Below are 57,671 nucleotides of genomic sequence, written 5' to 3' on the forward strand. Positions count from 1 at the left end.
GATAACAAATATAAACGATAATAGTTATAATTTGGTGACAGGCACCACTAAAGTACAACTGTCCACCTCGGGTGGACAGTAAAGGGCGGAGAAAATTGGATTCTCACAATCCATTTTCATATCTCCTTGGTTTTATTTTAGATTCCAGCGCCCATAAAATAATCAGGGAAATTAGAATGATCGTCTTTTTTATTATGTTTGATTTCCTTGGTGTCACGGCCCATTTTTTTCTTAATAAAAGTCGCTGCTAAGCCGATTAAAGCTCCAAGAAATATGGCGACAATTGGATAGATGAAGAAAAGTGCGAGAACTCCTGCAATCATAATACAAAAGGTGGTCTTATCAACAATAGCTGTTTTTGCTATTTTAATAGCTGCATAGCCAATTATCGCTACAATGGTAATTCTAATGGAGGTAAAGGCAGCTTCTAGCTTTTGATTATCATGAATGTATAAATAGGAAATCCCTAATGTTAGAACAATTAAAAAAGTCGGAAGCGATACACCAATCATAGCTGCTATTGCCCCTTTTATGCCTCCAAGTTTGTGGCCAATAAATGTTGCAGAATTAACCGCAACCGCTCCAGGGACTGTTTGAGATAAAGCTATCACATCTGTAACTTCCTCGTACGTGAGCCATTTTTTTCTTTCAACAATAACCTTTATGATTAATGGTACCATTGCATAGCCCCCGCCAAACGTAACAGGACTAATTTTGAAAAAGGTCCAAAAAATGTAAAACAGTTTTTTCCATTCCCGCATTCTATACACCCTCCTTTTCACTTTTTAGAAATGTATATCTACTTATGGATTGAGTTTCTTTCTACCCATAACGTTACCAGAAAAATGTTAGATGTGAAATTGCAACAAATTTATAGGCTATAACAAAAACGTATAGCTCAACTGATTCTAAACCATTGATTATGATACTATAAAAGCATAGTTGTCTTTGGAGGGAATTCTGTTGAATATTGAAAGCTTAAAAATGTTTTGTTTAGTGGTGGATGAGGGCAGTATTAGTCAAGCCGCTCGATTAAGCTTTGTTTCTCAGCCTGCGGTTACAAGGCAGATTCATCAATTAGAAGACTCATATGGAACATTGTTATTTGACCGTACGGATGGAAAGCTCAGGGTAACTGAGGCGGGAAAAATGTTATACCCTTTTGCAAAAGCAATTGTTGGTGATTATAGCCGTTCTAAGGAAGTCATTAAGCAGGCAATGGGGCACAACCAGTCTAACCTTAATGTAGGTGCAACCTTTACCATTGGAGAATATTTATTACCCAGTTTGTTAGGGAAGTTTAAAAAACAACAGCCTGAAATAAGGGTAACGTTGACAATCAAAAATACTCCCGGTGTGTTAGAGGATTTAGCCAATGATGTCATCGATATGGCTTTAGTGGAAGGGATTGTTGAGAGGAACGACTTTATTGTTGAGGAATTTGCAGATGATGAGCTCATTCTTGTATGTTCACCTGACCATACTTGGGACAAACAGATTCAAATAGAAGAGTTATTAACAGAACGTATGATATTGCGTGAATCGGGTTCGGGAACACGATTGATCGTCGAAAACATGTTAAGAGAAAATGGAATATTAGAAAAAATCGATAGTTATATGGAATTAGGCAGTACCCAGGCAATCAAAAGTGCTGTAGAAGCAGGCCTAGGAATTAGTATTCTTCCAAGATTAACAGTAGAAAGAGAGCTTCAACTTAATCTTCTCCGTGATATAGACATAGATGGTGTTACAATCATGAGAAAATTATGGCTGGTCAAAAAACCCCAGCGCTTTAACAAAGCCGGCGTCTCCCAATTTTTAGAGTTCATTCAAAATAAATGATGTAGTTTCAAATGAACTTTGATCTGTTCCTGTTTGAAAAAACGAAACGTTTGATTGGATTGCTGCAAGTTATGGTAAATTAGGTTTTGCAGAACGAATCAAACGTCGTTTTACTAGGGATTAATGTTGCCCTTTACTGTTAGGGTCCTTAATCGATACATTCTTCGGTCGTTGTGGATAGGAGGCCTTGCCTTCATCATCCGGACCCGTGAGCTGGTTTCTTTGATTTAGGACTTTCCCTGTATATTCGATTGGATTATTCTTTGACATGATTAACACCTCCATGTCATAGTATGCTTGAAAAGTAAATGACAAATACAAAAAATGGGACTTGTTATGAGTGGGGGGAGAAAAAATGGCAGCACCAAAACATATCGTTTCAGCGGCATCCATTGTATTAAATGAAAAGAATGAAATTTTATTAATAAAAGGTCCGCGACGAGGCTGGGAAATGCCTGGGGGACAGGTAGAAGAAGGGGAATCCATAACCGATGCCGTAATCAGAGAAACAAAGGAAGAATCAGGGATAGACATTGAGGTTGTAAAGTTTTGTGGGATTTTTCAAAATATAGGGGACTCCATCTGTAACACACTATTCTTAGGGAAGCCGATTGGCGGAGAATTGACGACCAGTCCAGAGAGCCTGGAAGTAGGTTTCTTTCCACTAGATGAAGCCTTAGAAATGGTCACATGGAATAACTTTAGACAAAGGATTGAATATTGTTTAGATGAGAAACAGCATCCTTTTTACATTGGATTTTAAAAGATATACATAAAAAAAGCGGCTTCTATATTAGAAGCCGCTTTATATAGCTTAATGGAGACTATCCCGCCCCTTTTTCTTGTTCTTTTAATCATCCACCAAAAAATAAATCAAGGATATTGGAAGCCTTAGATGATTTTTTATTATAGAATTCGGAATAACCACAGTTTTTGCAGAAGATAACTATAAATGTGTTATGTTGAATATCAAGTATTTTGGAAATGCCAGTTCCAGTCATAGCCACTTCTTTTTGTCCCGTATCTCTAGAACCGCATTTTATACAACCTTTTTGGCTCATTGCAAATCCCCCCTGTTTAAACTATTCCATATATTTACGCATGATATATTCAAAGGGTTTCATAATAATCAAAAACTTAAGCTTGTCCCCATATGAGAAAAAGGTTAAAATTCAATAAAACTAGAAAAGAGGGATGAAAGTGGCATTTGATATTTCTATGTTAGGCATGGGTTATTTTAGCCTTGATGCAGCAGCAGTCGATAAGAGTCCAAGTGAAATGGTGATCACTGATAGTAAAGAGGAAACATACTACATCGTATCACGGGAAGTATACGAAAATGGACCACAGCAAGAAGGATATAAAATTATCGTGAATGAAGGAGAGTAAACGACTTTCCATAGGAATTACATATATGTTCATTGAATGATTGTGTAAAAGGAAGGAAGGCTCGATGGGATTCGAGCCTTTTTTCTATTTTAAAAGTTTTATTTAACATCGTGAGTAAGGAATAAGAACCAGCTTTGCGGTTAAAATGATGTAGAAAATACTCTAGATGGAGGGGCTTTCATGAGTGAAAAACCAACGGAAAAAGAGTTACATGAGGTTATTGAAAGAAGAAGCACAGGAAAGACAAGCTTTGCTGAGTTTTTGAAGGAATTATATAAAATTGGAATTATTCAATACGATATTGATGTTGCCACAGGTCAAGCCACATATAAAGGCGAGCTCTCAGATATTAAAACAGAACCCCAAGTGAACTTTGTAATATCAAGTCAATTCAATAGAAATCAGGCAATACAAGCAATCACAAACATTACACTTCCATTTTTAGATTTTCTAAGAGAAATTGGTAACGCAGGAATTGCAGCGTATAACGTAAATATTACTGAAAAAAAGGCTACTTACGCGGGGATAAATGGCGAACAAATAGTAGAACCACTGCAACTTTAAAATTTGACGAGTGCGAACGAACGTTGAGTTAATTTTTTATAAAGGATTAGTCCTCTAGGGAACTCTATAGATAGATGGGATGTGCAGGTGATGTTTTCTTTAAAAGGGGATGCTCACAAAGTTTTCTTACGATTGAAAAGAACATTACATAATGGCGATACCATAATAGACATGAAGGAATATAAGGAGATTGATGAGATACAATCTCTTTATCGGTCACTTGATAGCAATACCTTGCAATTGATACATTACCGTATGATTAAAGAATACAACGGGTCGGGAATGATTCCTATTTTGGTTTCCTCTGCTCCCTGGTTGTTACTGTTATTTTCAAAGCAATTATCTGCCTATTTGTTTAAAGAGGGGAAATGGTTGTGGGCTGTATTTAGTACTGTTTATATCATTGCCCTTGCGGTAAGTGTGATTCTTCACTTTCGCGAGAAAGCATGGGCTGCTTTTCATATGGAAATCATCCAAGATATATTAAAAGAAAGAGGAAATGCAAATAATAAGGGTCAGTCTAATTCTTAATGTCCCTTATTATTTGCATCCAGAATTAAACTTTTTTAATTCATTGAATATCTGATATAGTAGTCTTTGAGAAAGATAGAGGAGATGAAGACTACACGATGAAATGTTTCTCCATTGATTTAGACGGGACGTTATTAAATTCTGAACATGATATATCTGAAGCAAACCTTCAAACAATTCATGAATTACGTGAACAAGGTCATGCAGTGATTCTAAATACAGGCAGGGCATATGCCGATGTTATAAAACTTAAAGCACTAGAAAATGTAGAGATTCCGATATTTTGTGTGAATGGATCGGTATTATTCTCGGAAAAAAAAGAGCTGCTCTATGAGGCAACGATATCGATTGAAACGTATAAACAACTGTTTCCGATATTAAAGGGATTAGGTGTAGGAATTTTAGTTTACACCAATTATGGCGGCTTTCCATCGACATTGCCCCCGCTTCATAAAAAAAGTAAAGAAGAACTTAATACTCTTTTTGAAGAATTCAATTATGCCGAAATTCTTGAAAAAGATCAGTTGAAAATCTATAAATTAATTGCTCTGACACACCATGATCAACTAGAAAAAGTGGAAGAGGTTAAGATGGCACTGGGGGATAAGTTTGATATTTCCATGGCTTCTTCGTTCCCAAATAACGTTGAAATCACTTCAAATGAAGCACATAAAGGAAAAGCGTTGTTACGCTATCAGAAAATGTTGAATTTGAACTTTGAGGAGATTATTGCCTTTGGCGATGGTGGTAATGATCTTGCTATGTTCGAGGTAGCGTCTACTTCTGTTGCAATGGCAAATGCCCCGCTTCATGTACAGCAAAGAGCAAACATCGTTACAAAGTCTAACGACGAAGATGGTTTTGCCTATGCAGTTCGTCATTTGTTAAATCTTCAAACAGCTGCAATCGTAATATAATCAAAAGCCCAGTTTCCCATTACTGAAGGGAAATTGGGCTATTAATTATTCGTTAGAAACTGGCTTTTTTAAGAAGCCCAATAAAAATGCAGAAACTAGTGCACCAATCACTACTGCAAGTAAATACATCAACCAGCTGCCATCCACGAGTGGGATAACGAACAATCCACCATGGGGAGCACGCAGTCCAATACTGAACACCATCGATAATGCACCTGCAATGGCTGAGCCGACCATGACAGAAGGGATGACACGAATGGGATCAGCTGCTGCAAAAGGAATTGCTCCTTCTGTGATAAAGGATAGTCCCATAATATAGTTTACTTTCCCTGCTTCTCGATCTTGTTTGCTGAATTTCTTCTTAAAGAGTGTTGTAGCGATGGCAATTGCTAATGGAGGAACCATCCCTGCAGCCATAATTGCAGCCATTGGTTCATAAACACCATTTGCCAGTAATCCAGTTCCAAATACATAAGCCGCTTTGTTAACCGGGCCGCCCATATCAAACGACATCATTAAACCTAAAATAATGCCAAGTAATACCGCATTCCCCGTACCTAGACCTGATAACCACTCAGAGATAGCAGTATTCAAGGCACCAACAGGTTTATTCACAACAAACAACATAATAAATCCGGTTAAGGCGATACCTAATAAAGGATACAGCAGGATTGTTTTAATCCCTTCCAAGGAAGAAGGCATACCAGCCAATACCTTTTTCAAACCAACCACTAAATAACCTGCCAAGAAACCTGCTACAAGTCCTCCTAAGAATCCGGCACCGCCGCTAGTTGCCAGCATACCGCCGACCATACCCGCAGCAAAACCTGGGCGATCCGCAATACTCATTGCAATAAATCCTGCTAGAATGGGAACCATTAAGGCAAAAGCATTTCCGCCGCCAATCGTCATTAACGCCTCAGCGATCGGATGATAAGTTGGGTCATTAGGATCTGCTGAATTAATGCCGAACATAAAACTGATAGCGATTAAAATACCGCCGCCAACAACGAATGGAAGCATATTCGATACACCGTTCATTAAGTGCTTATAAATAGTTGATCCAATTCCTCTACCGCTTGTTTGTTCACTTTCCTGATTAGACTTTCCACTGCCGCTATAAATAGGAGCATCTTGCTTTAAAGCTCTTTCGATTAGTTCCTTTGGTTTACGGATCCCATCAGCAACAGGTGTTTCTAATACATGCTTGCCATTGAAACGATTCATTTCAACCTTTGTGTCAGCAGCCACAATAACTGCTACAGCATTTTCAATTTCATCTGCTGTTAGGACATTTTTTGCCCCGCCAGAGCCGTTTGTTTCAACTTTTATATCAACACCCATTTCTGCTGCTTTGGCTTTTAACGAATCAGCAGACATATAGGTGTGGGCAATACCAGTAGGGCAGGCTGTTACCGCAACAATAAATTGTTTCTTCCCAGCCATAGACTGTTCTTCTTCTTTTTCTTCTTGGTCATGAGAATTAATAATGGATAAAACCTCATCAGCGGTACTCGCTTCTAAAAGCTGTTTGCGTATTTCATCTTTTAATAGAATCGTTGAAAGTCTTGAAAGTGCTTCTAAATGTGTATTGTTTGCCCCTTCTGTTGCTGCAATCATAAAGAAGAGGTGGGAAGGCTGACCATCAAGAGCTTCATAGTTTACGCCAGTTTTCGATCTTCCAAAGGCAATCGCCGCTTGCTTAACTGCGTTTGTTTTCGCATGAGGGATGGCAATGCCTTCTCCAATCCCAGTTGTACTTTGTTCTTCTCTTTTTATAATGGCGGCTTTATATTCAGCGCGATTGTTTAACTTGCCTGCAGTGTCTAGAACACTTACCAACTCTTCAATAGCATCGGTCTTTGTTGAACTTGTTAATGAAAGGTTGATGGTTTCTTTGGTTAATAACTCTGTAATTCTCATCATCATTCTCCTCTTTGGTTTGTCTTTTCTACTATTACTTGAGGGAGCAAGCCTTCCATTTTTTCGCGTGTGCATAATCCGATTGAAAATGCCGTCGCACTGCCAGCAGCCACACTAAAGCGGAAGGCTTCTTCGAGTGATTTTGTTTTTTCATAGGTTGCAATAAAACCAGCTACCATGGAATCTCCTGCACCCACAGAGCTTTTTACTTCACCTTTAGGGACTGTGGCAATCAAGGCTATGTCCTTATTGATGAGAACAGCACCTTTATCAGCAAGGGATACAATCACGTTTTGCGCACCTTGTTTCACAAGCTCTTTCGCATAGGGAATGACTTCTTCACAAGATGTAATAACTGTATTGAATAGGTCACCAAGTTCATGATGATTTGGTTTAATTAGGAATGGTTTTAATGGAAGTACCTTTTTAAGTAGTTCACCTTCCGCATCGACAACAAATTTCGTGCCATTTTCATTACATTGTTTCACAAGCTCCTCATAGGTACTCTCTGGCATAGTGGATGGAATGCTGCCAGCAAGAACAAGTATATCTTCATTTGTAAGATTCCTAATTTTATCTTTTAAGGCTTCAAAATTTTCTTCGGAAATATTGGGGCCTTTTGCATTAATTTCCGTCTCTTTTTCAGACTTAAGCTTTATATTGATTCGTGTATCCTCAGCAACATTCACAAAGTCAGTGTGAATTCCATTGGATGATAGGAATCTCTCAATATAATTTCCGGTAAAACCTCCAATAAATCCGAGGGCACGACTGTCAACATCTAATCGTTTTAATACTTGGGAAACATTGATTCCTTTTCCACCCGGGAATTTAGTTTCCTTTTTTGTTCGATTTAATTCTCCAAGTGTAACTTGGTCAATTTCTACAATGTAATCAAGTGATGGGTTTAACGTAACAGTATAGATCATGATGAAACCACCTTAATTTTAGTCTTACTATGGTATTGCTCCTTCGTATCAGGGTCTAACTCATTGGTAATAATTGTTGCCAGATGAAGGTCGGTAATTTTAGCAAAAGCAATTTCCGAGAATTTTGATTCATCTGCCACGACATATGCTTCGCTCGATAATGAAATGGCCAGTTGTTTGACCATTGCTTCTTCAGGGTCGGGAGTTGTATAACCGAATTGTGAATGGATTCCATTTACTCCCATGAAGCACTTGTCGAATCTGTAATGTTCCAGGCTGTCTAATGCACCGCGCCCAATCAAGGCTTTAGTGGTTGGTTTTGCGTAACCGCCTATTAAAAATGTTTTAATATTTTTTTCCAGAAGTTCATTTGCATGTGATAGGCCGTTTGTTACAACGACAATGTTATCGGGAAGAAAAGGGATCATTTCAACGATTGTTGAACCTGCATCCAAATAAATGCAGTCACCTTCGTTCACTAAACCCGCCGCATATTGGGCGATTTGACGTTTTGCTTGAAGGTTTTTGGATGATTTCTCACTCATACTAGGTTCCTGGAGCTTTCCTTGTAGCCTGGCAGCACCCCCGTGCACGCGCTTGAGAAATTTCCCCTGTTCTAACTGTATGAGATCTCTTCGTATTGTTGATTCAGAGGAATTTGTTAATTCGACGAGTTCCTGAAGCTTTACAGAACTCTTTACTTTTAATGCATCTAATATGATTTGATGGCGATCCGGCTCTAACATAATCAATGCCTCCTAAAACGCTTTCAGGTTTTCCTGCTTTCATCTTACAATTAAAAGTGATTAAAATCAATCATAAAAATTCAAAAACATTCATTTCCGTTCAAAAAGTGGCAAATAAAAAAGGATGCTTATTTAGCATCCTTACAAATAGTGTTCCCCTTAGAATTAGTAAAAACAAAGCATATTTCATAGTTTAATAATACTAATTTCTGGAAGGAAGAACGGTGAATTCTTTCTGAACTTTTTAGACTCTTTGCACTTTTAAGTAATAAAACAGTTTTAGTTAAAAATATAGATATATTTGAAACCTTATTGAGTATAATACGTATATGAACAGTAGAGGAATTGAAAAAAATTTATAGATAGGAAGAAAAAATTTGGGCACAAATATTTTGGTAATAGCAAATTATATCTATGATATTTATTATTGGTTAATTTTGATTAGTATTTTTGGTTCTTGGTTCCCGCAATTTCAAACATCCAAAATAGGGATGCTGGTTGGAAGACTCGTTAACCCTTACTTATCTATCTTTAGGAAATTTATCCCGCCGCTTGGAATGATTGATTTTTCACCAATCGTTGCGATATTAGCTTACAGCTTTATAGGGAGATTTGCTTTAGAAGGTCTTCGCCAATTGTTAGTCATGTTAGGTGCATTCTAATTAAAAAATTTTACTATATAGGGCCTTACTTACTTTTCATCGTAAGTAAGGCCCTATTGCTGTATTTTGAGTATCATTCCACTGGTAAATTAAGTTAAAATAAATAGAAAGGACAGAGGAGAGATTTGGTATGAAATCGGTATTAATACTCGGGGGAACGCAATTTGTTGGCAAGAGGCTGGTACAATTATTAATCGATGACGGGGTTGAAGTTACTATCGCAACAAGAGGTCTGACAGCTGATGCCTTTGGTAATCAAGTTTCTCGATTGATAATCAACCGAGAAGACTCAGAGTCTCTGTATACAGCTTTTAAAGATAAGGAGTGGGACGTAGTATTTGATCAAACGTGCTATTCCTCTCAAGAAGCACTTGATACTTTGAACGCATTAACAGGAAAAGTTCAAAAGTATATCTTTACATCGAGTCAGGCAGTATATGATTTTGGCATCAATCATAAAGAAGAGGGTTTTAACCCTTTAGAATTTACCCCAGTTTTAAAAACTAGGAGAGAGTACATAGGGTATGTTGGCTATCAGGAAGCAAAGCGTGCAGCAGAGGCAATTCTATTTCAAAAAGCTGCAATTCCTGTGACTGCGGTGCGTTTTCCAATCATTTTAGGCCAAGACGATTATACGAACCGCTTAAAATTCCACGTAGAGCATGTGAAAGATGGAAAAGCAATGTTTATCGAAAATCCTGATTTAAGGTATAGCTTTATTGATTCTGGTGAAGCAGCTTCGTTTTTATATTGTATCGCTCAATCCGATTTTCATGGAAGTATCAATCCAGGATCACAAGGAGACTGCAGTTTAGGCGAACTAATTTCTTTAATAGAAGAACTTGTATCCGTTAAAGCAATTCTACGTGAGGATGGTGAGCTATCACCTTATAATTTTCCTGGTTCTTGGTCTGTGAATACGGATCTTGCTCAGTCATTGGGATACAAATTTACAACATTAGATAAGCTTTTAAGAGATTTAATTATTTACTATTCATAAAGGGGGGATACCATGAGTATTCAGAGAGCTACTATAAATGATCTTAATTCTTTAGCAGAACTATTTAATTCCTATCGAATATTTTATCAGCAGGAATCGAATCTAGAAGGTGCAAAGAATTTCTTAAAAGAAAGATTAACGAACGGGGATTCGGTGGTTTTTATTGCTTTTGATGAGGGTAATCCGGTAGGTTTTGTTCAGTTATATCCAACCTTTTCGTCTGTAAGTATGAAACGATCATGGATCCTTAACGATCTATATGTAAAGGCATCTGCTCGTAAAAAGGGACATGGAGATAAATTAATTAATAAAGCGATAGCATTTGCAGAGGAAACAGGTGCAAAAGGAGTATCATTAGAGACAGGGAACGATAATATAACTGCACAGAGTTTATATGAAAGAATCGGCTTTAAAAAAGAGTCCAATTACTTTTACTATTTTTCGCTCTAATTGTACAAACTACCTCTTGAGGCAAAATTAGTCAATCGGGAGGCAGTCAATATGAATACTAATAATGAAACTTCAACGATTATTTCAAACGACGCATTGCGCGGTAAACCTTATCTGGATATTGACCGTGTTATTACAGAAGGAAAAAATAGGAATGACCTCGCAGGAAATGATGATCAATTGGATACGTAAAAGGATTCTGAGTAGAGCCAAACCTCTATTTAAAAAAATAAGAATAAATTTGTCACTGCCACAGGACTTGTTACTGTGGCATATTTTTGTATGGGGAGAAGTGGTCACCATGAAAGGACGTTGAATTTATTATCTATCTATTTGAAATTTTAGTAATATAGTAGATATACCATTTAAGTGGAAAGGGAGGGTGTCCTATGGAAATTAGACAACTAACCTCATTGGATGCAAAAAAATACTGGGATCTAAGGCTAGAGGCCTTGAAGCAAGCCCCGGAGGCGTTTTTGACTAGTTATGAGGATGCCATTAAAAGAGAGAATCCGGTCACGCAAGTTGCAGGGAACTTCGCAGATGAAGGAAATTATACGTTTGGGGCTTTCGAAGGTGACAAGCTAATTGGTGTTGTAACACTCTTACAAGAAAAAGCGGAAAAAATCCGGCATAGAGCAAACATTTATGCGATGTACGTCACACCAAAGAAGCAGGGAATAGGTGTAGGCAAAGCATTGCTTACAGAAGCGATAAATAAAGCAAAATCAATTGAAGTAATTGAGAAAATTAATTTATCGGTGGTTGCAACGAATGAGGCTGCAAAAAAGCTATATTTGAGTTTGGACTTTAAAGTATATGGACTTGAAGAAAAAGCTATGAAACTAAATGGTGTCTATTTGGACGATGAACATATGGTGCTGCATTTAAAAAGAACATAAAATAGGGGTGTAAGTATAATGACAAAAAATGGGCAAGGAAGCGTTGCGGCTGAAATCAAAGCTGATGGTTCGTTTAATCGCCAAAAAAATAGATTTAATACTCCGTTTGGATTCGAGGATGGTGACCTTCCAGTTGAAGCAGGACGATATCGTCTTTTATGGTCTGCAGTCTGCCCATGGGCGCACCGCTCGGTAATTGTTAGAAGATTGCTAGGTTTAGAGGAGGTAATCAGTTTAGGTACTGCAAGTCCCATGCGTCCAAAGCTGCACCATGTAGATTGGGAATTCTCATTGGATGAAAATAATGTAGACCCTGTCTTAGGAATCCGCTATATGAGTGAAATATATAAGAATACCGATCCTGATTATTCAGGCAGACCCACTGTTCCTGTCATGGTAGATGTGAAGGAAAATAAGGTTGTGAACAATGATTATTTCAAACTAACAAACTATCTAGAAACAGTTTGGGCACCATTCCATAAGGAAAATGCACCGAATTTGTATCCTGAATCTCTACGGAAAGAGATAGATGCCCTGAATGATGTCATCTTCCATGATGTGAACAATGGGGTCTATAAATGCGGCTTTGCGCAAACGCAGGAAGCCTATGAATTCGCATATGATACCTTGTTTGCCAGGTTAGATGAATTAGAGGAACGTTTATCGAAACAGCGTTTCTTATTTGGAGATTATATTACTGACTCCGATGTTCGTCTTTATGCTACGTTGGTTCGTTTCGATGCGGCGTATTACTCTGCTTTTAAAACAAATCGAAATCGGATTATTGACTTTCCAAACCTATGGGGTTATTTGCGAGATTTATATCAAACGCCAGGTTTTGGTGATGCAACTGATTTCGACGCCATTAAAAGGCATTATCATTTATCAAACCATATCGCAAGTAATGACCAAAAGGGGCATAATAGCATTCTGCCAAAGGGGCCGGATCTATCTGGACTCCTATCCCAGCATAACCGTCAAGCACTTAGTAATAAGGAAGAAAAGTTTCTTATTAAGGAAAATTTGATTATTCGTGAAGCTGTAGAAAGTGAATTAGCTTTCATTCGAGAGCAGAGGGTCAACGCTTATCAGGAGCATGCAGTAAAAATCCCGGAAGGTCATTGGCAGGTTCTGAAGCAAGGAATCTCCTCCATTGCAGATATACAGTCAGGAGTTGAACTGCTCGTCGCGGAGGAGGCTGGTAAGATTGTAGGCAGTGTAGCATTGTTTCCGGCAAAAACCGATGCCTATGAGGGGTATGTTGAGGAGTTGGACTATCCTGAAATCCGAATGCTCGCGGTTTCACCAGAAGTACGAGGCAAAGGGGTAGCGGCTGCCTTGGTTTCAGAGTGTATCAACCGTGCTAAGGAGAAAGGGCATAAGGAAATTGGTCTTCATACAGCGGATTTTATGAAAAGTGCGATGAGTTTATATGAACGGTTAGGTTTTGAGCGATTGCCACAATATGATTTCGAGCCTGCTAATGATGGAATCATTGTTAAAGCCTACCGGCTCACTTTTAATAAGTAGAGTATATTTATGATCAAAATTTGTAAAGCAAATCCAGAGCATGTACAAGGAATAGCTAAAGTTTGTAGTGATGGATATCGAGCCACATACAGTGAAACACATTCTCGAGAATATATTGAGAGAATCATTAAAGAGTTTTACAACATAGAAAGAATACTAAATGAGGTATCAAACACTAGCAGACATTGGGGAGGTTACTTTGCAGCGGTCGAAAATAGCGAGGTAATTGGTGCCGGCGGCGGCGGGATGATTAGCGATTCTGCAGGTGAAGTTTTTGTGTTGTATCTGAATCCTAACCGGCGTAATGAAGGAATTGGATCCAGGCTGTTAGAAGCTATTACGAAACAACAGAAAGATGAATTTCATGCAAGAGAGCAATGGGTTTCCGTCCAAAAAGGGAACAACAAGGGGATTCCTTTTTATGAAGCAAGAGGATTTATTTTTCAAAATGAACAACATGGATATGGGAATGCAGAGGGAGAAAACTACTTATCATTGAGGTATTGGCGTTCCATTTTATTGAACCAAAAACACTTGTCATGATTGTATGACAAGTGTTTTTTAATGGCTAGTAGCAGGAGCTTCACGTATCGTTTTTATTTTATAAATAAAATAATAATATTTATAAAATACGATTAGTACGAGCAACACTTTGACGATCAAGCTATCAAGGATGAAGAAGGGAATGGCAATCATCGCATCTGCAAATAACAGAATCGTCAGCTTCTGTTTTAACGTCATTGCTTTTTCTTTTACGAAGGTCTCCAAATGGCGTTTATAAAGTTTTGTCCCTTTAAACCAGACTTCAAATCGTTTTGATCCTTTTACAAAGCAGTAGGATGCTAATAGCAATAAGGGAGTTGTCGGCAAAACAGGCAGTACAAGTCCCACAACCCCTAAACCCAGGGATATAAATCCGATGATGATATAAACAAATTTAACGATTTTTTTCAAGTAAGTTACCCCCTTCGACCAGGTTTCTCTTTATTATATCACTAAAAAAAAGGAAGTTTTATGACAGATTAAGTACATTAAAACCGTTTTAACCACCATTATGTTAAAATAGTGATGTCTAGAAGAAGGGGGTTGATCGTAAAAATGATTACTTTTTATAAAATAATTGTAGTTATACATATTTTCTCTGCGATTTTAGGAATGGGACCAGGTTTTATCTTAACAACTGTTGTAAAATCCGGAAAAACAATGACAGAATTAAGACATTCCTACGCCCTTAGACATAAACTGCATATCTTTGTTATGGTAGGCGGCACACTCCTGCTCGTAACAGGATTAATCATGGGCTTTATGAATCCGAGCCTATTTCGGATGGGTTGGTATGTTACTAGTTTAATCCTTTTTTTAGCAGCGCTTGCGAGCGGTCCACTTTTATTATCACCAAGGTCCAAACCGGTAAAGGAATTGTTAGCAGCACATAAGGGTGAGGAAATTCCAGATGAGTATTTCCGATTATCAAAAATTTTGTTCCGTTATGAATACCTAGCAAACGTAATTTTTATTATCATTATTGCCTTGATGATTTTGAAACCATTTTAATAGGAGTCGATTATTTTAGGTAGTTTGGTAATGTGGATAAAATCAGAAAAAACATTTCAAATAGATATAAAAAAGCCGTCAAAATTGGCGAGCTTTTTTTATATCATTCCAATCCTTTGATAATAAGCTGTAAGTAACCAAGTCTTCATAATGGTCATATAGCCATTGCCCTTCCCTTTTGATACCTTCTTTGACAAAACCAAGCCGTTCTGGAATAGAAATACTCTTATGATTATTTACAGCACATTGGATTTCCACTCGATTCATATTCATCGTACCGAAGAGATAGCTCAGCAATGCCGACACAGACCTTGTGATGATCCCTTTACCTTGAGCTTCTTCAGAAAGAAAATAACCTATACTCGTTGAACGATTTTTCCAATCAATATAATGAAGCCCTACCATACCAACTAATTTATCATTATATCGAATACCCGCATCGAAACCGTTGTTATCTGCGTAATTTCTTATCCAGATAGGGATTATCGGTTCAAAGTCTTCTGATGATTTTCTTTTATCAACCCATAATAACCATTTTCTTAGATGTTCACGGTTTGTATGAATGAGTTCATATAACTCTTCCTTATGGTGCTGCTGTAATAATTCGATTGATATTTCTTTTTCTACTCTAAAGGAAAACAATATTACTCCCCCTAAATATTTTCAAAGTTATAAGGTTTTTGGATTCATTTTTTAACAGTGATCCGAAAAAAGATAGGCTAACACATGAGGAATCCTCTTTCTAAATGAAGTATAGTTGTGCTCGCCATTTTCAATTGTTTGATAGAGGGTATCTGCTATTTTACTGTCCAAGATTTCATAAATGGTTTGAATCATTTCTGTGAACTCTTTGTTCCGTTCCTTATCATCAGCGATTTCATGGGTACCAAAATCCATATAAAACTTCTCTACCCCTGATAAGTCGGAGTTCTTTACAAATTTCTCAAGTTCCTCTTGGTTCCGATAATAACCTGGTGAGATCGCAGCAATCCGCTTGAAAATACGAGGATAGCGGCAAGCTGCATATGTAGAGATAAGTCCTCCTAGTGAAATTCCGGCCATTGAAGTCTGATTTTCTAGCGTTCGGTATTTACGGTCTATCAATGGCTTCAGTTCGTTTACAATAAAGTCTAAGTATTGCTCACCTTTCCCTCCGACGGAACTTGGATGTCCAATCATTTTCTCTGCGATTGCACCCGTCACCCATGGGCAGTATTCGTTAAAACGTTCTTCACCTTCGGGATTTAAATCAATGGCGACCACGATTATTTCTAGATTTTTTTTATCTAAATAATCCTTTAACCCTAAAGAAACCCCTTTAATAGCACCTTCATCTTCAAAAACATTTTGTCCATCATGCATATAAAGAACAGGGTAGCGTTTATTGGACTCTTTGTAACTATCAGGGAAGTATACGCGTATCATTCTTTCTTGTTTAAGGGATGACATATAAACATTAAATTTCTCTAGCATTTATTTTACCTTCTATTCTCGTAATTTTTTATTTTAATTTTACCATTTTTTGTATTTTTTTGAAACAAAAAACAAGCTGGCGAGACCTATTTATCTCACCAGCCTGTGGGAATTGAAATTATCCCTTTAAAGAATCAATTAAGACCAGAATCCCCTTCTGTCATCTCTTCTTCTATCATTCTCGTCAACAATGTTAACTCTATCAGCACGGATAATAACTTCTTCTGCATTGATCACAACTCTTCTGTCATCTCTGCGATTATTACGGCGTCTTCTGTTGCGATCACTAACACCTGCGACATCATCATCACGGCGTCTTCCACAATTGCACATTCCATATCCCTCCTTTCACATTCGTACTATAAAATATACTTGTACAAAATTATGTGATTGGACCATAACACAAACTTTGTCAATAAATGTTCTATCTAGCAAGGAATTATGTTGATTTTTGTAGAAATAAGGAAAAATAGAACTAAGACGAGATTAGTAATATGGAGGGATAAAAAGATGAATGTCATCGAAAAAGCACTGCAAACAGCAAGCAAATGCCATGAAGGACAATATCGGAAAAACACGGATATTCCCTATATCACACACCCAGTATCTGTTGGAATGATGTTGTTAAAAGCAGGGTATAGAGAGGAAATAATTGCGGCAGGAATCCTTCATGACACAGTTGAAGATACGCAGCTTGCACTGGAAGAAATCGAGAAGGAATTCGGACTTAAAATAGCAAGAATCGTTGAAGGTTGTTCGGAACCTGATAAGACGCTGCCATGGAAGGAGAGAAAGGAGCACACCATTGAATACTTAAAAACGGCTTCTGACGAAGTTCGGGCTGTGGTTTGTGCAGATAAACTTCATAATATCCGTTCTATCATAAGCGATTATGAGGAAGTGGGTGAGGCAGTTTGGAGGAGGTTTAATGCAGGAAAGGAACAGCAAAAGTGGTACTACTCAAATATCGTAGAAAGCTTAGGCACCAAATCCAGCTTTGATTTATTAAAAGAATTGCAAAAAGAAGTAGATAGGCTTTTCAGGATGATGGCTTAGGATGATGGATTATAAGGGTTCATATAAAAAAGGCAAGCAAAATAATTTGCTTGCCTTTTTTTATATCAATGTGAATGTAGATGATACTTTATGAAATACCCAATGCTTATGTTAAAATTTGCTTTCTTAACAAGGACTTTAATTTAGCATCCATCTTGTCAAAAAAGAATGTAGCTTTAACTAACAAAGTAATTAAGGCTGATAATAAGCTAAGAAGTAGATTCAAAGTTTTTCCTCCACATTGAAATTTAGTGTTAATTTAACACTAATGTTAGTATCTGTTCAAAGACATTTTTTATTATTCATTTCTATTTATTAATTGACCTCTATCTTCTGTTTGCGGTGGTTCTTCATACCATCCGTTTTTAAACATAATCTCAAGACCTTCTTGACCGTAAAAATAGACATCTTTTGCTAGTAACGCTGTTTTTAAGGATATATCATTTCTCAAAGTAAAGAATGTTCCGAAACTTCCCCCAACAATGCTAAATCCATTTAGTAGGTCGACGCAATATATCATAAGTTTGTCAGAAAATGGGGCAACTGTTGAAGTCGTTACCGTACTCCCAGTGGTAGCTGAAACCTGTGTATCGTTATCTAAAAGAATTTCCTGAAATGTTTTTATATGCTTTTTTGAAAGTTCTTTTCCCTTTTCAAAATATTGTCTAACCTCTTTGTTCTTTGCACATTGCGCAAATCCAGTAATAAGCTGCATCCCGATATTATTCGATTCAATTCCATGATGAAGAAAACCTAACTCAATAGCATTTAATGCTCTTTTTTCATTAAATAGTTTAAATCCTTTCATGTAATTTTTACCTTCAATAAATTCAGTTCTTTTAGGCGGTGTTATTATAGGTGGACGAGTTAAAATCCCTTTTTTTAGTAAATACACGTTAGCCAATTTAAAAACCTTGTGGGTTACAGTGGTTAAGCCTTCATAAATCGTCATTACATCTATTCTATATGCCATATTCATATTAATTGAGTACATACCCATACTTACTTCTTTTAATATTCGAAGAAACATAATGTCGAATCCATTATCGAATAAGTTTGGGGCACCTAAATTTACATCTTCTTTTTTGAATCCTGTTGGAATAACAACTCCTTCACTTTCAAAAATCCCTTGAATCAATTCCACGTAATAATCCAATTCCTGCCACAACATACCCATAATATTTTTTGCTTCTTGGTCATCCGATTTTTCTAAAAAGTATTCTAAAATTCTTAGTATCATTGTTTTTTCTTGATATGTAAGCCAGAGTGTTCCTATTTCTGATGAACTTAACGGTTCTTTAACCTTCAATTCTTTGTTCCTCCAATAACATTTGTTAATCTAAGTATGTTTAAACATAAGATGAATTATTCCAATTTATACGATTGATGGAAATGATCTCACTCCCTTTTAGGTCGACTGATAGAAGGAATGAATCATAATGATTTTTAGACAAAAAAAGAGATAAACCATTAAGGTTATCCACTATACTAAAATTCTTCCTTCATTTAATGTTTGCGATAGGTGACGAAACCTGTTATAGAAATAATTTCCTCTTTTTTATGTACAAGCTGTTTCCGTTTGGCTCAATCCTTCATATTTTATATAAAGGCTGTTTTCGTAATGATTGTTGTTAAAATCTTAAAGCCGATTTTAACGTGGAAATAGTTATTTCGCACTTTAGAATCTAGTTTGCAGGCTCTTTTTTTATAAATTGATTCTATAATCCTGCTGAAACTTAGCACAATCATTAACATTTTGTTCCAAAGAGGCAACACAGTATAAGAAAAGAGCCTTATATAAAGGAGATGAGTAAATATGAGATGTCGTAAAAACCGTCCTTCTTTCTGTGTTTTTCCAGGATACAAATGGTGCGGGCCAGGATGCAGCGGACCAGGAGCTCCGATAAATGATGTGGATTCCTGTTGTTATAAACATGACCGCTGTCTAGAAAGTGGTTTTTCCCCTTGTTACTGTGATAAGCGATTTATGGATTGCCTATACCCCAAAAGAAATCCTCGAACCCAAAAAGGCCGGCACGCCAATACCATGTTTAGATTCATGAAACTCAAAACAGCGTTTACCTGCAGCCATAAAAAACGCCGTAATTGTGGTTCATAAATTAACACTTTTAACCATTCATACTCTATAGTTTTACTTACACTATGTTTGATATAATAGTCTAAAGAAGTAGTGTCCTATTTTGGCCGCTGCTTTTTTCGTAAAGGCATATAAAGATAGGAGCTATGGTCACAGCTGTGATTATTTCAGACAGCTTCATACAGCAGGCAGGACTAATCGATTTAGATTAGTTGGGAGATGAAAAATACAGATGGTAAAAAGGTTTGAATCATTAAATGAGCTTAAGATCCGCATTTATCTTTGGGTTGTGCCATGTATTATTATTTCTCTCATCTCTAATACACTTTTACAAAATATTCATGCCGCAAGTACATTTAATTTATCGATTAATAATACCCTCACTATTTGGTTTTCTATCAGTTGGATTTTACTATATAAGCGATTTTTTATTCAGTTCACAGAATACTCCAATTTAGCTTTAGTCAGTTTTTATCATGTTACGACCTTTTTTGACACAGTACGCAACTATATGGTTGTTGACGGAGGTTCTCTGGGTGATTTTATCATTTGGATGCCGATTATTACTTTGTTCTTTTTCTTAACGCTGGGGACTAAGCGGGGACTCTACTTTTCAATTGTTATATTTCTAACAACTTTTGCAATGGGAAGCATGTATTTAAACCATCTAACATCAGAATCGATTGATTCTTTAGGGCAATATTACTTTGCCAATCTCGTATACATTATTGTTCTCTATTATGCTCAACATGTGTTTAAGACCTATGCAGATCTAGAAATGTTTAGAAAGCATGCCTATTATGATTCATTAACGAGAATCGCGAATCGGCTGCAGATTGATGAATGGCTTGAAAAGAAACTAAAGCTATCCGCAGAAAAGCATGAGGTATTTTCAGTCATTTTTTTTGATATTGACCACTTTAAGGAAGTAAATGATAACTAAGGGCACAAAATTGGTGATGAAGTCCTAGTAGAGTTAGCATAACTCATCCAAGGCAGCCTTTCCAATCGAGAGCTTTTTGGTCGTTGGGGAGGGGAGGAGTTTATTATCATCTCTCCTTCAACTGGAGAAGAAACGGTAAAGCTTGCCAAAAGGCTCAGAAAGGTTGTTGCAAACCATTCTTTCAAAGGGGCTGGACATCTTACTGCTAGCTTCGGGGTCACAGATTCCAAAGCAGGGGATGGCATTGATTCTTTATTGAATCGTGCGGATAAAGGGCTATATCATTGCAAGTATTGTGGTAGAAATCAAGTTTGTTATATTAGATAAAAAGGGTTAGTGCACTGGCAATAACCCTTTTTATCATCGGATGGGGCGGAGGATTTCATTCGTAAGATAGCGGGAGGGTAATCTCTACTTGTGTCCCGGCGTTTAGACTGCTTTTAATAAAAATTTTCCCGCCAAACGTCTCAATTATTCGTTTACATATGGTTAATCCAAGACCTGAACCCTCTTTTTTCATTGAATAGAACGGAGTAAATGCTTTTTTTAACTGTTCCTTTCCCATTCCGACTCCGGTATCTGCTACATGAATCAGACAAGATTCAGCGTTTTTTTTGAGAATAATAGTCAATTTTCCCCCATTCGGCATGGCTTGAAGGGCGTTTTTTGCTAGATTAAGAAGTACTTGCTTCAGATTGTCCTTCACGCAAGAAATCGGCAAATCAACATCACCATAATGAATCATAAGCTCTACATTCATGAAATTGGCTTCTGAAAGGATAATTGGCTCGATTTCTTTCACGATCGTGTTTACATCAAAGGTGTTTAATTTATAGGCTGTAGGTTTTCCAAGAACAAGCAGTTCACTTACAATTGCATTAATCCGGTCGATTTCCTGCTGGATCACCTGGAAGTAATACTGCGATTTTGTATCAGAATGTTCCTCACTTAACAGTGTAACCAACCCTTTTATTCCTGTTAGGGGATTCTTAATTTCATGAGCAGTACTTGCTGCAAGATTTCCTATCAACTCAAGCTTTTGCAATTCTGTTTGTTTCTTTTCTTGTTCTACCTTTTTTCTTAAATGTAAATATTGAGCTAGCAAATAAAGAATATTTGTTAGTATAAGAAAAATAAAAAAGTATTGGAAATAGGTATTCCTAAATATATGTTTACTTTCAGGAACAACCATGGCCGTAATGGTCCAAGGAACTTGGGTCATGTGTATACTTGATTTCACGGTATTTTCTAAAGGCAGCTTTTTACCTGCCTGAATTAAGGTCTCTTCTTTTTGATCAGCAACAATGATTTGTTCATCGTTGATTAACCCTATCATCGACTTTTCAAATTCATCAATTCGCAAACTGGCCAAAAGAACACTTTTTATATTACCATGGTCTACTATTGGCGTAGCGATAGTTATGACATATCGCCCTGTGACCCGTCCAATATGGGGTTCTGATATACTGGTTTGCTCTGTTCTAATCGCTTGATGGAAATAGTCTCGATCACCAACATTGACTAATGAGGAAGTAGGGTTTGTACTTATGAGCAAATTACCTGTTGAACTGGCAAAATAGAACCCAGAAAAACGTAAATCCTTTGCTTGAGTTTCCTTAAGGATTGTTTCAATATTAAATAGATTGCTATGTTGAGTTTTAATGGAGGAAGCAAGCATTTCTAGCCTGCCGACGGTTTCGCCTATAAATTTTTCAAGATTCATCGCATGAACATTTGCATATTTCTGGGCTTTATTTTTAGTTGAAGTCTCAACAACTTTTACTTCGTGCTGGGCAAAATAGTAACTAATTACCAGCGAAGGGATTAGGGTAATGACAATATATATGAGTAACTTCTTTGAAATGGATTGCAACTGGTAATTTGAAAACAAAAAAATCTTCCCCTCAAAAGTAGTTTCATTGATAGTTTACCATTACTTTGTACGTATGGAAAAACAAAGAAACGAATTAGGGAAAGATTTATAAATAACACAAAAAAAGTGCCTGGTACTAGAAGTACCAGGCAAAATTATGGGAAGTTTTTAAGAATAAGGTTCCTAAAACCTAAGTCTCAAATAAGTTATCTTTATAATAAGATAAACTTTTGAAGAAGTTATAGAGAACTTATGTGGAAATTATGAAGATGAAAAAATTATTTTTAGTAGAGTGAAATTGGACAAAAAATCGAATAATAAGTTTGCCAGATTCGATTTATTAAAGGAGATGATTTTTTGAACAAGCATTTGTCCAAATTTATGTTTTTGTTCCTTTCATTTGTATTAATCTTCCCTGCATCCATGAGTGCGGAAGAGACCAGACAGGCGGAGCAGGTAACCGCAGAACGGCCGCTAAGTCAGAAAACTGTCCAACTTAGGGTTGATTTGAGGCATCTATGGAATGAACAAGCCTTTTGGACTGAAAAGTATATCGTAAGTTCAATTGAAGGGCTAGAGGACCAAAAAACGGTGCTGGAAAGATTTTTGAAAAACCAGGACGATCTTGGGAATGCAATAAAGCCCTATTACGGAGAGGAAGCAGGTAACAAGCTTGCACAATTGTTAAGAGAGCATATTTTGATTGCCGGCAAGGTTGTAGATGCAGCGAAAAGCGGGAATCAGGCTGACTTAAAAAAATACAATACGGATTGGTATAAAAATGCAGATGATATTACAAACTTTTTAACTGCTGCAAATCCAAATTACAATAAAAATGAACTAAATGACATGATGTATATCCATCTAAAACTGGTCACAGCTGGTGTAGTTGCCAAGCTTCATAAGGATTGGAATGCGAATATCACGGCCTTAGACAAAAATCAAGAACATCTAATGCATTTGGCAGATTTCCTAACAAACGGAATTATCAAGCAGTTCCCAAATAAGTTTTAAAAAGGCTGTTTTCGTGGAAATTGTTAAAAAGCAACAAAGTTTAAGAAAAATGGAGCCCAACTTCTTGTTGGGACTCCATTTTTTAATGCGGTAAGAATGCAAGTTGATAAAAGAATAGTACGGCGAAAACATATAAAAGCGGGTGTACCTCACGCCATTTGCCTTTTACTATTTTTAGAAGCGGATAGCTGATGAAACCAAGTGCAATTCCAGTGGCAATGCTGGATGTTAACGGCATGCTCAGAATCACAAGGAATGCTGGAAAAGCTTCATCTATTTCGTTCCATTTGATCTTTGCAATGCTGCCCATCATCATACTGCCGACAATGATAAGGGCAGGAGCGGTAATGGCAGAAATACCTGAAACTGCGCTGACAAGAGGTCCGAAAAACGCCGATAACATAAACAAAGCTGCTACAGTAAGGGATGTTAATCCTGTCCGGCCGCCAGCCGCAACTCCTGAAGTAGATTCAATATAAGCAGTTGTTGGACTTGTACCAAAAACGGCACCAATGGATGTTGCAACAGAGTCGGAAAGCAGTGCATGGCGGGCACGCGGCAATTTTCCATTTTTCATCAAACCCGCTTGATTGGCAACACCAATCATGGTTCCAGTGGTATCAAAGATGGTTACGAGAATGAATGAAAAGACGACTGCATAGAGACTATTCTGAATCACATCTGACAAAGCCGTAATGGGATTGCTTACCATTAATCCATCGGGGAGAGAAGGTAAGGATACAAAACCTTGATCAAAGGAAAGCTGGTTGGTAAAAAGGGCAATTAAGCCGGTAATGATCATTCCAATAAATAATGCTCCATTGATTCGGAGTGCCAGAAGAATTAGCGTAATTGCTAATCCTGCTACCGCAAGCGAGGCAGATGGCGAGCGCAGGTCCCCTAATCCTACCAAATTAGTAGGATGAGCAGTAATAATATGTGTAAGTCTTAATCCAATAAAAGCAATAAATAATCCAATTCCCGCTGATATCCCATGCTTAAGGTTTTCTGGTATTGCATCTATTAATTTTTCTCTAAAAGGTGTTAAGGACAAGATGACAAAAATAATCCCCGCTATAAAAACTGCCGCGAAGGCTGTTTCATAGGTAATATTTTGTTGACCGCCGACAACGGAATAGGCAAAGTATGCGTTTAGTCCCATTCCCGGTGCGATGGCGATAGGATAATTTGCAAATAATGCCATCCAGAGTGTCCCGACAACTGCGGAAATGATGGTGGCAGTGAAGACCTGTTCAAAGGGGACACCAGCATCGGCAAGAATGACTGGATTCACAACAACAATGTAAACCATTGTGAAGAAGGTGGTAATACCTGCGAGTAGTTCCGTTTTTGTGTTTGTTTGATTTTCTTTTAGCTTAAACATAGTGGTTCCTCCAAAACACGAACATTTTTTGACAACTTTTATATAATATTCGTTTTCAATGTGATTTTCAAGCTTTCAGGGAAGAAAAATTCGAAGTGGAGGAAAAGCGAAAAAATTTTTTTATTCCCAAACTTCAATGAGGGTTTCACGAAATACCTGATTTAAGAGTTCGGTAGGATCGGGTTGATTGACTGTTAATTCCGTTACATATTTCTCTAGATGCTCCATTTCATTTTCCAAGAATGGATTCATAATCGCAGGCTGGGGAGTAAGGTCAAGGTCATTCCCCGCTATTTTCTGCTTAATAGCAGCGTCAATTATCTTTCTAATCTCGCCGTTTGGAAGGATTTCTTCCACTAGCACAGTAAATGAAACAGGTGGAAATTCCTTGTGCTTTTCAATCCATTTAGCTGCCAAAAGCGGGCGGAATATATTGAAGTATCTTTTAATTTTGACTTCGTCCCGATTCAAATAATCACGATAATTACCTTTTGCCATTTTTAAATAGTGGTGAATGCAAGAAACAGGAGAAAAAATGTGGTTCTCCAACCCTTGGATTTTTTGTATGGCAGAGTACTGCTTATAATAAATAATATTTGAATGGAGCCATTCCAAAAGAGGCGGATTGGATTTGCGAAATAACCGCAAGGCTTTGGTAAGTTCCCAGCCATTTAGGTCGAGGAGATTGTCCACTGAAATTGTAAGCCTATCATGCTTTGGAACCTCCAGCACATCACGCCTTTGATCAATCGAGAGGTACCAATCCCTCTTATGAATATAAATAAATCGAACATCAAAGTCGCTGCCCATCGACGGAAATCCCCAGGAACGGCTTCCCGATTCACATGCATAAAGGATTTTAACTTCATATTCAATTTCGATTTGGTTTAGTACTTCTAAGATGTGTTCTTTCATTCACAAAACCTCCTAATAGTACTATTTGTTTCCTAAAACAATCCAATCTATATTCACCAAAATAAAATCTAAGAAAATAAATGTTTAATGTTGTTTTTCCTGTAAAATTTGCCCTATAATAGATATATAAACGTTCACAAAATTGTCAAAAATATATTTTTCTAATTTGGAGATAAAATAAAATATAAGAGCTGGTATGGAGGGGAACAGAAATGATTCGAATGGCTGTTGCGGGTGTTGTAGGTTTTATTCTAATTTTCATTGAATCTATGATTGTAATGAAAATTAAAGGGTATCATGGAATTGAGTTCGGAGGCTTAGCACCTTTCATTAACGTATGGGCTATGAATTTCTTTTTTGTATTTGCTATACTCACTCAAATTACAAATTGGTATCAAGATCGCGTAGGATTTGAACACGGTGAAGACAATAGTTATTAAATAAAAATGCCTCAATCACATTGTGACTGAGGCATTTTTACTGTCCAGCTCCAGCGCCCTAGCGGCTAGTGTCCTTCGCTCTCCGCGAGTAAAAATCCCTTTAGGATTTTTACCTACCTACGATAAGTCAAGCACGAATGCGCCCAATCTGCTCCTGCGCAATAGCAAATTCAGAGTAGCGGTTGTTCAGCTCGTCGCAAAGCTGCAATGAAGTAATTCAAGTAGCGGCTTGGCTCTTCGTGTTTCCTTTATCTCAGTTGGAGCGCTCCACAAGGAACTCTTCGGCAGCATAGGCTTCGCACGAAGGAAAAGCGTTAGCTTTTACGAGGAGGCCATACGCCGCTGAACACTAAGGAAAGCTCCTTCGAATAATCATCGCAGGACCAAGCTGCACTTTGGCTTGGTCCGAGGGCGCTTGCGCTTTTTTATTTATGCATGTTGTTTTGCTGTTTCTTTACCTTTAAGAGCAGTTTTACGGATGAATGGTACCACCCAGCGGTCAAGACCAATGCGACCAGCGTTGTAACCTGCTGTTAAGATGATGAATCCTAAGAAGATATCAGTTGGGTTATGTGATACTGTTCCTGCTAAGAAGAAACTGAAGTTCATTACAAGACCAAAAAACATTGCAGCTGTTGTTAAACATCCAAGCATAAGACCTAAACCGATTAATGTTTCGCCCCAAGGAACGATGAAGTTGAACACATCGATGTTTGGTAACGCAAAGCTTTCTAAGAAATTAACATACCAGCCGTAGACCACGCTGCCATCAGGGCCTTTTACTGGATTAGCGATTGCTCCTTTTAAGAAGCCAGAAGCATCGAAGGCACCGCTTTGTAATTTTCCTAGTCCTGCAGTGAACCAAGCATATCCTAGATATAAACGTAAGATTGTTAAAATACCAGTTGCAATTTTATTTTCTCTTAAGAAGTTATTAAACATAAAGCATTCCGCCCTTCAAAATTAATTAATTTGTATTTGATAGTTACACTATAAAAGATTTTTTAAGTTAACTACATGAGTGTAGTGATAAGTTCACATTTTGTTAGAAAAGTTTTGTCAAACTTTTGAACAACCTTTTTTAGGCAGCTGATTTTACTTTTTCTTTCAAACCGTTTGCTCTCATTGTCTTACGAAGAAATGGAACGACCCAGTGATCAAGACCGATACGACCAGCATTAAATCCTGCAGTTAAGATTATAAATCCTAAGAATATATCCGTTGGGTTATGAGATACTGTGCCTGCTAAGAAGAAAGAGAAGTTCATTACCAATCCAAAGAACATTGCAGCTGTTGTTAAACATCCAAGCATAAGGCCTAAACCAATTAATGTTTCGCCCCAAGGAACGATTAAGTTGAAGACATCAATGTTCGGTAACGCAAAGCTTTCTAGAAAGTTTACATACCAGCCGTAAACCATGTTGCCATCTGGACCTTTAACTGGATTTGCTACAGCATTCTTCAGGAAGCCAGAAGCGTCAAATGCACCGCTTTGTAATTTCCCTAGCCCTGCAGTGAACCAAGCATAACCAAGATATAAACGTAAGACTGTTAAGATTCCAGCCGCAATTTTATTTTCTCTTAAAAAGTTCATAAACATTTTTAAGCCATCTCCTTGTTAATTACGTTTTTAATATTTATTACACTGCTAATATATCAAATTAATCTCGAGTTCAGTGTAGATTGTTCATTGATTCACATATCTGTAAAAAAGTTGTGAACAAATTGCGAACACGGAAGGGATTGACAAAACTAATATCATTAGTTAATATTAAACTAATGATATTAGTTAAGGGGGATGGCCGCAATGAAAGTGATCAAGAATGGATATTTATATCAAGTCACATTTTTGCCGAATTTTTTTCCTGTTAATTGCTATTTGGTGGAGGAAGAGAAAGAACTAACCCTGATTGACGCTGCACTGCCCTTTAGTATGGACGGTATATGTAAGGCGGCTGAAATCATTGAAAAGCCAATCACTAAAATTATATTAACGCATGCACATGAGGATCATGTTGGTGCACTAGATAGGATAAAAGAGAAGCTGCCAAATGTGCCTGTTTATATTTCTGTTAGGGATAATAGAATTATGAATGGTGACCTTTCCTTAGATCAGCATGAACCTCAAACCCCGATAAAAGGCGGAGTTCCAAAAAAATTGAAAACGAGAGCGAATGTACTATTGAAGGAAGGGGATCTTGTTGGATCATTAGCAGCCATTGAAACACCTGGACACACACCTGGATCGATGTCTTTTTATGATACCCGTACACATGCGTTGATCGCAGGGGATGCTTTTCAAACACGAGGTGGTATTGCAGTTGCTGGGGATGTTAAGCCATGGTTTCCTTTTCCAGCGTTTGGAACTTGGAGTAAAGAAACTGCGTTGGAAAGTGCAAGGAAATTAGCTGACTATAAGCCAGATCTTCTCGCAGTGGGACATGGGGAACTAGTGAAGAATCCAACTGGAGTAATGGAGCAGGCAATTCGCAGTCTTGAGAAGAAATTAAACTAAGGAGTTTTGATCAATGTCACCAAGACCTAAAGTAGGATTAGAAATAAATGAAATTCTAGAAGCGGCGGGGGAGATTGCCGATGTTTTTGGGATTCAGGAAGTTACATTGGCAAATCTGGCGAAAAAACTTGGAATTCGGCCTCCTTCGTTATATAACCATTTTGATGGTCTTGGAGGCTTACGAAAAAAAATGGCCATTTATGGAATAAATCGTCTTTATGAAAAATTAGCCACAGCTGCTATTGGCGTGTCTGGAGATGAGGCATTACTGGCAGTTAGTACAGCCTATGTGAATTTCGCCCGGAAACATCCGGGTATATATGAAGCAACCTTAATGGCACCTGATATGGAGGATAGAGATGTGCAACAGGCAGGTGCTAAGGTGGTTGAACTATCTGTTCGTGTATTGCAGGCATACGAATTAGATGGCGATCATGCTTTACATGCAGTTAGAGGGTTGAGGAGCATCCTACACGGCTTTTCTGCATTAGAACAGCGCGGTGGATTTAAGATGGATTTGGATTTAAATGTGAGTTTAGAGGTAATCATTAAAGCATTTATTAAGGGGATGCGTAATAGCTAGGGGTCGTTTTCGGCTGTAATGGATATCATGATATATGGTTTACCGCAGATATAATCACTTTAACGCAGATATCCGTTAACCCAAACTACAAATCTCAAGTGACTTGCTAAATTGGCAAGTCTTCTTTATGAATAATGATGTTATAATGATAGTAATATTAAGATTTAGATTAAAAGGAATGAAGATATATGAGTAAACTTGATAAGTTTGGCTTAGTTTTGGACGTTGAAACAACCGGGCTGGGCCCGACTACGGATGAAGTAATTGAACTTGCAGTGAAATTGTTTTCTTATAGAGCCGATACAGGAGAAATTCAAGAGATTATCGAAGAAGAATCTTTTTTAAGAGAACCACTTTCCAGTACTGCTAGAAGAAACTATGACCGTGCGTACCAAATTCATGGAATTCCCTATGAATTAGTAGAAGGGAAGAGTTTCTTAGATGGAAAGATTAAGACCTATTTCCATCGTGCTGATACTGTCTTTGCACACAATGCCTCTTTTGACAGAAGCTTTCTTTATCATATGTACCCAGAAGTAAATGATTTAAAGTGGTACTGTACAATGAGAGGGGTCAAATGGAAGAATTATGGTTTCCCTAATGGTAAACTCTTAACCCTTTTACAAGCGCACCAAATCACAAACCATCAAACACATAGGGCACTTGATGATATTACATACCTCATGGACTTACTCAGAAAAACCAGTCCCAATGGAAACCTGTATCTACAAGAAGTACTCGAAAATGGCCCGATGAGAAAATACCAGCCAGCAGCCACACGATCTAGATTGGGATAATTATACTGGGAACCTGCAAAATGAAAAAGAGCAGTCATTCATAAGAGGGATGAGAGCCCGAAACCCACAAAAAGGGGAAGGGACGGTCACTCATAAGAATGATGAGAACTCAAGGAATACTACTATAGATCAAAAAAAGGTAGAAGCCCTAAGATATTTGGGATTTCTACCTTTTTTTCTGATTTAAGTGCGTTAACAATACACTGTCCACCTGAGGTGGACAGTGTCCACGAGCAGTGCCTGTCACCGGGGGGTGTCACTGCGGTGACACACCACGGTGACAGGCACCAAACTACATGAAATTATAAATATCTATCTTCCACAATCTTGCAGTGGTGCATTTGGTGACCGGCTAGGATGTAGGCGATGGCTCTTGTGGTGATTTCTGTTTCATTTGCGTTGCCTTTGTTTTCCCATGCTTCATCTGGCAGGTTCTGAATTAGGGTGATGGTTGCGTTTCTAACTGCTTTGAAGTCTTCCAGGATGGTTTTCAATGGCAGGTTATTTGTTTGTGCTGCTTGGACATAGTCGCTTTCATTAAATCCTGCTAGAGGTGTTTGATCCCCGCGACCCACACGTAATAGCCGGTAGCTCATAATTCTTTCTGTATCGGAAATATGCCCTAACACTTCTTTAATACTCCACTTTCCTGGAGCATATCGATGTAAACTAACCTCTTCTGAAATGCCTTCAAAAAGTGTGATCGTCTTTTGGAGATTCTCTTGCAGCAGCTGAACTAAATCAGCTTCAGGAACTAGATCTACATAAGGTACATAATAAACAGGATACTCATTTTTCGTAGGACGTTGAAGCATTTTTCCATTCTCCCCTTTCCATTACTACATAATGGTGAATTTATGATGGGGCATTGCAGCCTGCCATTCTTTCCACCATTTAATCATACATCGAAAACTTTGAATTGTTAATTATCTATTAATGCCGTATTTTATTAGACAAAAAAATAATTAAAAAAACGTTTACAAAAAGTTGTTGACGAATAATGTCGAGGGTGATATTCTATGTTTACAGATAATTTGTTAGTTCATTAAACAAATTAATTGTACATTCTCGAGATGAAATGATTTATAAGTATTTTAGTAAAGGGTTACAAAATAAGGGACAAAGGAACAATTTGAATTATTAATTATGTAAGGGTTTTAATTTATTATTTTAGAAAGATTTTACGGGAGGGTTAACAATGGCTCAAGCATTACAAAAGAAAGCAGATTCCTCACAATCAGGTGGGAAAGCAGTTCGTCCATTTGGAATGAGAGATAAGTTAGGATATTTATTTGGTGATTTTGGTAACGATTTCTTCTTTATTCTAGTTGCAGCGTTCCTTATGGTTTATTACACCGATGTATATGGTCTTAATCCAGCTGCTGTCGGTGGTCTATTCCTAATCGCACGTTTATGGGATGCAGTTGCTGACATTACATGGGGCCGCTTCATCGATACAAGGAAAGCAGGAAAGAATGGGAAGTTCAGACCATGGATTTTTAGAATGTCATTTCCACTTGTTATTACTGGTGTATTAATGTTTGTTCATATTCCAGGAATGTCTGATGGATTTTACCTTGCTTATGCATATGTAACTTATATTATTTGGGGAACATTATATTCTACTGTTAATATTCCTTATGGCTCTATGGCTTCTGTAATCACAGCTGATCCTGTTGAGCGAACTGCTTTGTCAAGCTGGAGAACAATGGGTGGTAACTTAGCAGGCTTAATCATTAACGTGGTTGGACCAATGATTTTGTTTGTTGACAATAAAGCAGATGCAAATCGATTCCTTTTAGGCGCTATCATTTTTGGTGTTCTTGCAATCGCTTGTTATATGGCATGCTATAAATTATCTGTTGAACGTATTGTAATAGATGAAACAAATAAACCAAAAGCGAACTTTGGCAAAACGGTAAAAGGTCTTGGTAAAAACAGACCACTCATTGTGTTCCTTACTCTTTCTTTACTGTTCTTGGTTTGCTTTATGTTAATTGGTACTGTAAACGTGTATTTATTTAAAGATTTCTTTGGAAACGCTAAAGCATTAAGTATGGTTGGTCTTCTTCAATCAGTAGCAGTATTTGTTGGTATGCCAATGATAAAACCGTTAGTTTCAAAATATGGTAAAAAAGAAGTGGCTTCAGCTGGTCTCTTACTTGCAGCAATTGTATATGCGGTTTTATATTTCTTACCTAACTTAACAGCAACACAATTTATCGCAGTTTTAACAGTTGGTATGTTTGGTTATGGAATTTTCAACCTAGTGATTTGGGCTTTCGTTACAGACATCATTGATTACCATGAGTATTTAACAGGACTACGTGAAGATGGAACCGTTTACTCTATCTACTCAATGGCTCGTAAAATTGGACAGGCAGTTGCTGGTGGTGTTGGTGGTGCAGCGATTGCAGCAGTAGGTTACACTGCAGGTGCTGAAACACAATCAGCTGAAACTTTACAAGGAATTCATGCACTTGCTACATTAGTACCAGCAGTAATACTTACTGTTATATTCTTAATGATTGTATTCCTGTATCCATTAAACAAAAAACGTACTGAACAACTTGCAATAGATTTAGCAGCTAGAAGAAAAGCACAATAAAACTAAATTTTATCAAAAAGGCAGCAAACACCGTTTGCTGCCTTTTTCTATCTAAAAATCCCTTTTTTGCTTATAGAGGATCAAAGGTTATTAGGCTAAAACCGGAAGTTGCTTAAAACTTATTTGTCTCCTCGGCAATTTCCAAAAACAGAAAACATTTCCACGCTAACCGCTTACAAAAATTATTGACGAATAATTAATAAAGGTATATTCTAAGTACACAGAATTTGTTAGTTTATTAAACTAATTAATTGCAATCACCAACCAATCTCTAGATGACAATATTTGTTTTTGTGTATTTTAGTAAAGAGTTACACAAAATAAGCAACATAGCAATTCGAAATTATGTAAGGGTTTTAATTCATTATTATTATTTTAGAATGATTTTATGGGAGGGTTAACAATGGCTCAAGCATTACAAAAGAAAGTAGATTCCTCACAATCAGGTGGGAAAGCAGTTCATCCTTTTGGGATAAAAGATAAACTAGGTTATTTATTTGGTGACTTTGGAAACGATTTCTTCTTTGTTCTAGTTGCATCGTTCCTTATGGTTTATTACACGGATGTATATGGTCTTAATCCAGCTGCTGTTGGTGGTCTATTTCTAATCGCACGTTTATGGGACGCATTTGCTGACATTACATGGGGCCGTTTCATCGATACAAGGAAAGCAGGAAAGAATGGAAAGTTCAGACCTTGGATCTTTAGAATGTCATTCCCGCTTGTCATTACTGGTATATTAATGTTTGTTCATATTCCAGGTATGTCTCATGGATTTTACCTTGCGTATGCATATGTAACCTATATTATTTGGGGAACATTATATTCTACTGTTAATATTCCTTATGGCTCGATGGCTTCTGTCATCACAGGTGATCCTGTTGAACGTACGGCATTATCTAGCTGGAGAACATTAGGGGGGAACTTAGCCGGGTTAATCATTAATGTGGTAGGACCAATGATTTTGTTTGTTGACAATAAAGCAGATGCAAATCGATTCCTTTTAGGCGCAATTATTTTCGGTATTCTTGCAATCGCTTGTTATATGGCATGCTATAAATTATCTGTTGAACGTATTGTAATGGATGAAACAAATAAACCAAAAGCAAACTTTGGTCAAACTGTAAAAGGTCTTGGTAAAAACAAGCCACTTATTATTTTCCTTGTTCTTTCTTTATTATTCATGATTTGCTTCATGTTAATTGGTACTGTAAACGTGTATTTATTTAAAGATTTCTTCGTAAATGCTAAAGCATTAAGTATGGTTGGTCTTCTTCAATCAGTAGCAGTATTTGTTGGTATGCCGCTGGTAAAACCGTTAGTTTCAAAATTTGGTAAAAAAGAAGTGGCTTCAGGCGGTATCTTACTTGCAGCAATTATATATACAGTTTTATATTTCCTTCCAAACTTAACAGCAACGCAATTTATCGCAGTTTTAACAGTTGGTATGTTTGGTTATGGAATTTTCAACCTTGTCATTTGGGCTTTCGTAACAGACATTATTGATTACCATGAGTATTTAACTGGACTTCGTGAAGACGGAACCGTTTACTCTATTTACTCAATGGCTCGTAAAGTCGGTCAAGCAGTAGCCGGTGGTGTTGGTGGTGCAGCGATTGCAGCAGTAGGTTACACTGCAGGTGTCGAAGCACAATCAGCCGAAACTCTGCAAGGAATTCATTCACTTGCAACTTTAGTGCCTGCCATTACACTTGGTATTGTGTTCCTGTTGCTTGTATTCCTATATCCATTAAACAAAAAACGTACGGAGCAGCTTGCGCTTGATTTAGCTGCAAGAAGAAAATAAATTTTATTTGAAGCTAGAGGAAGTAAACACTGTTTGCTTCCTTTTTTATATTCTATTTTTACAAAGGGGATTGAGGTTACTTGGACGAAGACCGGAAGTTGCTGACGATCTTTCTAATGTTCCTAAATGAACTTTAAATTTCAAAATCAGGAACTGTAAACACAAGAAAACGCAAACAAAATTATTGACGAATAATAAAAATGGGTATATCCTAAATTATGCAATTAATTTGTTAGTTTACTAAACAAATTAATAGATTCAGTAAACGTTTACGTGATCTAAGACTTTTGTTAAGAGTATTTAAGTAAGGGGTTACACAAAATAGTGTTAATGACATTTTAGGTTATTTATTGGGAGGGAAAGAAAATGGTTCAAGCATTGCAAAAGAAAGAAGAAACCCCACAATCAGGTGGGAAAACAGTACGTCCATTTGGTTTCAAGGATAAATTAGGGTACTTGTTTGGTGACTTTGGAAACGATTTCTTCTTTACTCTAGCGGCCGCTTTCTTGATGGTTTTCTATACGGATATTTTTCATATTAATCCTGCTCATGTCGGACTATTATTTACAGTCGCTCGTCTTTGGGATGCATTTGCTGATGTAACATGGGGACGTTTTATAGATACTAGAAAAACAACTGCACAAGGCAAATTTAGACCCTGGATTTTAAGAATGTCATTTCCAGTAGTAATTATGGGTATATTGATGTTTGTAAAGATACCCGGTATGTCTCAAGGGTTCTACCTAGCTTATGCATATGTCACATATATTTTGTGGGGTACATTATATTCCACTGTTAATATTCCTTATGGCTCGATGGCTTCAGTGATCACAGCTGATCCAGTAGAACGTACCTCACTATCTAGCTGGAGAACTTTGGGTGGGCAATTAGCAGGTTTAATTATTAACGTAGTTGGACCGATTATTTTATTTGTGAATAATAAACCGGATGCGACTCGCTTCATTATTGCAGCATTAATTTTCGGTGGTCTTGCGATTGCTTGTTACTTGGCTTGTTATAAATTATCTGTTGAACGTGTTGTCTTAGATGAAACCAATAAACAAAAGGTCAATTTTGGCCAAACCATGAAGGGGCTTACGAAAAACAAACCGTTAATGGTGTTCCTTGTAGCTGCATTGGCATTCATGGTTGTCTTTATGTTAATTGGTACGGTAAACGTGTACTTATTTAAGGACTATTTCGCTAATGCTAAAGCATTGAGTATGGTGGGGCTTCTTCAAGCGGTTGCGGTATTTATCGCCATGCCATTTATTCAACCATTGGTTAAGAAATTTGGTAAAAAAGAAGTGGCTTCCGGTGGATTATTAGTCGCGGCGCTTGTATACGGAGTTCTATATTTCCTTCCGAATTTAACAGCAACGCAATTTATCGGTGTATTAACAGTTGCGATGTTTGGTTATGGAGTTTTTAACCTTGTAGTTTGGGCGTTTGTTACAGACGTGATCGATTATCACGAGTATTTAACAGGTCTCAGGGAAGATGGTACTGTTTATTCAATTTATTCAATGGCACGTAAGATTGGTCAAGCTGTTGCCGGAGGTGTCGGGGGTGCAGCGATTGCGGCAGTTGGTTACCATGCTGGTGCCGAAGCACAATCAGCTGAAACGCTGCAAGGAATTCATACACTTGCAACTTTAGTACCTGCACTTACACTAGGCGCTGTTTTCCTAATAATCGTCTTCCTATACCCACTAAACAAAAATCGTACGGAACAACTTGCAATTGATTTAGCTAAAAATAGAAAAGCTTAATTATTTAGAAGGAAAGGTTGTTAAGCTGGGGCTTAACAACTTTTCTTCTTTACGAAAAACCCCTTTCAATTATAATTGAGAGGGGTTTTGGTGGAAAACGGTTTCAGTTTTCTTGATTCTCAAGTGGTAAATTTAACATTGGAACACCTAAGAAATGCTTGATAGCAAGAGCGCAGGCACCAAGTTCACATGATTTTTTTCCAATAGAAGAGATCAATAATTCCCGATAATGACTAATAGATGAATGAAGATTTTCCTTTATTTTTTCAAGTGCATTCGGATACATCCGCAGGAGCTCACTATCTAATACAAGCACATCTGGGTTGTACATATTAATCATATTATTTAACCCTATAGATAAGTAAAAAATAAATTCTTCCATTAAGGCATGAACTTCTTCATCACCTTCATCCAGCCATTCTTGGATGTGTTGATAGGTTAAATTCTTTATTTGTCTTTTTTTGGACAGATATTCAAAAATACTGGACTCGGAGGAGTATTTCTCCCAGCAGCCTTTGTTTCCACAATTGCATGGTTTACCTTTTGGAACAACAATCATATGCCCAATCTCACCGGAAAAGCCATCATGACCACGGAAAAAGTCATTATTCATCATCATTCCGAGTCCGATTCCTGAGTAGAGAGTGGCGGACAATAAATTATCTGTTTCGTGATGAACAAATACTCGTTCAGCAAATGCACTCAAATTCGCATTGTTTTCGAGGTATACGTTGATTCCAACTTGTCTTTCAAGGTCTGTTTTTAATGGAATATTATTCCATTTTAGTCGTGGAATATAGTGAATCACTTCATCTTTTCCGACTAGACCATGAATGGCAATCACAATCCCGATAATCCCATAACGACTTTCAGCGAATTCTGCTTTATATTCTTCAATTTGATTAATTAGGATTTTTACTATTTCAGAATAGTCGTCCGTATCGATTTCCGTTCTAGTAGAGCGGACCGGAGTACCCTTAAGGTCAGAAACAGTAAAAGATATATGATCGTAATCAAGGTCTATGCCAATCGCAAACCCGATATCACAATTTAAGGAAAGCATGATTGGCTTCCTGCCAACTGTAAAGTGATCAAGTTGTTTTTCTATAATAAGACCTTCATCAATTAAATCAGCTACCTGTGCCGAGATGGTCGCTCGGGTAAGGGCTGTAACCTTCGATATATCGGCTCTAGATATTAAACCCTCTTTAACAATTTCTTTAAGAATAATCGAGCGATTGATTTTTTTTATATATGCCGCATCACCGGTAATCATTTATTTCCCCCATTTCTAAGTAAACGCTTTCCTATATCAATATTATAACAGGTAATTCTCTTAGGGTCTTGTTACTTTTTAATTAATTCATAAAATGTCAATTGACTTAACAAAATAAACATGATAAGTTAAAAATATCATTAATTTGTTTACTAAACAAATTAAGAAAAGATAAAATTAATTTTTATGATTTGTAAGGGTTTTCAGTGAAATACTAAAATAGAAGGAGGATTTAAAATGAAAAACTTTTTAGACAAAGACTTCTTGCTAGATACAGAAACTGCCGTTAGGTTATATGAAAATGCAGTAGAGGGATTACCGATTTTTGATTTCCACTGCCACCTTGACCCTCAAGAAGTATGGGAAAATAAGTCTTACGAAAATATTACTCAATTATGGCTGGGCGGCGACCATTACAAATGGCGTACTATGCGTATGAATGGTATTGGTGAGAGATACATAACCGGTGATGCTAGTGATTGGGAGAAGTTCTCAGCATGGGCTGAAACTGTACCAAATTTAATTGGAAATCCACTTTATCATTGGACGCACATGGAATTAAAAATGTATTTCGGGATTGAAAAAAGGCTGAGCCCAGCTACAGCACGAGAAATCTACGATGAATGTAATGAAAAGCTTAAAACAAGTGATTTCACTGCAAGAGCATTTATTAATCGTTCAAACGTGAAGTTTATTGGAACAACGGATGATCCAATTTCTACATTGGAATATCATAAATTATTGAAAAATGATGAATCCTTTACTCCAATCATTGCACCTACCTTCCGTCCAGATGGAGCTCTTTTTATTGAGCGTCCTACCTTTGCAACCTGGATTGAAAAATTAGGGCAAGTTTCTGGGATTAAAGCTGACACGTTAGAAGGTTTCTTGAACGCGCTACAGCAACGGGTTGATTACTTCCATGAAAATGGCGGCCGAGCATCCGATCATGATATTCAAAAATTAGAAGTATATGTAGAAACACCGCAAGAAGAAGCGGAAAGAATCTTCAATAAGGGATTGAACGGAGACCAGCTTTCCGACAATGAAATCAATGCATACCGCTGCTTCTTATTAACGAAGCTTGGAAAAATGTATGCCGGAAAACAATGGGTTATGCAGCTTCATATGGGTGCAATTAGAAACAACAATACAAGAATGAAAGAGCTAATTGGTCCAGACACTGGCTTTGATTCTGTCGGTGAATCTAATTTTGCTCTAGGTTTGTCCCGATTCCTTGATGCGTTAGAACAGCAGAATGCATTACCAAGAACAGTATTGTTTAACCTGAATTCTAAGGATAATCCTGTACTTGCTGGAATGATGGGTAACTTCTATGAAGAAGGCGTTCCAGGTAAGATTCAATTCGGTTCCGGCTGGTGGTTTAATGACCATATTGATGGAATGGAAAGACAAATGAAGGATCTTGCGAATGTAGGACTCTTGAGCCACTTTATTGGAATGTTAACAGATTCTCGCAGCTTCTTATCTTATGCACGCCATGAATACTTCCGTCGTATCCTTTGCAATATTTTAGGTGACTGGGTAGAAAGAGGATTAGCGCCAGATGATTGGGAATACCTCGAACAAATGGTTAGAAACATTGGTTACAATAACGCAGAAAAGTATTTCTTGGAGCGTTAATTAGGCAGAGGGAGGGCCCTTTTTTAGGGCTCACCTGCTTTCTTACATAGGATTTAAATGTTTTTATTTTGAGCAAGCTAATGTTGAGAGCTATATCTTATGCTCTACATCAGAAGTAGAAAAAATTATCGAATTATTTGATGTTCTCACATTTAATCGGTATTATGGATGGCGTGAGTTACTGAATTTTGACTAAAAGAAAGAGGGATTATCAAATGTCTAAACAACAAATCGGTGTAGTAGGTTTGGCCGTAATGGGTAAGAACCTTGCGTTAAATATTGAAAGCAGAGGGTATTCTGTCGCTGTTTTTAACCGTTCTTATGAAAAAACAGAAGAGTTTTTAAAGAATGAGGCAGAAGGAAAAAACTTTGTCGGTGCTAAAACGGTAGAAGAATTCGTTAATTCATTAGAAAAGCCCCGCAAAATTTTATTAATGGTTAAAGCTGGTACTGCAACAGACGCTACGATTGATTCTTTAAAACCATTTCTTGAAGAAGGTGATATCCTGATCGACGGCGGAAATACTTTCTTCCAAGATACAATCAGACGTAATAAAGAATTAGAAACTGCAGGATTCCATTTCATTGGAACAGGCGTTTCAGGCGGAGAGGAAGGCGCATTAAAAGGTCCTTCTATCATGCCAGGCGGTAAAGAAGAAGCATATAATCTTGTTAAACCGATCTTAGAAGCCATTTCTGCAAAAGTAGAGGGCGACCCTTGCTGTACGTATATTGGTCCAAACGGCGCAGGTCATTATGTGAAAATGGTCCATAACGGAATTGAATATGGTGATATGCAATTAATTTGTGAAGCTTATTTTATTCTAAAGAATGTTCTTGGATTAGAAGCGAAAGAGCTTCATGAGGTTTTTGCTGAATGGAATAAAGGCGAACTAGACAGCTATTTAATTGAAATTACGGCAGATATCTTTACAAAAGTTGATGAAGAAACAGGTAAACCAATGGTTGACCTAATCCTCGATACTGCTGGTCAAAAGGGAACAGGAAAATGGACAAGCCAAAATGCTTTAGACTTAGGTGTTCCACTTCCAATTATCACAGAATCAGTATTTGCCCGCTTTATTTCTGCTTTGAAGGATGAGCGTGTTAAGGCAAGTAAGGTTCTTAATGGACCTGAAGTTAAGGCTTTTGATGGCAACAAAGAAGAACTAATTGAAGCTGTTCGTAAAGCTTTATATATGAGCAAACTTGTTTCTTATGCTCAAGGATTTGCGCAAATGCGTGCTGCGTCTGAAGAATACGATTGGAATCTTCGTTACGGCGATATCGCGATGATTTTCCGCGGCGGTTGTATCATTCGTGCACAATTCTTACAAAAAATTAAAGACGCATATGATCGCGATCCTGAATTAAGAAACTTATTATTAGATCCTTACTTCAAAGAAATCGTTGAAAATTATCAACAGCCATTGCGTCAAGTTCTTGCGGTAGCAATTGAACGTGGAATTCCAGTTCCATCCTTTGCAAGTGCAATTGCTTATTATGACAGCTACCGTACAGAAACGTTACCTGCAAATCTTTTACAAGCACAACGTGACTACTTCGGTGCACATACGTATCAACGCGTTGATAAAGAAGGCGTATTCCATACAAATTGGATGGAATAAGATTTCCTCTTTTCTAAATATGAGACAAAACTGCCAGGGAAATGGCCGGTTTTGTCTCTTTTTTTGCTGGAATAACAATTCTAAAAGCAATACCAGTCAAAAACTTCAAAAATGAAAGCAGTTTCAGTGAATGCTTTTTTTATCATGCAGGGGTAAAATATAAGTAAGCTTAATAACGCTTAAGGAAGGCGTGAGGGCTGTGGAAAATTTATTCAACCTGCCTTATAAAAGAAAAGTATTAGATGAATGGATTTATGCAAGTTATCGAATGCAGGGAGTGCATTCCTATGTTTTCCAGTTTCACTCACATCACGAGTATGAGATTTATTTCTTCGGCGGTGGTGATTGCAAGTATTTAATTAACAATCGGATCTATGAATTAGTGCCCGGTGATATTATTCTTTTAGATGGCATGACCCTGCATAAAGCCAACCCTGGGAGCGAGAGTACTTATACAAGAAGTGCGCTTCATTTTTCACCAACATGGCTGTCTGATTTGATATCCACACTCGGATTACCCAATTTGCTAGATCCGTTTAAGAAACTGAATAATCCGCTTCTACGTACACGCTATGATGAAAATGGCCAATATGTGGACAGGCAGATGAAAAAGATTTCGGGTCTTTTATCGGAAATCGATGAAGAGCTTCAGCGTACGGGAAAAAAGAATGAACTATTAGAAGCTGAGGTGAAGCTTGAACTGATTCAGCTCCTCTTATGTATTTATAAAATGAGCCAGCAGGACTTAGCGCAGGTTACTAATAAGAAAACAGAAAAAGAATTACATGCAGAGGCAATTGCTTCCTGGATAAGAGACCACTTTAAGGAGAAAATTAGTTTAGATCGTATTTCGTCTGAACTTAATTTAAGCAAATATTATGTTTCGCATGTCTTTAAGGAAGTTACGGGTTTTACTGTAATGGAATATGTAATGGGCTGCAGATTAAACCAAGTTAAGTACCTATTAGAAATGGAACCAGACCTTAGTATAGCTGAAGTATCGTCTTCTTCGGGTTTTGAAAGTCTCGCCCATTTCAGCCGGTACTTTAAGGAAAAAGTAGGGTTAACCCCTTCCAAGTATCGAAAAAATAAACTCACAACCGGCAGCCCCTTAATATAGGAGGAATTCGTTTACATGAATCAAGATTTAATGATTTCAGGATTTTCAGATGAAATTTCATCTGATTTTGATACCCAGCTTGAGGTGGTATCAAACTTAGGTATGAAATATATTTCGTTACGCGGCATTGATGGGAAGAATATTGGTGATTTTACTGTCGATGAAATTAAAGAAAATGTTCAGCCAAGACTGCAAAAAGCAGGAATTGGTGTTTCTTCCATTGGTTCGCCAATCGGAAAGGTCTTCATTAATGATGAAGAAGGATTTGCAAAGCAAAAACTTATGTTGGACACGCTTTGCCAAATCAGCAACTTGCTCGATTGTAAATATATGCGTATTTTCAGCTTCTATATTCCTAAGGGTGAGGATGCAGATCAATATCGCAGTCAAGTTGTCAGTAAGTTAAAGGAATTTGCTGCAATTGCAGAAAAATACAATGTAATTTTGCTGCATGAAAATGAAAAGGATATCTTTGGTGATATCGCTAGACGCTGTCATGAGATTTTGACAGAGGTTGGCTCTCCGTATTTTAAAGGAATTTTCGACTTTGCGAATTTCGTTCAGTGCGGTGAGGATACACAGGAGTGTTACGATCTCTTAAAAGATGAGATTGTTTATATACACATAAAGGATGCTGTAACATCAGACAGTCAAAACGTTGTCTGTGGAACGGGTGAGGGTAAAATACCTGAACTACTAGCTCAGTTTATTAAGAGCGGCTACAAAGGCTTTTTAACTCTTGAGCCACACCTTGTGCTTTTTGACTCTTTAAAAGATTTAGAGCTTGAGGATGCAACTGAGATTATTAAGGACGACAAAGGGCTGGATGGTGCCGGCGGCTACAAGCTTCAATATGAGGCATTATTAGAAATTCTTAACAAAATTGAAAGCGAGGGAATTTAATTATGGCAGATGTAAGATTAGGGATTATTGGATTAGGTGCAGAAGGTGGTATGTACGCTAATTTGATTACTGAAGGCAAAGTTAAAAATATGGTGATTGGTGCGATCTGTGATAATGATCCTGCTAAAAAACAAGTAGCAGAAGAGAAGTATCCTGGTGTTCCTTTCTATGATAATTATATTGATATGCTTGAAAGTGGTGACGTAGATGCGGTCGTTACAACTGTTCCGCACTACCTCCATCCGGAAATGGGAATTGAAGCATTAAAACGAAACCTTCATGCATTAGTGGAAAAACCAGCTGGTGTTTATACAAAACAAGTGAAAGAGTTAAACGATTTTGCAGCAACAAAGCCTGAACTTAAGTTTGCAATCTTCTTTAACCAGCGTACAAATCCACTTTATAAAAAACTAAAAGAACTTATTGATAATGGTGAGATTGGCAGCCTTCGCAGTACCAACTGGATTATTACTACCTGGTGGAGACCTCAAGGGTACTACAATCAAAGTGAATGGAGAGCAACTTGGGGCGGAGAAGGCGGCGGTGTCCTTGTAAACCAAGCGCCACACCAAATTGACTTGCTTCAATGGATTTGCGGCATGCCGAAAAAGGTTTATGCAAAATTAAACTTTGGCTATCAAAGAGATATTGCGGTTGAAGACGACGTAACGGCAGTATTTGATTATGGTAACGGTGCTACTGGTGTATTTGTAACGAAGACACACGATGTAGTAGGGACAGACCGTTTAGAAATCCATGGCGATAAAGGAAAAATCGTGGTTGATGACAGTAAGAAGATCACCATCAAGCGCCTGAAACAATCTGAGAATGAAATGAGCAATTCCATGGATATGTCAGATGTTATGAAGCTGTTTATGGGCGGCGGTGCTGGAGATATATTCACTGAAGAAGTAATTGAGTTCGAAAGCGTTTGGGGCAAACAGCACGCTGATGTATTAGAGGACTTTGCTTCTGCGATTGTCAATGGTACACCACTATTAGCTCCAGGCAGCGACGGTATTAATGGTGTTAGACTTGCAAATGCTATGCACCTATCAAGCTGGTTAGGCAAGGAAATCGAAGTACCATTTGATGAAGATTTATTCCTAGAAGAATTAAATAAACGAATTGCAGAAGAAGGCAAATATCCGGTTAGAAAGTAATCATACACATGAAACGAACTCGGAGCGCTAATGCGCTTCCGAGTTTGTTTCAAAAAAGGGGAGAAGCAGATGCTGAAGGTGGCAGTTATAGGGTTGGGAACCATTTCACACATCCATATTCCAGCAATAAAAGCAAACCCAAATGCTAAGTTGGTGGCTGTCTGTGATAATAATGAATCATTATCAAATTCAGTACCAGGAGCAAATTTTTACAGTGACTATGAAATAATGCTAGAAAACGAGGACTTAGATTGTGTTCATATCTGTCTGCCTCATTATCTGCACTACCCTGTTACCGAGGCTTGTGTGGAAAAAGGTGTTCATGTTTTTCTAGAGAAACCATTGGGCCTGAACAGTGATGAAGGGCTGGCTCTAGTGAAACTAGAGGAAGAGTCTAAGGACGTTAAGATTGGTGTCTGCTTGCAAAATCGCAATAATGAATCATTTGAAAAACTTCAAGAAATCATCAGCACTAATGAATATGGCCCTATTAAAGGGGTTAAGGGTCTCGTTGCATGGTTTAGACCAAAACAATACTATGACGTCCAGCCGTGGCGCGGGCAGTGGAAATATGCCGGCGGTGGAGTGATGATCAATCAAGCACTGCATACGTTAGACCTCATGCAGTTGGCTGGCGGTGAAATTGAGTCAATCAGAGGCTCAGTAGATCAATTATTGGATTATAACATTGAAGTGGAAGATACAGCTTCTGCCCGTATCCAGTTTAAAAATGGTGCTAAGGGATTATTCTTCGCTACCAATGCAAATGCAGATAATTCTAGTGTTGAACTTGAGGTTCTTTTTGAAAAAGAAAGGTTCATCATTAAAGATAGCATTCTGACAAGAGTGAATGAAGCAGGGGAAAAGGAAGAGTTGATGGAAGACGCAAAGCTGCCAGGTTCAAAACATTATTATGGGGCAAGTCATGCAAAAACCATTAATCAATTCTATTCCGCTATTACCGAAAACACTGAAGACTATATCCATGCAAAAGACGCGCTGGCGTCCATTGCGATCATTGATGCAATTCACTTGTCATCAGAGAAAAAACAATCAATACAAATGGAGGTATTTAAATGAAAAAGGGAAAAATCGGCGTTCAAATGATGATGCTTAAAGGCAAAGTCGAAGAACTAGGTGCCTATGAGACAATGAAAAAGGTTAGTGAGCTTGGTTATCACGCTGTTGAAGTATCTCAAATCCCAATGACGGCTGAGAACGTAGCGGAGATAAAAAGGGCGAGTGCAGATTTTGATATTAAAATTGCGGCAATGTCTGCTGCTGTAGAGCCAATGCTTCCTGGAATGCCTGGTGAGACATTGACAAGTGATTTTGAAAAAATCGTAAACGATTGCAAAACACTTGATTGTAATTATTTGCGAATTGGCATGATGCCGTTAATGGCTATGGGGAATAAAGATAAAATTATGGATTTTATTTCCAAAGCCGAAGAGATGGCTCACAGATTAGCAGAACATGGAATTGAATTGTATTACCATACACATCACTTAGAATTCCAAAAATTTGATGGTGAATATTTATTAGATATCATTAAAAATAACACCACCAAGCTTGGGTTTGAATTAGATGTTCACTGGATTCAAAGAGCAGGCGTAAATCCTGTGGAATTTGTTAAAGGATACGCCGGTCGTATTTCACTCTTACACTTGAAAGATTATCGAATTGGACAAATGGATTTAAGTGATATTGACTTCCAGAAAGATATGGCTAAATTCTTTGACAGATTCACGAATACAATTCAATTTGCTGAACTTGGTGAAGGAAACCTTGATCTCAAAGCAATCATGGAAGCGGGACTTGAGAGTGGTGCACAGTATTTCTTGGTAGAACAAGACGATACCTACGGACGTGACCCATTCGAATGCCTGGAAGTTTCAGCTAACCACTTAAGAAAACTAGGGTTTGCTGACTGGTTTTAATTAATTGAAATAGAAAAGGCAGTGGGTGTCCACTGCCTTTTGCGTTGTTGAAAGATAGTAAAAGAAATTCAAAGGGATTTTTTTGATATAAATAAACCTTTCCACATTATATTTTTGTGAAGTGGTTTTTGTATTTTTAAATGAAAACAATATGAGACAAAAAATTAGAATTATAAAGCAGGACTAGAGAATGATTAATGTATCTTGGTGCAATATAATGACAATATGCAAACTGATAAAGAAATAGCTGCCAGCTGTAATATATTGTCAGCTGAATATTGCGAACCAGCACCACTTCTTAGTAGAGTAGGATGATATGTATGGGCGCGATCCATTTGATTGTCTAAAAGACTCTCTGCTAATCACTTAAGAGAGCTAGGGTAATCTGTTTGTTTTTAATATGGTAAAAGAATAAAGTTTCGATTCTTTTTTGCATGGGGAAATTTGGTTCGTATATCGCCTTTTTAGGTATTTTTATACGAAAAAAGCTATACTATCAACATAATTTTCAAAAAATTAAAAACTTATTGACTGTATATTGCAGAGATGTTACTATATGTTTAATAATTAGTTTATTAAACTAATTAAAAAATAGAATAATAGTTTACATGTAATTAAATATTTATTTAACTGTTTATGAAAGGGGTTTCAAAGAAGAGAGAGGTTAAGTAAAAGTTATTGTTTAATTGGTGATGTTGATTGGAATCAGGGGATTAGCGGGTTATAAATTTTTGTAATATTTCGAGTAATCTACTAAGGGGTTACATGAAGTGGTGTCAATAAAAAATTACTATTCTAAGAAAATAATTTATTGAAATGTGACAATCTATTGACAGTGATAAATGTAGATGTTATCCTTTATTCATAATTAGTTTATTAAACTAATTATGAAATAGAATAATATTTTCTATTAAAGAAAACAGTTTAAAAGGTTGGAGATTTTTTTAGAATTTAAATGAAAGGGTTTCCAATCGAAAGAGCAGGTAAGTAGAAGTATTGGTTGTGAATTAAGTTTTTGATTAAATAGGGGTAAGTGGGGAAAGTTTTTCTAATATTCAACAAAATGAAAGCGTTTAACTTCAAGGGGGCGAAATCATGTCAAATGTAAAAGTGGATAAAGGGAATCAATACAACACAGCGAAATTATGGCAAATTGGTTTGTTTACACTAAATAATACTTCAACAAACCTCCATTTGTTTGTATTAGGTTTTGTTACTTATTATGCAACAGGAATAGCTGGCCTCGCCGTAATGGTGGTAAGTTCGTTATTAATGGCGGCGCGGTTATTTGATGGAATTATCGATCCGGCGATTGGCTATATCATTGATAAAACAGAGGGGAAATTTGGTAAGTTTACGCCGCTAATTGTTATAGGTAATATCATTTCCGCAGGTACAATACTCATTATCTATAATGTGACACATCATTTACCAGCGTCTGCACAATTTCTTTTCTTTACAGCCATGTTAATTGTAAACAAAATTGGTTATTCATTACAAACAAGTGTTACAAAGGCAGCACAAACAGTTTTGACTAATGATCCAAAGCAGCGTCCACTATATGCAATTTTTGATGGAGTCTATAATGCAGCACTTTTCACTGGCGGACAAATTTGGGTTTCTTCTACTTTGATGGCAAAACACGGTGGCTTTAATCTCGGGTTGTTTACAGAATTAAATACCTATGGACTTATTCTATCAGCAGTATTTGCGGTACTAGCAATCGTAGGTATTTGGTCAAAAGATAAGAAAGAATACTATGGATTAGCAGAAGAAGGAACACAAACTACACTTCGTGAATATTGGGGTGTTATTAAAGGAAACAGACCATTACAATTACTTTCTCTATCGGCGTCTTTTGATAAACTAGCAACTAGTATAGCTCGCTATTCTGTAGTCGGAGTTATGTTGTTTGGTATTTTGCTAGGGGATTATGCATTAAGCGGTAAAATCGGACTCATTACATTGGTACCAACATTGTTGATTACTTTCTTAGTAGTTGGAATTGCAAGGAAGACAGGTTTAAAGAAATCTTATGTTACATCAGCCTGGATTGGAATGCTATCTTACTTGGCATTGATTGCCCTATTCTTACTCATTGATCCTGCAGCCATTTCACTCTCTAATATTGGAATGACTACGATACTATTCTTAGTGTTATATTCCTTAGCTGTTGGCTTCTCAGGAATTCCAACAACGCTTGTTGTACCAATGATTGCTGATGTTTCAGACTATGAAACACATAAATCAGGCCGTTATGTACCTGGAATGATGGGCACGATTTTCTCATTCATTGATCAGCTTGTTTCATCATTAGCTCCAACCATCGTTGGTGTTATGGTAGGTATCATTGGTTACAAGGAAAAATTCCCTGAGGTTGGGGAAGCTTTAACATCACCATTGTTTGCGATGACGTTATTAGTAGCATTCGGTTTACCAGCACTATGTTTGGTCGTATCAATAACAGCAATGAAATTCTATAAACTAGATAGAAAACAAATGGAAAACATTCAATCTGGTATTGCAGAAATGAAAGCAAAAGGAAATAAGGATCAATCTGCTGCCGTTTAAAAAAGAAGAAATTTGGAACCCTGGCGAATGCTGGGGTTTTTTTATGAAAAAAACCAATTCACTTTTTACTTGTGTGAATTGGTTTCTTTTTGTTTATGGTTTTCTTGTGGAAGGTAGTTAACCCATTCAATTGTCTCGATAATCGTTTGCCATAATTTTTTCATGTTCATTTCCTCCTAGTGATTTGATACCTTTATTATGGAGGATTAGGAGAATTTTAACAATGTTGCTGAAAACGTAAACAATGACCGTGAAAACGAGAACAATGTTGGTGAAAGCGTAGATCACCCCTTATTATCTCACTCATTCGCCTTTTTTCTCTGATTTTCTCTCGTTTTCAAATTCCGGCCCAAAAAAAGGAAAGAAATAGTCCTTATCAGGAGCTATTTCTAGTTGCTTATCCGTATTCAAATTGAAATATTCATTGAGTCAAACTTAACTCAGAAACATCTAAAAACCTCTTGATGGCCAATGCACAAGCGCCGCGGCTGCATGCCTTTTTGCCGAAATCAGAAATTAGCAGCTTCCGATAATGACCAACAGTAGAGGTCAGATGCGTATTTATTTCTATTAAAGCGTCCGGATACATTTGCAATAATTCACTATTAATTACTAGAATCTCTGGGTTATAAAGGTTAATAATATTATTAAGACCTACTGACAAGAACTTTATATATTCTGCCATTAGTGTGGTGGTGATGGGGTCTTTCGTTTTGAGCCAATGGTGGATCTCCTCATAAGTGATCTCTTCCTTATTTTGTCTCTCAGCTAATTGTTTGATAAAACTTGACTCAGAGGCATATTGTTCCCAACAGCCTAAATTTCCGCACCTGCAAGGACGCCCGTCGGGAACGACAATCATATGACCAATCTCACCCGCAAAGCCGTCAAACCCTTTTAGTAATTTACCATTTACCATGATTCCTAGACCGATTCCTGAATATAAACTAACCGATAATAAGTTCTTGCTTTGATAATGTTTATAGACAATCTCGGCAAAAGAGCAGAGGTTTGCATTATTTTCTAAGTAAACATTGACACCGGTTTCATTCATAAGCTCAGATTTTAGAACTTTGTTATGCCATTGATGATGAGGGACAAAATAGATCATTTCATCATTATCCACAATTCCATGAATTCCAATGACCACACCGATTAGTCCATAACGTTCTTTAGAACATTTCTGTTTATAGTTCTTAATCTCTTTGATTAACATCTCACGGATCACATCATAATTAGTGGTGTTCATTTTCAATGATTTCGACTCAAGCGGAGTTCCATTTAAATTGCATAATGTGAAAGAAACATTGTTTTTATCAAGGTCTATCCCTAAAGAGTATCCGGCTTGTTCGTTAATCGAAAGCATGATGGGCCGTCTGCCTAAATTCTTATGCTCTTGCTGGGTTTCAATAATTAATTCTTCCTCTAATAAGTCAGCTACTTGGACTGAAATGGTAGCTTTATTTAGGCCAGTTATTTTTGCTAAGTCTGCTCTTGAGATCATCCCGTGTTCAATGATTTTTGAAATGATGTGTGAACGATTTATCTTTTTTATAAATGCCGCGTCTCCAGTGACCATATAAAGCACCTCCTTGTGAAAATTTCAATATAATAAGATTAAAAAATATTGGTTTTTAATGGCTGCATATTAATTGACGTAAACTAACCATAATGATATTATACAGGTAATTAGTTTGTTTGGTAAACAAATTAAAATATTTTCATAAAATTTTAGTACATAGTAGATTTTGAAAGGGATTACAGGGAAACAATAATCCTGGATTTAGTGTTATTACCATACATGGAATTTAATTCCCTGTGGAACACTTAGTAGTATAAAAAAAAGTGAGGTAATGTTATGGGAATTCTTCAGGACTTATTAAAAGATATTCCAGTGCCAAAGATGGCAAAAGTGAAAGTGAAGTTTGATGATCAGAAAATCGATCAATTAGAACCAGTCCTAACAGAAAAGTTACAGCAAGAACATATACGGACCCAAATCAAACCTGGAATGGAAATTGCTGTTGCTGTTGGGAGCCGCGGGCTTGACAGACTTGTAGAATTAACGGCAGTAACAGTTAAATTCTTAAAAGACTTAGGAGCGAAACCGTTTATTGTGCCAAGTATGGGAAGCCATGGCGGAGCGACAGCGGAAGGGCAGCGGGAAGTATTAGCGCATCTTGGCGTAACAGAAGAAAGTGCCGGCTGTGAGATTCGCTCTTCAATGGAAGTAGTGAAAATCGGGGAGCTGCCAAATGGTTTGCCAGTCTATGTCGATAAATATGCTTCAGAGGCAGACGGGATCGTGGTAATCAATCGTGTGAAGCCGCATACTGCATTCCGCGGCCCAGTTGAAAGTGGAATTATGAAAATGATTAGTATTGGTTTAGGTAAGCAAAGAGGTGCTGAAGCTTGTCATCAATTAGGCTTTAAGTATATGGCGGAAAATGTACCTGCGATGGCAAAAATGATTATGGAGAAAAAGCCATTTTTGTTCGGGGTGGCAACCGTTGAAAACGCCTTTGATAAAGTCACAGTCGTTGATGTTCTATCACCTGAAGAAATTATTGAAAGAGAAGCTGATTTACAAGCAAAGGCAAAAGAATTATTGCCAAAGCTCTTTTTTGAACAACTAGAAGTTCTTGTTATTGACCAAATTGGCAAGAATATCTCTGGCGACGGTATGGATCCGAATATTACCGGTAGATATCCAACTCCTTATGCCCATGGGGGACCAGATGTAAATAAAATGGTTGTTCTTGGCTTAACGCCGCAAACAGAGGGAAATGCCAATGGTGTTGGAACAGCTGATTTTACAACGCAGCGTTTAGTTGACAGGATGGACCTAGAAGTAACGTACGCAAACGGCTTAACTTCAACAGTAGTAGCACCGACTAAAATTGCGACTACACTGCCGAACGATCGTGAAGCCATTCAGGCTGCAGTAAAAACAAGCAATATTTTAGACTTTGCAAAAGTGAAAATGGTTCGTATTAAAAATACATTAGAGCTTAGTGAGATTGAAGTATCAGAAGCTTTACTCGACTATGTAAAACAACATCCAAATATGGAAGTAGTCTCAGAACTTTATGATTTACCTTTTGATGAAAACGGAAATTTATTTTAAAAACTAGGGAGAGTTGAACAAACATGACAAATTTATTCGATTTAACAGGTAAAACAGCGGTAGCAGTTGGAGGAAATGGTGTATTAGGTTCTGCAATGGCGAAAGGTTTAGCTGCGCACGGGGCTAAAGTAGCAATCGTCGGACGTAACTTAGAAACTGCTGAAAAGGTAGCTAAGGAGATCATTGAAAATGGCGGCGAAGCGAAAGCATTCTCAGCAGACGTTAGCTCAAAGGATTCTCTAGTACAAGTTGCAAACGATATTGAACAATGGTCTGGCGGCTGGGATATCCTTTTGAATGCTCCAGGGACAAACAGCCCAACTCCGTTTTTTGATTTAGACATGGATGAGTATGATAAAATCATGGATATTAACTTAAAAGGAATTGTAATGACTTGCCAAATCTTTGCAAAACGCATGATTGAACAAGAAAGAAAAGGAAGTATTATTAATATTTCTTCTGTTTCTTCTACAACTCCATTATCAAGAGTATTTACGTATTCTGTTTCAAAAGCTGGGCTTAATAGTGTAACTCAATTCTTAGCACGTGAATTTGCTACTAGCGGCATCCGTGTCAATGCGATTATTCCAGGATTCTTCCCTGCTGAACAAAATCGTAAAATTTTAGACAAAGAAAGAATTGAATCCATCATGGGCCATACACCTATGCAACGCTTTGGAGAAGCGGAAGAACTTCAAGGTGCTACCGTTTTCCTAGCATCAGATAAAGCATCCAGCTTTGTTACAGGTTCATTACTCCGTGTTGACGGCGGATTTGGAGCTATGACAATTTAATTCTTGGACATAAGCTTATTGTCCAATTAATATGTTAAAATAGGGGATTATTTAGAAAGTACGTGGGGAGATGAGACCTTGCTAACAGAGAAATATAATAAATTACAGTCTATTCTCCGTGACATGGAATCAGTCGTTGTAGCATTCTCAGGTGGTGTGGATAGTACATTTTTGCTAAAGGCAGCTGTGGATACATTAGGTGCGGAACGTGTATTGGCCGTTACAGCGGATTCAGAAACGTATCCTTCTAGTGAGCTGGAAGAGGCTAGGGTTTTAGCGAATAAAATAGGCGTTAAGCATCAAGTGATTGAAACATCTGAATTAGCGATTCCTGGCTATGCAGAGAATAATAAAAATCGGTGTTACTTTTGTAAAAGCAGCTTATTTGATCATTTGATTCCGGTTATGGAAGAAAAGGGATTTCAAAATGTGATTTATGGAGTTATTGCCGATGATATGAATGAACATCGACCAGGAATGCAAGCGGCTAAGGAGAAGGGAATCCGAGGTCCGCTGCTAGAGGCTAATTTGTTTAAACAGGAAATTCGAGAGCTTTCTCAGAAGTTTGACCTGCCAACATGGGATAAACCTTCATTCGCCTGTCTTTCTTCCAGGATTGCATACGGTGAGTATATAACAAAGGAAAAGCTGACGAAGGTTGAGAGAGCTGAAGGCTTTTTAAAAAGTCTTCGAATTCGCCAAGTACGAGTTCGAACACATGATGAAATAGCACGAATTGAGGTAGAACCGAATGATATGAAAACGGTTCTTGAAAATCATGATTTGATCGTCAAGGAACTTCAAGAGTATGGATATAAATACATCACCTTGGATTTACTTGGTTATCAAAGCGGCAGTATGAACAAAGTTTTATCGTAAAATTAAAGAAGAAGGCTTTGGAAATTTCCAAAGCCTTTTCTACTAAGGCTCTTTTCTTAAACCTTATTGCTTTTAGGAACAAAATAATATTTGCGCTGTGTTTTCGAAGAAAATAGCAAAAGTTTATTAAGAAAAGAGCTTGCAAACTTAATTCAAAGGCGCAAAAATAACTATTGCCACGTTAAAAGATTTTAACAACAATCGTTACGAAAACAGCCTCTACTAATAAAAATGACAACATGATAGTGGAAAAGGAAGATGTATATGTCAAGAGAGTTTGTAATGGGACTAGATTTTGGTACCACTAGCGTGAAAGCATGCATATTTGACATCAATGGTAAATTAATATCAGAATACGAGAAAATGAACAGCTTTCATTATCCAGAGCAAGGATGGTCTGAACAAGATCCGGTTGAAATCGAACGATCTGCTGTATTGGCTATCAAAGGGGCCATCCAAAAAGCTGCCATTGATAAGGATAAGCTGATAACAATAGGATTTTCGGCTGCCATGCACTCACTCATTTGTGTGAATGAAGAAGGCAGTCCAATTTCACCTGCACTTATTTGGGCAGATGGAAGAAGTTATCCTCAGGCAGAAGCTGTGAAAAAGACAATTGGAAGCAGCATTTATGCAAAAACAGGAACACCAATTCATCCGATGACACCATTTAATAAATTATTATGGATGAAAGAAACAAACTATCAACCCTATAAAGATGCTGCCTATTTCATGTCCATTAAAGAGTATGTCATCCAGTGCTGGTTTGGCGAAAGAGTCATTGATTACTCTATGGCGTCTGCTACTGGATTATTCAATCCAGCTGCCCTTGATTGGGAGCCTGAGACGTTAGAAATGACTGGAGTTTCCAAGGAACAGCTTTCGGAAATTGTTTCTCCAACGAAGGTACTGACAGGCCTAAAGAGAGAAATTGCTGAGGAAATGGGAATTAATCAAGAAATGCCATTTGTTATGGGGGCAGCGGACGGTCAGTTGGCAAACCTAGGAATTGGCGCTATTTTACCAGGAGAAGTTGCTGTTTCAGTTGGGACAAGCGGAGCGATTAGACAATTCAACAAAGGCGTAAAAATCGATGAAAATCAAGAAACTTTCTGCTACTCCTTTACAGCAGATACATCTATTGTAGGCGGACCGACAAACAATGGTGGAATCGTCTTGCAATGGTTAAAAGATCTCCTACACGATCAACGAAGTTTTTCTGATTTCCTTGCCGACGCAGACAAGGTTGCTCCTGGTGCAGACGGAATGCTTTTCCTTCCTTATCTAAATGGAGAAAGAGCACCAATCTGGAACCAGCAGGCAAAAGGCAATTTTTACGGAGTTTCGATTACGCATAAAAAAGAACATTTTATCCGTGCAGTACTTGAAGGTATCACGTTTAATCTCTATCAAATCGGTAAAGCGCTGGAAAGAATAGCGGGCGCGCCGGAAAAAATCTATGTGAACGGCGGATTGGCAAGGTCTCCGCTTTGGCTGCAAATGATGGCCGACGTCTTTAATGCGGAAATTTATGTTCCTGAAAGCCATCATAGTGCTGCATGGGGAGCGGCGTGGACCGCTTTAGTTGGTATTGGCAAGGTAGATTCTTTTGAAGAAATCAAAAAGAATATCCCAATGGGAGAAGCCGTATTACCAAATAAAGAAAACAGCAAAGTCTATAAAGAAATTTACGAAAACTACGAAAAGCTTGCTAAGGATATGGTGAAGTTTTTCTAAAAGGGCCTCTGAAGGACAAAACTCGTTGGGAAACCGAGGGATTTGTCCTTCATCCAGGCTATGAAGGACAAAACTCGTAGAGAAACCGGTGGATTTGTCCTTCATCAAGGCTATGAAAGACAAAACTCATTGGGAAACCGGGGGATTTGCCCTTCATCAAGGCTATGAAGGACAAAACTCGTTGAGAAACCGGGAAATTTATCCTTCATCCAGGCTATGAAGGACAAAACTCATTGGGAAACCGAGGGATTTGTCCTTCATCAAAGCCAAATTATAGAATTACACTAAGATTAAAGGGGGGAATCATGTGCTTGAAGATATTTTAAAACAAGTTCAAAGTGGAACCCTCAGTATTGCGGAAGCAAAAGATCAATTGGCCACCTTTGAAAATTTGGGATTTGCAAAGGTGGATCATCACCGGAAGAAACGCCAGGGTTTCCCGGAAGTGGTCTATGGTGAAGGGAAAACGGCTGAACAAATAATTTCAATTATTAAGGCATTAAGGGCAAGAAACAATCAAGTAATGGTAACTAGAATTTCTGAAGAAAAAGCAACAATCGTACGACAGGCTTGCCCTGAATTTACTTATCATGAAATCGCTCAGATTCTTTTTTGGAAGGACCAAAAGGAAGCGCTGAAAAACACTCATGGTTATATTGCTGTTGTTGCTGCAGGAACCTCTGATTTACGGGTTGCAGAAGAAGCGGCGGTTACAGCGGAAATAATGGGCAGTATTGTCCACCGTATTTATGATGTAGGCGTTGCTGGAATTCATCGACTTTTGAATCATGCTGAAGAAATTCAAAACGCCACCGTTTCTGTGGTTGTTGCTGGGATGGAAGGGGCGCTGCCGAGTGTTGTTGGCGGACTCGTATCACATCCAGTAATCGCCGTTCCTACAAGTGTCGGTTATGGAGCTAACTTTAATGGGTTATCAGCTTTACTGACGATGCTGAATTCATGTGCTTCAGGAATTAGTGTTGTTAATATTGATAATGGCTTTGGCGGTGGGTATAACGCTGTATTAATTCATCAACTTGCACAAAAAGGGGAAAGAAATGAAGACACTATATTTTGATTGTTTTTCAGGCGTAAGCGGAGATATGGTAATCGGAGCACTTATTGACGCGGGTGCTGACCCGGTCAAATTAGTAGAAGAGCTAAAAAAGTTAAACATTGAAGATGAATATGAATTAACATGGAAAAAGGTCGTTAAGAATGGGATTACGAGTACAAAATTCGATGTGCTGCTAAAAAATCATCGCCACGAGCATGAGCATACCCATGATCACGCGCATACGCACACTCACAATCATGACCACGAACACGCGCATACGCACACTCACGATCATGACCACGAACACGCGCATACGCACACTCACGATCATGATCACGGACACACACATACGCACGAACACACTCATACCCATGATCACGATCACGAGCATGGACACGAGCACGTACATACCCATGATCACCATCACCATGACCATCGATCATATAAAGATATCGTACAATTATTAGAAGAAGCTGATTTCTCGGAACAAGTGAAAGATACTGCATTGAGGATTTTTAAAAAAATAGGTGAAGCAGAAGGACTCATTCATGGTGTTCCATTGGAGCGAGTTCATTTCCATGAAGTTGGTGCGGTAGATTCTATTATTGATATAATCGGAACAGCAATTCTGATTCATCAGTTAGAAATAGAAGCTATCAAATCTTCACCAATTCCTGTTGGAACAGGAAAAATTCGTATTGACCATGGTCTCTATCCAGTGCCGGCCCCTGCAACACTCGAGATTTTGAAAGGTGTTCCTATTGAACATTCAGAGGTTCGATTTGAGCTGACAACGCCAACGGGCGCAGCGATTGTTGCGGTACTTGCAGAGGAATTTGGCTCAATTCCTTCTATGAAAGTTCGTTCCATTGGCTATGGTGCTGGAACGAAAACTTTTAAAGACCATCCCAATGTTGTGAGAGTTATCATCGGTGAATAAGGCTTCCTGTCCTAATAGGTATGCTATAGTGCCCCAAACTCTTTCAAAAAGAAGTTTACGGTAACTATAAACTCTTTATAGTTACCCAAAACCATTTGAAAACAAGCTCAAGGTCACTATAGACATGCTATAGTGACCCAAACTCTTTCAAGATCAAGTTTCCGGTCACTATAGAGATACCCAAAAAGCCAATTACCGATAAATTTGAAAAACAACCAGTAAGAGGAGTGTACCCGAATGAATGCTCACCCTCCTAATCATGAACATATAGACGACCAGATGATGAAAATGGAAGTAAATCTGGATAATATTCCTGGTGAATGGCTTGGTTATGTAATGGACTTGCTTTTCGAGGCGGGTGCCAATGATGTTTTTTATACCCCAATTTATATGAAGAAAAACAGACCGGCTATTTTGCTCCAGTTACTCTGCTCTCTAGAGAATGTTAACAAAATAAAAGAGGTCCTTTTCAGGGAAACAACTACGCTGGGTGTGCGTTATTACCCATTAACCGTTCACCGGTTAGAAAGGGTATTCCGTAAAGCTGACACAAGGTGGGGACCCGTCACCGTAAAAGAAGGTATACTAAATGGCCAAGTTGTGCAGCGGGCACCTGAGTATGAGGATTGTAAAAGCCTGGCACAACTCCACAACATCCCGTTAAAAAAGGTATA

General features: G+C 37.7%; 56 protein-coding genes and 3 pseudogenes (1 of these 59 only partly in view). 40 read left to right on the plus strand and 19 right to left on the minus strand.

Features of this window, described 5'->3' with window-relative positions; all coding sequences use genetic code 11:
* Positions 1-137: 137 nt before the first annotated feature.
* Positions 138-761, minus strand: a complete 624-nt coding sequence (locus tag V7108_RS18125) for a chromate transporter (RefSeq protein ID WP_335569006.1) — start codon at positions 759-761, stop codon at positions 138-140.
* A gap of 202 nt (positions 762-963) precedes the next feature.
* On the opposite strand from V7108_RS18125, the gene V7108_RS18130 reads away from it, so the two are divergent.
* Positions 964-1,842 (plus strand): LysR family transcriptional regulator, encoded by an 879-nt coding sequence (locus V7108_RS18130; protein ID WP_335516463.1) that lies wholly within the window; start codon positions 964-966, stop codon positions 1,840-1,842.
* A 120-nt stretch (positions 1,843-1,962) separates the two neighbouring features.
* On the opposite strand, the gene V7108_RS18135 is transcribed toward V7108_RS18130, so the two are convergent.
* Positions 1,963-2,112 carry a hypothetical protein gene (locus tag V7108_RS18135; protein WP_335516467.1) on the minus strand — a complete coding sequence of 50 codons (150 nt, stop codon included), beginning with the start codon at positions 2,110-2,112 and terminating at the stop codon, positions 1,963-1,965.
* 85 nt (positions 2,113-2,197) lie between these two features.
* Between V7108_RS18135 and V7108_RS18140 the strand changes: the two genes are divergently transcribed.
* Entirely contained in the window at positions 2,198-2,605 is a 408-nt protein-coding gene (locus V7108_RS18140; RefSeq protein WP_335516470.1) for an NUDIX hydrolase, read from the plus strand.
* A 91-nt stretch (positions 2,606-2,696) separates the two neighbouring features.
* On the opposite strand, the gene V7108_RS18145 is transcribed toward V7108_RS18140, so the two are convergent.
* On the minus strand, positions 2,697-2,903 hold the full coding sequence (locus V7108_RS18145) for a zinc ribbon domain-containing protein (RefSeq protein WP_335516473.1): 207 nt from the start codon (positions 2,901-2,903) through the stop codon (positions 2,697-2,699).
* Between the two features lie 139 nt (positions 2,904-3,042).
* On the opposite strand from V7108_RS18145, the gene V7108_RS18150 reads away from it, so the two are divergent.
* From V7108_RS18150 to V7108_RS18165, 4 genes are all read left to right on the plus strand, one after another.
* Positions 3,043-3,231, plus strand: a complete 189-nt coding sequence (locus tag V7108_RS18150) for a hypothetical protein (protein ID WP_335516476.1) — start codon at positions 3,043-3,045, stop codon at positions 3,229-3,231.
* A gap of 180 nt (positions 3,232-3,411) precedes the next feature.
* On the plus strand, positions 3,412-3,795 hold the full coding sequence (locus V7108_RS18155; RefSeq protein WP_335516479.1) for a DUF1398 family protein: 384 nt from the start codon (positions 3,412-3,414) through the stop codon (positions 3,793-3,795).
* A 90-nt stretch (positions 3,796-3,885) separates the two neighbouring features.
* Positions 3,886-4,326 (plus strand): hypothetical protein, encoded by a 441-nt coding sequence (locus tag V7108_RS18160; RefSeq protein WP_335516483.1) that lies wholly within the window; start codon positions 3,886-3,888, stop codon positions 4,324-4,326.
* Between the two features lie 98 nt (positions 4,327-4,424).
* Complete coding sequence (locus tag V7108_RS18165; protein ID WP_335569007.1) at positions 4,425-5,243, plus strand: HAD family hydrolase; 819 nt, start codon at positions 4,425-4,427, stop codon at positions 5,241-5,243.
* A gap of 45 nt (positions 5,244-5,288) precedes the next feature.
* Here V7108_RS18165 and V7108_RS18170 read toward each other — a convergent pair whose 3' ends face one another.
* Genes V7108_RS18170 through V7108_RS18180 form a run of 3 tightly spaced genes read right to left on the minus strand, consistent with a single transcriptional unit; the run spans position 5,289 to position 8,841 of the window.
* Positions 5,289-7,166: a PTS fructose transporter subunit IIABC gene (locus tag V7108_RS18170; RefSeq protein ID WP_335569124.1), complete on the minus strand. Its 1,878-nt coding sequence runs from the start codon at positions 7,164-7,166 to the stop codon at positions 5,289-5,291.
* A gap of 2 nt (positions 7,167-7,168) precedes the next feature.
* The gene (gene pfkB, locus V7108_RS18175; RefSeq protein WP_335569008.1) at positions 7,169-8,095 is read right to left on the minus strand and encodes a 1-phosphofructokinase; all 927 of its coding nucleotides are present in this window, start codon (positions 8,093-8,095) and stop codon (positions 7,169-7,171) included.
* Positions 8,092-8,841 (minus strand): DeoR/GlpR family DNA-binding transcription regulator, encoded by a 750-nt coding sequence (locus tag V7108_RS18180; protein WP_335516492.1) that lies wholly within the window; start codon positions 8,839-8,841, stop codon positions 8,092-8,094. Before V7108_RS18180 ends, pfkB begins: the two co-directional genes overlap by 4 nt.
* A 377-nt stretch (positions 8,842-9,218) precedes the next feature.
* On the opposite strand from V7108_RS18180, the gene V7108_RS18185 reads away from it, so the two are divergent.
* The 8 genes and pseudogenes from V7108_RS18185 to V7108_RS18220 all read left to right on the plus strand — a co-directional run bounded on the left by V7108_RS18185 (position 9,219) and on the right by V7108_RS18220 (position 13,928).
* Positions 9,219-9,503 (plus strand): YggT family protein, encoded by a 285-nt coding sequence (locus tag V7108_RS18185; protein ID WP_335511134.1) that lies wholly within the window; start codon positions 9,219-9,221, stop codon positions 9,501-9,503.
* Positions 9,504-9,633: 130 nt separating this feature from the next.
* Positions 9,634-10,503, plus strand: coding sequence for an NAD-dependent epimerase/dehydratase family protein (locus V7108_RS18190; protein ID WP_335569009.1), 870 nt, complete (start codon positions 9,634-9,636; stop codon positions 10,501-10,503).
* Between the two features lie 12 nt (positions 10,504-10,515).
* Positions 10,516-10,953 (plus strand): GNAT family N-acetyltransferase, encoded by a 438-nt coding sequence (locus tag V7108_RS18195; RefSeq protein ID WP_335569010.1) that lies wholly within the window; start codon positions 10,516-10,518, stop codon positions 10,951-10,953.
* Positions 10,954-11,004: 51 nt separating this feature from the next.
* Complete coding sequence (locus V7108_RS18200) at positions 11,005-11,145, plus strand: hypothetical protein (RefSeq protein WP_335511139.1); 141 nt, start codon at positions 11,005-11,007, stop codon at positions 11,143-11,145.
* Positions 11,146-11,342: 197 nt separating this feature from the next.
* Positions 11,343-11,855: a GNAT family N-acetyltransferase gene (locus tag V7108_RS18205; RefSeq protein WP_335511141.1), complete on the plus strand. Its 513-nt coding sequence runs from the start codon at positions 11,343-11,345 to the stop codon at positions 11,853-11,855.
* Positions 11,856-11,873: 18 nt separating this feature from the next.
* A pseudogene (locus V7108_RS18210) lies at positions 11,874-12,872 on the plus strand (glutathione S-transferase family protein); the annotation flags it as partial.
* A 159-nt stretch (positions 12,873-13,031) separates the two neighbouring features.
* Positions 13,032-13,385 (plus strand): annotated as a pseudogene (locus V7108_RS18215) (GNAT family N-acetyltransferase); the annotation flags it as partial.
* Positions 13,386-13,394: 9 nt separating this feature from the next.
* Entirely contained in the window at positions 13,395-13,928 is a 534-nt protein-coding gene (locus V7108_RS18220) for a GNAT family N-acetyltransferase (protein WP_335569011.1), read from the plus strand.
* A gap of 18 nt (positions 13,929-13,946) precedes the next feature.
* Here the strand turns inward: V7108_RS18220 and V7108_RS18225 are convergent, their stop codons facing one another.
* Entirely contained in the window at positions 13,947-14,339 is a 393-nt protein-coding gene (locus tag V7108_RS18225; RefSeq protein WP_335569012.1) for a DUF454 family protein, read from the minus strand.
* Between the two features lie 144 nt (positions 14,340-14,483).
* Between V7108_RS18225 and V7108_RS18230 the strand changes: the two genes are divergently transcribed.
* Positions 14,484-14,939, plus strand: coding sequence for a DUF2269 family protein (locus V7108_RS18230; protein WP_335511186.1), 456 nt, complete (start codon positions 14,484-14,486; stop codon positions 14,937-14,939).
* A 78-nt stretch (positions 14,940-15,017) separates the two neighbouring features.
* On the opposite strand, the gene V7108_RS18235 is transcribed toward V7108_RS18230, so the two are convergent.
* From V7108_RS18235 to V7108_RS18245, 3 genes are all read right to left on the minus strand, one after another.
* Positions 15,018-15,581: a GNAT family N-acetyltransferase gene (locus V7108_RS18235; RefSeq protein ID WP_335511147.1), complete on the minus strand. Its 564-nt coding sequence runs from the start codon at positions 15,579-15,581 to the stop codon at positions 15,018-15,020.
* Positions 15,582-15,632: 51 nt separating this feature from the next.
* Positions 15,633-16,412, minus strand: a complete 780-nt coding sequence (locus tag V7108_RS18240) for an alpha/beta hydrolase (protein WP_335511149.1) — start codon at positions 16,410-16,412, stop codon at positions 15,633-15,635.
* Positions 16,413-16,550: 138 nt separating this feature from the next.
* Positions 16,551-16,745 carry a hypothetical protein gene (locus V7108_RS18245; RefSeq protein ID WP_335569013.1) on the minus strand — a complete coding sequence of 65 codons (195 nt, stop codon included), beginning with the start codon at positions 16,743-16,745 and terminating at the stop codon, positions 16,551-16,553.
* Positions 16,746-16,922: 177 nt separating this feature from the next.
* Here V7108_RS18245 and V7108_RS18250 point away from each other — a divergent pair, with 177 nt between their 5' ends.
* Positions 16,923-17,468, plus strand: a complete 546-nt coding sequence (locus V7108_RS18250) for an HD domain-containing protein (protein ID WP_335569014.1) — start codon at positions 16,923-16,925, stop codon at positions 17,466-17,468.
* Positions 17,469-17,766: 298 nt separating this feature from the next.
* Here the strand turns inward: V7108_RS18250 and V7108_RS18255 are convergent, their stop codons facing one another.
* Positions 17,767-18,777 carry a DUF3231 family protein gene (locus V7108_RS18255; protein WP_335569015.1) on the minus strand — a complete coding sequence of 337 codons (1,011 nt, stop codon included), beginning with the start codon at positions 18,775-18,777 and terminating at the stop codon, positions 17,767-17,769.
* A 1,342-nt stretch (positions 18,778-20,119) separates the two neighbouring features.
* On the opposite strand from V7108_RS18255, the pseudogene V7108_RS18260 reads away from it, so the two are divergent.
* Positions 20,120-20,836: pseudogene (locus V7108_RS18260) on the plus strand (GGDEF domain-containing protein).
* Positions 20,837-20,891: 55 nt separating this feature from the next.
* Here the strand turns inward: V7108_RS18260 and V7108_RS18265 are convergent.
* The gene (locus tag V7108_RS18265) at positions 20,892-22,400 is read right to left on the minus strand and encodes an ATP-binding protein (RefSeq protein WP_335569016.1); all 1,509 of its coding nucleotides are present in this window, start codon (positions 22,398-22,400) and stop codon (positions 20,892-20,894) included.
* A 339-nt stretch (positions 22,401-22,739) separates the two neighbouring features.
* On the opposite strand from V7108_RS18265, the gene V7108_RS18270 reads away from it, so the two are divergent.
* On the plus strand, positions 22,740-23,396 hold the full coding sequence (locus V7108_RS18270) for a glycosyltransferase (protein ID WP_335569017.1): 657 nt from the start codon (positions 22,740-22,742) through the stop codon (positions 23,394-23,396).
* An 82-nt stretch (positions 23,397-23,478) separates the two neighbouring features.
* Here V7108_RS18270 and V7108_RS18275 read toward each other — a convergent pair whose 3' ends face one another.
* Positions 23,479-24,780, minus strand: coding sequence for an NCS2 family permease (locus V7108_RS18275; RefSeq protein ID WP_335569018.1), 1,302 nt, complete (start codon positions 24,778-24,780; stop codon positions 23,479-23,481).
* A 120-nt stretch (positions 24,781-24,900) separates the two neighbouring features.
* A complete protein-coding gene (locus V7108_RS18280; protein WP_335569019.1) occupies positions 24,901-25,695 on the minus strand; it encodes a nucleotidyltransferase domain-containing protein in 795 nt (264 codons plus the stop codon).
* A 212-nt stretch (positions 25,696-25,907) separates the two neighbouring features.
* On the opposite strand from V7108_RS18280, the gene V7108_RS18285 reads away from it, so the two are divergent.
* On the plus strand, positions 25,908-26,135 hold the full coding sequence (locus V7108_RS18285) for a hypothetical protein (RefSeq protein ID WP_335511168.1): 228 nt from the start codon (positions 25,908-25,910) through the stop codon (positions 26,133-26,135).
* Between the two features lie 429 nt (positions 26,136-26,564).
* Here the strand turns inward: V7108_RS18285 and V7108_RS18290 are convergent, their stop codons facing one another.
* Both V7108_RS18290 and V7108_RS18295 read right to left on the minus strand, forming a co-directional pair.
* Positions 26,565-27,077, minus strand: a complete 513-nt coding sequence (locus V7108_RS18290; protein WP_335569020.1) for a DoxX family protein — start codon at positions 27,075-27,077, stop codon at positions 26,565-26,567.
* A gap of 139 nt (positions 27,078-27,216) precedes the next feature.
* Complete coding sequence (locus V7108_RS18295; protein WP_335569021.1) at positions 27,217-27,735, minus strand: DoxX family protein; 519 nt, start codon at positions 27,733-27,735, stop codon at positions 27,217-27,219.
* A gap of 207 nt (positions 27,736-27,942) precedes the next feature.
* Between V7108_RS18295 and V7108_RS18300 the strand changes: the two genes are divergently transcribed.
* The 3 genes from V7108_RS18300 to V7108_RS18310 all read left to right on the plus strand — a co-directional run bounded on the left by V7108_RS18300 (position 27,943) and on the right by V7108_RS18310 (position 30,030).
* The gene (locus V7108_RS18300; protein ID WP_335569022.1) at positions 27,943-28,650 is read left to right on the plus strand and encodes an MBL fold metallo-hydrolase; all 708 of its coding nucleotides are present in this window, start codon (positions 27,943-27,945) and stop codon (positions 28,648-28,650) included.
* 13 nt (positions 28,651-28,663) lie between these two features.
* Positions 28,664-29,233, plus strand: coding sequence for a TetR/AcrR family transcriptional regulator (locus V7108_RS18305; protein ID WP_335569023.1), 570 nt, complete (start codon positions 28,664-28,666; stop codon positions 29,231-29,233).
* Positions 29,234-29,421: 188 nt separating this feature from the next.
* Positions 29,422-30,030 (plus strand): exonuclease domain-containing protein, encoded by a 609-nt coding sequence (locus V7108_RS18310; protein WP_335569024.1) that lies wholly within the window; start codon positions 29,422-29,424, stop codon positions 30,028-30,030.
* Positions 30,031-30,332: 302 nt separating this feature from the next.
* Here the strand turns inward: V7108_RS18310 and V7108_RS18315 are convergent, their stop codons facing one another.
* Positions 30,333-30,845, minus strand: coding sequence for a DinB family protein (locus tag V7108_RS18315; RefSeq protein WP_335511180.1), 513 nt, complete (start codon positions 30,843-30,845; stop codon positions 30,333-30,335).
* Positions 30,846-31,228: 383 nt separating this feature from the next.
* Here V7108_RS18315 and V7108_RS18320 point away from each other — a divergent pair, with 383 nt between their 5' ends.
* The 3 genes from V7108_RS18320 to V7108_RS18330 all read left to right on the plus strand — a co-directional run bounded on the left by V7108_RS18320 (position 31,229) and on the right by V7108_RS18330 (position 36,218).
* Complete coding sequence (locus V7108_RS18320; protein ID WP_335569025.1) at positions 31,229-32,638, plus strand: MFS transporter; 1,410 nt, start codon at positions 31,229-31,231, stop codon at positions 32,636-32,638.
* A 403-nt stretch (positions 32,639-33,041) separates the two neighbouring features.
* The gene (locus V7108_RS18325; protein WP_335518137.1) at positions 33,042-34,445 is read left to right on the plus strand and encodes an MFS transporter; all 1,404 of its coding nucleotides are present in this window, start codon (positions 33,042-33,044) and stop codon (positions 34,443-34,445) included.
* Positions 34,446-34,811: 366 nt separating this feature from the next.
* Entirely contained in the window at positions 34,812-36,218 is a 1,407-nt protein-coding gene (locus V7108_RS18330; RefSeq protein WP_335569026.1) for an MFS transporter, read from the plus strand.
* A gap of 103 nt (positions 36,219-36,321) precedes the next feature.
* Here V7108_RS18330 and V7108_RS18335 read toward each other — a convergent pair whose 3' ends face one another.
* Positions 36,322-37,494: an ROK family transcriptional regulator gene (locus V7108_RS18335; protein WP_335518143.1), complete on the minus strand. Its 1,173-nt coding sequence runs from the start codon at positions 37,492-37,494 to the stop codon at positions 36,322-36,324.
* Positions 37,495-37,731: 237 nt separating this feature from the next.
* Between V7108_RS18335 and uxaC the strand changes: the two genes are divergently transcribed.
* The 8 genes from uxaC (at position 37,732) to V7108_RS18375 (ending at position 48,463) form a co-directional block, all read left to right on the plus strand.
* The gene (gene uxaC / locus V7108_RS18340) at positions 37,732-39,138 is read left to right on the plus strand and encodes a glucuronate isomerase (RefSeq protein WP_335569027.1); all 1,407 of its coding nucleotides are present in this window, start codon (positions 37,732-37,734) and stop codon (positions 39,136-39,138) included.
* 215 nt (positions 39,139-39,353) lie between these two features.
* Complete coding sequence (gene gndA / locus V7108_RS18345; protein WP_335569028.1) at positions 39,354-40,766, plus strand: NADP-dependent phosphogluconate dehydrogenase; 1,413 nt, start codon at positions 39,354-39,356, stop codon at positions 40,764-40,766.
* A 199-nt stretch (positions 40,767-40,965) separates the two neighbouring features.
* Positions 40,966-41,886 (plus strand): AraC family transcriptional regulator, encoded by a 921-nt coding sequence (locus V7108_RS18350; RefSeq protein WP_335569029.1) that lies wholly within the window; start codon positions 40,966-40,968, stop codon positions 41,884-41,886.
* A 15-nt stretch (positions 41,887-41,901) separates the two neighbouring features.
* Complete coding sequence (locus V7108_RS18355; protein WP_335519084.1) at positions 41,902-42,789, plus strand: sugar phosphate isomerase/epimerase family protein; 888 nt, start codon at positions 41,902-41,904, stop codon at positions 42,787-42,789.
* A gap of 2 nt (positions 42,790-42,791) precedes the next feature.
* Complete coding sequence (locus V7108_RS18360; protein ID WP_335569030.1) at positions 42,792-43,952, plus strand: Gfo/Idh/MocA family protein; 1,161 nt, start codon at positions 42,792-42,794, stop codon at positions 43,950-43,952.
* Positions 43,953-44,021: 69 nt separating this feature from the next.
* Positions 44,022-45,032 (plus strand): Gfo/Idh/MocA family protein, encoded by a 1,011-nt coding sequence (locus V7108_RS18365; protein WP_335569031.1) that lies wholly within the window; start codon positions 44,022-44,024, stop codon positions 45,030-45,032.
* Positions 45,029-45,892, plus strand: a complete 864-nt coding sequence (locus tag V7108_RS18370) for a sugar phosphate isomerase/epimerase family protein (protein ID WP_335569032.1) — start codon at positions 45,029-45,031, stop codon at positions 45,890-45,892. The genes V7108_RS18365 and V7108_RS18370 overlap by 4 nt, the downstream gene beginning before the upstream one ends.
* 1,095 nt (positions 45,893-46,987) lie before the next feature.
* The gene (locus tag V7108_RS18375) at positions 46,988-48,463 is read left to right on the plus strand and encodes an MFS transporter (RefSeq protein WP_335517599.1); all 1,476 of its coding nucleotides are present in this window, start codon (positions 46,988-46,990) and stop codon (positions 48,461-48,463) included.
* Positions 48,464-48,884: 421 nt separating this feature from the next.
* On the opposite strand, the gene V7108_RS18380 is transcribed toward V7108_RS18375, so the two are convergent.
* The gene (locus tag V7108_RS18380) at positions 48,885-50,042 is read right to left on the minus strand and encodes an ROK family transcriptional regulator (protein WP_335517602.1); all 1,158 of its coding nucleotides are present in this window, start codon (positions 50,040-50,042) and stop codon (positions 48,885-48,887) included.
* A gap of 279 nt (positions 50,043-50,321) precedes the next feature.
* On the opposite strand from V7108_RS18380, the gene V7108_RS18385 reads away from it, so the two are divergent.
* The 7 genes from V7108_RS18385 to larC all read left to right on the plus strand — a co-directional run.
* Positions 50,322-51,590 (plus strand): lactate racemase domain-containing protein, encoded by a 1,269-nt coding sequence (locus V7108_RS18385; protein ID WP_335517604.1) that lies wholly within the window; start codon positions 50,322-50,324, stop codon positions 51,588-51,590.
* A gap of 23 nt (positions 51,591-51,613) precedes the next feature.
* Positions 51,614-52,384 carry an SDR family oxidoreductase gene (locus tag V7108_RS18390; protein WP_335517607.1) on the plus strand — a complete coding sequence of 257 codons (771 nt, stop codon included), beginning with the start codon at positions 51,614-51,616 and terminating at the stop codon, positions 52,382-52,384.
* 78 nt (positions 52,385-52,462) lie between these two features.
* Positions 52,463-53,263, plus strand: coding sequence for an ATP-dependent sacrificial sulfur transferase LarE (gene larE, locus V7108_RS18395; RefSeq protein ID WP_335517610.1), 801 nt, complete (start codon positions 52,463-52,465; stop codon positions 53,261-53,263).
* Positions 53,264-53,527: 264 nt separating this feature from the next.
* On the plus strand, positions 53,528-55,000 hold the full coding sequence (locus V7108_RS18400) for a gluconokinase (protein WP_335569033.1): 1,473 nt from the start codon (positions 53,528-53,530) through the stop codon (positions 54,998-55,000).
* Between the two features lie 307 nt (positions 55,001-55,307).
* Positions 55,308-56,078, plus strand: a complete 771-nt coding sequence (gene larB / locus V7108_RS18405) for a nickel pincer cofactor biosynthesis protein LarB (RefSeq protein WP_335512923.1) — start codon at positions 55,308-55,310, stop codon at positions 56,076-56,078.
* Complete coding sequence (locus V7108_RS18410) at positions 56,059-56,997, plus strand: LarC family nickel insertion protein (RefSeq protein ID WP_335569034.1); 939 nt, start codon at positions 56,059-56,061, stop codon at positions 56,995-56,997. Before larB ends, V7108_RS18410 begins: the two co-directional genes overlap by 20 nt.
* 237 nt (positions 56,998-57,234) lie before the next feature.
* Positions 57,235-57,671 carry the 5' portion of a nickel insertion protein gene (gene larC, locus V7108_RS18415; protein ID WP_335512929.1) on the plus strand. 37 nt of this gene lie beyond the right edge of the window, so the window shows 437 of its 474 coding nt (coding positions 1-437); its start codon is at positions 57,235-57,237; the stop codon falls past the right edge of the window.

The sequence above is a fragment of the Neobacillus vireti genome (assembly GCF_036962345.1).
Lineage (GTDB): Bacteria > Bacillota > Bacilli > Bacillales > Cytobacillaceae > Neobacillus > Neobacillus vireti_A.

Excerpts from the sequence above, each read along its gene's own strand:
- V7108_RS18410 (WP_335569034.1), top strand. The coding sequence starts at position 56,059 with ATGAAGACACTATATTTTGATTGTTTTTCAGGCGTAAGCGGAGATATG.
- V7108_RS18285 (WP_335511168.1), top strand. The coding sequence starts at position 25,908 with ATGATTCGAATGGCTGTTGCGGGTGTTGTAGGTTTTATTCTAATTTTC.
- V7108_RS18300 (WP_335569022.1), top strand. The coding sequence starts at position 27,943 with ATGAAAGTGATCAAGAATGGATATTTATATCAAGTCACATTTTTGCCG.
- V7108_RS18310 (WP_335569024.1), top strand. The coding sequence starts at position 29,422 with ATGAGTAAACTTGATAAGTTTGGCTTAGTTTTGGACGTTGAAACAACC.
- V7108_RS18390 (WP_335517607.1), top strand. The coding sequence starts at position 51,614 with ATGACAAATTTATTCGATTTAACAGGTAAAACAGCGGTAGCAGTTGGA.
- V7108_RS18195 (WP_335569010.1), top strand. The coding sequence starts at position 10,516 with ATGAGTATTCAGAGAGCTACTATAAATGATCTTAATTCTTTAGCAGAA.
- V7108_RS18375 (WP_335517599.1), top strand. The coding sequence starts at position 46,988 with ATGTCAAATGTAAAAGTGGATAAAGGGAATCAATACAACACAGCGAAA.
- V7108_RS18335 (WP_335518143.1), bottom strand. The coding sequence starts at position 37,494 with ATGATTACCGGTGATGCGGCATATATAAAAAAAATCAATCGCTCGATT.
- uxaC (WP_335569027.1), top strand. The coding sequence starts at position 37,732 with ATGAAAAACTTTTTAGACAAAGACTTCTTGCTAGATACAGAAACTGCC.
- V7108_RS18295 (WP_335569021.1), bottom strand. The coding sequence starts at position 27,735 with ATGTTTATGAACTTTTTAAGAGAAAATAAAATTGCGGCTGGAATCTTA.
- V7108_RS18400 (WP_335569033.1), top strand. The coding sequence starts at position 53,528 with ATGTCAAGAGAGTTTGTAATGGGACTAGATTTTGGTACCACTAGCGTG.
- V7108_RS18200 (WP_335511139.1), top strand. The coding sequence starts at position 11,005 with ATGAATACTAATAATGAAACTTCAACGATTATTTCAAACGACGCATTG.
- V7108_RS18145 (WP_335516473.1), bottom strand. The coding sequence starts at position 2,903 with ATGAGCCAAAAAGGTTGTATAAAATGCGGTTCTAGAGATACGGGACAA.
- V7108_RS18155 (WP_335516479.1), top strand. The coding sequence starts at position 3,412 with ATGAGTGAAAAACCAACGGAAAAAGAGTTACATGAGGTTATTGAAAGA.
- V7108_RS18170 (WP_335569124.1), bottom strand. The coding sequence starts at position 7,166 with ATGAGAATTACAGAGTTATTAACCAAAGAAACCATCAACCTTTCATTA.
- V7108_RS18250 (WP_335569014.1), top strand. The coding sequence starts at position 16,923 with ATGAATGTCATCGAAAAAGCACTGCAAACAGCAAGCAAATGCCATGAA.
- V7108_RS18360 (WP_335569030.1), top strand. The coding sequence starts at position 42,792 with ATGGCAGATGTAAGATTAGGGATTATTGGATTAGGTGCAGAAGGTGGT.
- gndA (WP_335569028.1), top strand. The coding sequence starts at position 39,354 with ATGTCTAAACAACAAATCGGTGTAGTAGGTTTGGCCGTAATGGGTAAG.
- V7108_RS18365 (WP_335569031.1), top strand. The coding sequence starts at position 44,022 with ATGCTGAAGGTGGCAGTTATAGGGTTGGGAACCATTTCACACATCCAT.
- V7108_RS18205 (WP_335511141.1), top strand. The coding sequence starts at position 11,343 with ATGGAAATTAGACAACTAACCTCATTGGATGCAAAAAAATACTGGGAT.
- V7108_RS18275 (WP_335569018.1), bottom strand. The coding sequence starts at position 24,780 with ATGTTTAAGCTAAAAGAAAATCAAACAAACACAAAAACGGAACTACTC.
- V7108_RS18245 (WP_335569013.1), bottom strand. The coding sequence starts at position 16,745 with ATGTGCAATTGTGGAAGACGCCGTGATGATGATGTCGCAGGTGTTAGT.
- V7108_RS18325 (WP_335518137.1), top strand. The coding sequence starts at position 33,042 with ATGGCTCAAGCATTACAAAAGAAAGTAGATTCCTCACAATCAGGTGGG.
- V7108_RS18125 (WP_335569006.1), bottom strand. The coding sequence starts at position 761 with ATGCGGGAATGGAAAAAACTGTTTTACATTTTTTGGACCTTTTTCAAA.
- V7108_RS18380 (WP_335517602.1), bottom strand. The coding sequence starts at position 50,042 with ATGGTCACTGGAGACGCGGCATTTATAAAAAAGATAAATCGTTCACAC.
- V7108_RS18355 (WP_335519084.1), top strand. The coding sequence starts at position 41,902 with ATGAATCAAGATTTAATGATTTCAGGATTTTCAGATGAAATTTCATCT.
- V7108_RS18385 (WP_335517604.1), top strand. The coding sequence starts at position 50,322 with ATGGGAATTCTTCAGGACTTATTAAAAGATATTCCAGTGCCAAAGATG.
- V7108_RS18190 (WP_335569009.1), top strand. The coding sequence starts at position 9,634 with ATGAAATCGGTATTAATACTCGGGGGAACGCAATTTGTTGGCAAGAGG.
- V7108_RS18165 (WP_335569007.1), top strand. The coding sequence starts at position 4,425 with ATGAAATGTTTCTCCATTGATTTAGACGGGACGTTATTAAATTCTGAA.
- V7108_RS18290 (WP_335569020.1), bottom strand. The coding sequence starts at position 27,077 with ATGTTTAATAACTTCTTAAGAGAAAATAAAATTGCAACTGGTATTTTA.
- V7108_RS18315 (WP_335511180.1), bottom strand. The coding sequence starts at position 30,845 with ATGCTTCAACGTCCTACGAAAAATGAGTATCCTGTTTATTATGTACCT.
- V7108_RS18280 (WP_335569019.1), bottom strand. The coding sequence starts at position 25,695 with ATGAAAGAACACATCTTAGAAGTACTAAACCAAATCGAAATTGAATAT.
- V7108_RS18320 (WP_335569025.1), top strand. The coding sequence starts at position 31,229 with ATGGCTCAAGCATTACAAAAGAAAGCAGATTCCTCACAATCAGGTGGG.
- V7108_RS18140 (WP_335516470.1), top strand. The coding sequence starts at position 2,198 with ATGGCAGCACCAAAACATATCGTTTCAGCGGCATCCATTGTATTAAAT.
- V7108_RS18180 (WP_335516492.1), bottom strand. The coding sequence starts at position 8,841 with ATGTTAGAGCCGGATCGCCATCAAATCATATTAGATGCATTAAAAGTA.
- V7108_RS18370 (WP_335569032.1), top strand. The coding sequence starts at position 45,029 with ATGAAAAAGGGAAAAATCGGCGTTCAAATGATGATGCTTAAAGGCAAA.
- V7108_RS18230 (WP_335511186.1), top strand. The coding sequence starts at position 14,484 with ATGATTACTTTTTATAAAATAATTGTAGTTATACATATTTTCTCTGCG.
- pfkB (WP_335569008.1), bottom strand. The coding sequence starts at position 8,095 with ATGATCTATACTGTTACGTTAAACCCATCACTTGATTACATTGTAGAA.
- V7108_RS18305 (WP_335569023.1), top strand. The coding sequence starts at position 28,664 with ATGTCACCAAGACCTAAAGTAGGATTAGAAATAAATGAAATTCTAGAA.
- V7108_RS18160 (WP_335516483.1), top strand. The coding sequence starts at position 3,886 with ATGTTTTCTTTAAAAGGGGATGCTCACAAAGTTTTCTTACGATTGAAA.
- V7108_RS18135 (WP_335516467.1), bottom strand. The coding sequence starts at position 2,112 with ATGTCAAAGAATAATCCAATCGAATATACAGGGAAAGTCCTAAATCAA.
- V7108_RS18240 (WP_335511149.1), bottom strand. The coding sequence starts at position 16,412 with ATGCTAGAGAAATTTAATGTTTATATGTCATCCCTTAAACAAGAAAGA.
- V7108_RS18220 (WP_335569011.1), top strand. The coding sequence starts at position 13,395 with ATGATCAAAATTTGTAAAGCAAATCCAGAGCATGTACAAGGAATAGCT.
- V7108_RS18330 (WP_335569026.1), top strand. The coding sequence starts at position 34,812 with ATGGTTCAAGCATTGCAAAAGAAAGAAGAAACCCCACAATCAGGTGGG.